This is a genomic window from Desulfobacter sp. (genome assembly GCA_028768525.1).
Lineage (GTDB): Bacteria > Desulfobacterota > Desulfobacteria > Desulfobacterales > Desulfobacteraceae > Desulfobacter.
This window is the reverse complement of sequence record CP054837.1, coordinates 4,603,478-4,661,148: the sequence shown is the minus strand read 5'-3', so window position 1 is coordinate 4,661,148 and position 57,671 is coordinate 4,603,478. Positions and strand designations below refer to the sequence as shown.

Annotated in this window: 48 protein-coding genes (1 of these 48 cut by a window edge); 39 read left to right on the top strand and 9 right to left on the bottom strand. The window is 55.0% G+C overall.

What is annotated here, in order from left to right:
* Positions 1 to 417 precede the first annotated feature (417 nt).
* The 25 genes from HUN04_20535 to HUN04_20415 all read left to right on the top strand — a co-directional run bounded on the left by HUN04_20535 (position 418) and on the right by HUN04_20415 (position 30,938).
* Positions 418 to 1,932: an ABC-F family ATP-binding cassette domain-containing protein gene (locus tag HUN04_20535; GenBank protein ID WDP91972.1), complete on the top strand. Its 1,515-nt coding sequence runs from the start codon at positions 418 to 420 to the stop codon at positions 1,930 to 1,932.
* A 79-nt stretch (positions 1,933 to 2,011) separates the two neighbouring features.
* Complete coding sequence (locus tag HUN04_20530; GenBank protein WDP91971.1) at positions 2,012 to 2,884, top strand: SDR family oxidoreductase; 873 nt, start codon at positions 2,012 to 2,014, stop codon at positions 2,882 to 2,884.
* Between the two features lie 392 nt (positions 2,885 to 3,276).
* A complete protein-coding gene (locus HUN04_20525) occupies positions 3,277 to 3,900 on the top strand; it encodes a site-2 protease family protein (protein WDP91970.1) in 624 nt (207 codons plus the stop codon).
* A 24-nt stretch (positions 3,901 to 3,924) separates the two neighbouring features.
* Positions 3,925 to 4,449 (top strand): hypothetical protein, encoded by a 525-nt coding sequence (locus HUN04_20520; GenBank protein WDP91969.1) that lies wholly within the window; start codon positions 3,925 to 3,927, stop codon positions 4,447 to 4,449.
* A gap of 570 nt (positions 4,450 to 5,019) precedes the next feature.
* Positions 5,020 to 5,964 (top strand): tetrapyrrole methylase, encoded by a 945-nt coding sequence (locus HUN04_20515; GenBank protein ID WDP91968.1) that lies wholly within the window; start codon positions 5,020 to 5,022, stop codon positions 5,962 to 5,964.
* Between the two features lie 265 nt (positions 5,965 to 6,229).
* Entirely contained in the window at positions 6,230 to 7,501 is a 1,272-nt protein-coding gene (locus tag HUN04_20510; GenBank protein ID WDP91967.1) for a serine hydroxymethyltransferase, read from the top strand.
* Positions 7,502 to 7,620: 119 nt separating this feature from the next.
* Complete coding sequence (locus tag HUN04_20505; protein WDP91966.1) at positions 7,621 to 8,751, top strand: ABC transporter substrate-binding protein; 1,131 nt, start codon at positions 7,621 to 7,623, stop codon at positions 8,749 to 8,751.
* 189 nt (positions 8,752 to 8,940) lie between these two features.
* Entirely contained in the window at positions 8,941 to 9,834 is an 894-nt protein-coding gene (locus HUN04_20500; protein ID WDP91965.1) for a branched-chain amino acid ABC transporter permease, read from the top strand.
* Positions 9,835 to 9,866: 32 nt separating this feature from the next.
* Positions 9,867 to 10,904 (top strand): branched-chain amino acid ABC transporter permease, encoded by a 1,038-nt coding sequence (locus HUN04_20495; protein WDP93353.1) that lies wholly within the window; start codon positions 9,867 to 9,869, stop codon positions 10,902 to 10,904.
* Positions 10,904 to 11,680, top strand: coding sequence for an ABC transporter ATP-binding protein (locus tag HUN04_20490; protein ID WDP91964.1), 777 nt, complete (start codon positions 10,904 to 10,906; stop codon positions 11,678 to 11,680). Before HUN04_20495 ends, HUN04_20490 begins: the two co-directional genes overlap by 1 nt.
* Entirely contained in the window at positions 11,680 to 12,384 is a 705-nt protein-coding gene (locus HUN04_20485; protein WDP91963.1) for an ABC transporter ATP-binding protein, read from the top strand. Before HUN04_20490 ends, HUN04_20485 begins: the two co-directional genes overlap by 1 nt.
* A gap of 172 nt (positions 12,385 to 12,556) precedes the next feature.
* Positions 12,557 to 13,687 carry a hypothetical protein gene (locus HUN04_20480; protein WDP91962.1) on the top strand — a complete coding sequence of 377 codons (1,131 nt, stop codon included), beginning with the start codon at positions 12,557 to 12,559 and terminating at the stop codon, positions 13,685 to 13,687.
* 21 nt (positions 13,688 to 13,708) lie between these two features.
* On the top strand, positions 13,709 to 15,034 hold the full coding sequence (locus tag HUN04_20475; protein WDP91961.1) for a PEGA domain-containing protein: 1,326 nt from the start codon (positions 13,709 to 13,711) through the stop codon (positions 15,032 to 15,034).
* Positions 15,035 to 15,388: 354 nt separating this feature from the next.
* Positions 15,389 to 16,672, top strand: a complete 1,284-nt coding sequence (locus HUN04_20470) for a (Fe-S)-binding protein (GenBank protein WDP91960.1) — start codon at positions 15,389 to 15,391, stop codon at positions 16,670 to 16,672.
* A 25-nt stretch (positions 16,673 to 16,697) separates the two neighbouring features.
* Entirely contained in the window at positions 16,698 to 19,793 is a 3,096-nt protein-coding gene (locus HUN04_20465; GenBank protein ID WDP91959.1) for a CoB--CoM heterodisulfide reductase iron-sulfur subunit A family protein, read from the top strand.
* A 12-nt stretch (positions 19,794 to 19,805) separates the two neighbouring features.
* Complete coding sequence (locus HUN04_20460; protein ID WDP91958.1) at positions 19,806 to 20,237, top strand: hydrogenase iron-sulfur subunit; 432 nt, start codon at positions 19,806 to 19,808, stop codon at positions 20,235 to 20,237.
* Positions 20,237 to 21,115: a 4Fe-4S dicluster domain-containing protein gene (locus tag HUN04_20455; GenBank protein ID WDP91957.1), complete on the top strand. Its 879-nt coding sequence runs from the start codon at positions 20,237 to 20,239 to the stop codon at positions 21,113 to 21,115. The genes HUN04_20460 and HUN04_20455 overlap by 1 nt, the downstream gene beginning before the upstream one ends.
* Positions 21,116 to 21,146: 31 nt before the next feature.
* Positions 21,147 to 22,229: a 4Fe-4S dicluster domain-containing protein gene (locus HUN04_20450; GenBank protein WDP91956.1), complete on the top strand. Its 1,083-nt coding sequence runs from the start codon at positions 21,147 to 21,149 to the stop codon at positions 22,227 to 22,229.
* On the top strand, positions 22,226 to 23,071 hold the full coding sequence (locus HUN04_20445) for an FAD/NAD(P)-binding protein (protein WDP91955.1): 846 nt from the start codon (positions 22,226 to 22,228) through the stop codon (positions 23,069 to 23,071). Before HUN04_20450 ends, HUN04_20445 begins: the two co-directional genes overlap by 4 nt.
* A 165-nt stretch (positions 23,072 to 23,236) precedes the next feature.
* The gene (locus HUN04_20440) at positions 23,237 to 23,554 is read left to right on the top strand and encodes an IscA/HesB family protein (GenBank protein ID WDP91954.1); all 318 of its coding nucleotides are present in this window, start codon (positions 23,237 to 23,239) and stop codon (positions 23,552 to 23,554) included.
* A 154-nt stretch (positions 23,555 to 23,708) separates the two neighbouring features.
* The gene (locus tag HUN04_20435) at positions 23,709 to 24,209 is read left to right on the top strand and encodes a hypothetical protein (protein ID WDP91953.1); all 501 of its coding nucleotides are present in this window, start codon (positions 23,709 to 23,711) and stop codon (positions 24,207 to 24,209) included.
* Between the two features lie 139 nt (positions 24,210 to 24,348).
* Positions 24,349 to 28,782 (top strand): FAD-dependent oxidoreductase, encoded by a 4,434-nt coding sequence (locus HUN04_20430; GenBank protein ID WDP91952.1) that lies wholly within the window; start codon positions 24,349 to 24,351, stop codon positions 28,780 to 28,782.
* A 90-nt stretch (positions 28,783 to 28,872) separates the two neighbouring features.
* Positions 28,873 to 29,316 carry a hydrogenase iron-sulfur subunit gene (locus tag HUN04_20425; protein WDP91951.1) on the top strand — a complete coding sequence of 148 codons (444 nt, stop codon included), beginning with the start codon at positions 28,873 to 28,875 and terminating at the stop codon, positions 29,314 to 29,316.
* A 21-nt stretch (positions 29,317 to 29,337) separates the two neighbouring features.
* Positions 29,338 to 30,006 (top strand): methylenetetrahydrofolate reductase C-terminal domain-containing protein, encoded by a 669-nt coding sequence (locus tag HUN04_20420; protein WDP91950.1) that lies wholly within the window; start codon positions 29,338 to 29,340, stop codon positions 30,004 to 30,006.
* A complete protein-coding gene (locus HUN04_20415; protein ID WDP91949.1) occupies positions 30,003 to 30,938 on the top strand; it encodes a methylenetetrahydrofolate reductase in 936 nt (311 codons plus the stop codon). The genes HUN04_20420 and HUN04_20415 overlap by 4 nt, the downstream gene beginning before the upstream one ends.
* Positions 30,939 to 30,986: 48 nt before the next feature.
* On the opposite strand, the gene HUN04_20410 is transcribed toward HUN04_20415, so the two are convergent.
* The 4 genes from HUN04_20410 to HUN04_20395 form a co-directional block, all read right to left on the bottom strand.
* Positions 30,987 to 31,598: a flavin reductase family protein gene (locus HUN04_20410; GenBank protein ID WDP91948.1), complete on the bottom strand. Its 612-nt coding sequence runs from the start codon at positions 31,596 to 31,598 to the stop codon at positions 30,987 to 30,989.
* A gap of 3 nt (positions 31,599 to 31,601) precedes the next feature.
* Positions 31,602 to 32,717 (bottom strand): hypothetical protein, encoded by a 1,116-nt coding sequence (locus tag HUN04_20405; GenBank protein WDP91947.1) that lies wholly within the window; start codon positions 32,715 to 32,717, stop codon positions 31,602 to 31,604.
* A 32-nt stretch (positions 32,718 to 32,749) separates the two neighbouring features.
* Positions 32,750 to 34,870, bottom strand: a complete 2,121-nt coding sequence (locus HUN04_20400) for a TonB-dependent receptor (GenBank protein WDP91946.1) — start codon at positions 34,868 to 34,870, stop codon at positions 32,750 to 32,752.
* Between the two features lie 164 nt (positions 34,871 to 35,034).
* A complete protein-coding gene (locus HUN04_20395) occupies positions 35,035 to 35,562 on the bottom strand; it encodes a helix-turn-helix transcriptional regulator (protein WDP91945.1) in 528 nt (175 codons plus the stop codon).
* Between the two features lie 350 nt (positions 35,563 to 35,912).
* Between HUN04_20395 and HUN04_20390 the strand changes: the two genes are divergently transcribed.
* The 7 genes from HUN04_20390 to HUN04_20360 all read left to right on the top strand — a co-directional run bounded on the left by HUN04_20390 (position 35,913) and on the right by HUN04_20360 (position 42,601).
* Positions 35,913 to 36,851 (top strand): hydrogenase small subunit, encoded by a 939-nt coding sequence (locus tag HUN04_20390; protein WDP91944.1) that lies wholly within the window; start codon positions 35,913 to 35,915, stop codon positions 36,849 to 36,851.
* A gap of 40 nt (positions 36,852 to 36,891) precedes the next feature.
* Positions 36,892 to 38,529, top strand: coding sequence for a nickel-dependent hydrogenase large subunit (locus HUN04_20385; GenBank protein WDP91943.1), 1,638 nt, complete (start codon positions 36,892 to 36,894; stop codon positions 38,527 to 38,529).
* A gap of 151 nt (positions 38,530 to 38,680) precedes the next feature.
* A complete protein-coding gene (locus HUN04_20380) occupies positions 38,681 to 39,226 on the top strand; it encodes a HyaD/HybD family hydrogenase maturation endopeptidase (protein WDP91942.1) in 546 nt (181 codons plus the stop codon).
* On the top strand, positions 39,223 to 39,729 hold the full coding sequence (locus HUN04_20375; protein WDP91941.1) for a hypothetical protein: 507 nt from the start codon (positions 39,223 to 39,225) through the stop codon (positions 39,727 to 39,729). Before HUN04_20380 ends, HUN04_20375 begins: the two co-directional genes overlap by 4 nt.
* Before the next feature lie 42 nt (positions 39,730 to 39,771).
* The gene (locus HUN04_20370; protein WDP91940.1) at positions 39,772 to 40,530 is read left to right on the top strand and encodes an amino acid ABC transporter substrate-binding protein; all 759 of its coding nucleotides are present in this window, start codon (positions 39,772 to 39,774) and stop codon (positions 40,528 to 40,530) included.
* A gap of 47 nt (positions 40,531 to 40,577) precedes the next feature.
* The gene (locus HUN04_20365) at positions 40,578 to 41,234 is read left to right on the top strand and encodes an amino acid ABC transporter permease (protein WDP91939.1); all 657 of its coding nucleotides are present in this window, start codon (positions 40,578 to 40,580) and stop codon (positions 41,232 to 41,234) included.
* 104 nt (positions 41,235 to 41,338) lie between these two features.
* Entirely contained in the window at positions 41,339 to 42,601 is a 1,263-nt protein-coding gene (locus tag HUN04_20360) for a PocR ligand-binding domain-containing protein (GenBank protein ID WDP91938.1), read from the top strand.
* Between the two features lie 533 nt (positions 42,602 to 43,134).
* Here HUN04_20360 and HUN04_20355 read toward each other — a convergent pair.
* From HUN04_20355 to HUN04_20345, 3 genes are all read right to left on the bottom strand, one after another.
* Positions 43,135 to 44,184, bottom strand: coding sequence for a cache domain-containing protein (locus HUN04_20355; protein WDP91937.1), 1,050 nt, complete (start codon positions 44,182 to 44,184; stop codon positions 43,135 to 43,137).
* A 15-nt stretch (positions 44,185 to 44,199) separates the two neighbouring features.
* A complete protein-coding gene (locus tag HUN04_20350) occupies positions 44,200 to 45,042 on the bottom strand; it encodes a transporter substrate-binding domain-containing protein (GenBank protein ID WDP91936.1) in 843 nt (280 codons plus the stop codon).
* Between the two features lie 165 nt (positions 45,043 to 45,207).
* Positions 45,208 to 45,822, bottom strand: coding sequence for a DedA family protein (locus tag HUN04_20345; GenBank protein WDP91935.1), 615 nt, complete (start codon positions 45,820 to 45,822; stop codon positions 45,208 to 45,210).
* 259 nt (positions 45,823 to 46,081) lie between these two features.
* On the opposite strand from HUN04_20345, the gene HUN04_20340 reads away from it, so the two are divergent.
* From HUN04_20340 to HUN04_20310, 7 genes are all read left to right on the top strand, one after another.
* Positions 46,082 to 46,921, top strand: coding sequence for a toll/interleukin-1 receptor domain-containing protein (locus HUN04_20340; protein WDP91934.1), 840 nt, complete (start codon positions 46,082 to 46,084; stop codon positions 46,919 to 46,921).
* A 24-nt stretch (positions 46,922 to 46,945) separates the two neighbouring features.
* Complete coding sequence (locus HUN04_20335; GenBank protein ID WDP91933.1) at positions 46,946 to 48,076, top strand: SIR2 family protein; 1,131 nt, start codon at positions 46,946 to 46,948, stop codon at positions 48,074 to 48,076.
* Positions 48,077 to 48,142: 66 nt separating this feature from the next.
* Complete coding sequence (locus HUN04_20330) at positions 48,143 to 50,338, top strand: tetratricopeptide repeat protein (protein ID WDP91932.1); 2,196 nt, start codon at positions 48,143 to 48,145, stop codon at positions 50,336 to 50,338.
* The gene (locus tag HUN04_20325; protein WDP91931.1) at positions 50,335 to 50,511 is read left to right on the top strand and encodes a hypothetical protein; all 177 of its coding nucleotides are present in this window, start codon (positions 50,335 to 50,337) and stop codon (positions 50,509 to 50,511) included. Before HUN04_20330 ends, HUN04_20325 begins: the two co-directional genes overlap by 4 nt.
* Complete coding sequence (locus HUN04_20320; GenBank protein ID WDP91930.1) at positions 50,436 to 51,743, top strand: radical SAM protein; 1,308 nt, start codon at positions 50,436 to 50,438, stop codon at positions 51,741 to 51,743. Before HUN04_20325 ends, HUN04_20320 begins: the two co-directional genes overlap by 76 nt.
* Entirely contained in the window at positions 51,730 to 52,833 is a 1,104-nt protein-coding gene (locus tag HUN04_20315; protein WDP91929.1) for a radical SAM protein, read from the top strand. Before HUN04_20320 ends, HUN04_20315 begins: the two co-directional genes overlap by 14 nt.
* Positions 52,830 to 54,473 (top strand): ABC transporter ATP-binding protein, encoded by a 1,644-nt coding sequence (locus HUN04_20310; protein ID WDP91928.1) that lies wholly within the window; start codon positions 52,830 to 52,832, stop codon positions 54,471 to 54,473. Before HUN04_20315 ends, HUN04_20310 begins: the two co-directional genes overlap by 4 nt.
* Before the next feature lie 27 nt (positions 54,474 to 54,500).
* Here HUN04_20310 and HUN04_20305 read toward each other — a convergent pair whose 3' ends face one another.
* Both HUN04_20305 and HUN04_20300 read right to left on the bottom strand, forming a co-directional pair.
* The gene (locus HUN04_20305; GenBank protein ID WDP91927.1) at positions 54,501 to 57,638 is read right to left on the bottom strand and encodes an efflux RND transporter permease subunit; all 3,138 of its coding nucleotides are present in this window, start codon (positions 57,636 to 57,638) and stop codon (positions 54,501 to 54,503) included.
* 1 nt (position 57,639) lies between these two features.
* On the bottom strand, positions 57,640 to 57,671 hold the 3' end of the coding sequence (locus tag HUN04_20300) for a hypothetical protein (protein ID WDP91926.1). The gene runs 1,324 nt beyond the window's last position; only the last 32 of its 1,356 coding nucleotides appear in the window; its start codon lies beyond the right edge, outside the window; it ends in the stop codon at positions 57,640 to 57,642.

Genomic DNA, 57,671 nt, shown 5'->3' with positions numbered 1-57,671 from the left:
CTGAGTTTTAGTAGTGGTCATGATTGATCATATTGAAATTATTGTTTTTACGGTGCGATTCGAGAATTCAGATATATCTGAGACGCTCTGGATTAATTATGAGATTGAAAGTTTAGGTCTTTTTTGATATAAGGCGTTTCAATCTAAATATTTCTCAAGGGAGCCAAAGACCTACATGCATAACTAAGAATCAAAAGAAAACAATTTGGTAATACGGGCTACTAACAATTATTTGCTAGTGGCAGGTGGATTATTCCAGATATTTTCGATTCTATAGCTATACTTTAGGTTTTGGGCTGCTTTCTCATCTGATTTTTTTTCAAAAAGTACACTGAGTTAAAACAATACTCCTTGGCTCAAACCACAATTTGTCAATAGCCGACATTGTTCATATCTGGTTTTTTAAGGAGTTATATTTTGAATTTTAGAAATCTTAGTTTCAGGAATGCATCATTTTCATATGATTCTCAGTCTGAGTACCTGTTCAATCAAATTAATATTGAAATCCCAAAAGGGTGGTGTGGAGTCATCGGTGAAAATGGGTCTGGTAAAACCACGTTTTTGAAATTGGCTGTGGGAGAACTGTCTCCTACCCAGGGAAAAATCGAATTTTTTAATCAGGTTTGTTATTGCCCGCAAACTACAGATACCATCCCCTCGGGATTTGAAGATCTGCTAAATTCTTTTACTGCAGATGCCGGCCGGTTAATCAGTCAATTGGGAATCGGGTATGATTGGATTCAACGCTGGGACACCCTTTCATATGGTGAGCGTAAAAAAGCCCAGGTTGCATCCGCTCTCAACCAAAACCCGGTCTGCCTTGCCATGGATGAACCATCCAATCACTTAGATATTAAATCCATGCAGGTTGTTCTTGAGGCTTTAAAACAATTTAAAGGCATTGGACTCATTGTGAGCCACAACCGGGATATGCTTAATAGATTGTGCGATAGATGTCTTTTCATTGAAACCGGAGAAATAGTCCTTAGAAAAGGCAAATATGACCAAATGAAACAAATAAGGCAAAAAGAGAAGCAAAGCCTCCAAAAAAGTTATCATTTGCAAAAACAGGCCGTTAAGCAGCTAAGGGCTGAGGTTATACAGAGAAGATCCAAGGCAGACACAGCCGATCATGTCCGATCAAAAAAACGCATTTCTCACAAAGATCATGATGCGAAAGTGAAAATTGATTTAGCCCGGGTTTCAGGTAAGGATGGGGCCGCCGGAAAGCTTTACAATCAACTTGCCGGCAGATTAAACCAGGCAGAAAACAAGTTGAAATCATTTAGAATTGAAAAAGAGTATGAAAAAGGATTCTGGATTAAAGGGTGCATCTCCTCACGGGATGTAATTTGCAGGATTAATTCAGGAGAAATCCATGTCTCTGATACCAAAAGAATCTCATACGATGATATCATTATTCAGCCCCAAGACAGAGTCGCAATGACCGGCCCTAATGGAGCAGGAAAATCAATTTTTCAAAAATTTTTACTACAGCAGATTAAAAGCCGATCAGATAAATATTTATATATCCCCCAGGAGCTATCATCTGATTTGCTCTTGAAAACCTTGGAGGAAACGCGAAACAGGTCAAGAGAAGATTTAGGTAACATCATGACCATTGTCCGAAGGTTGGGATCAAATCCCAAACGATTATTAAATACCTATGCAGGTAGTCCAGGCGAAATAAAAAAGCTGATGATCGCTTCAGCGGTTCTTGATAAAAAGGAGATTCTCCTACTCGATGAACCGGAGAACCACCTCGATCTTATTTCTATTGAGGCCTTGGAAGATGCATTGATACAATATCAGGGATGTCTGATTTTCATCACCCATGACATGAGTCTCGTCTCATCCCTCTCAAACCGGGCCATGCGATTTAAAAAAGAAGAGACTTCGGCAGGTTGGCATACAAGAATCGAGTTTAATTGAATTAAAGTCCACTCGATTGGTTCTTTGCGGCTATTTTAATTAATTGATTCTTTTATACAAGAATGGAAGAGAGGACAGAATGATAGATTTAGGTTTTAAAGATAAAGTGGTTCTTATAACAGGAGCCAATCATGGTATTGGGGCTGCAGCAGCAAAGGCTTTTGCTCTTCAAGGGGCAAAAGTATGTATTTCATACTACAGAGCCCCTTCAAAATACACTAAGGCAGAATTAGAAAAAGCTTTAAAGAAAAATGAAGGGAGTGAGGTTTTATACGAAGCCAATCAGCAGAAAACACCTTCATATTTGTTAGAAGAAATTAAAAAAAACGGAGGGTCAGCAATAGCAATAGAAAAGGATTTGTCTATAGTTTCTAATATCAATGAATTGTTCGACTTTTGTGAGAATGGATTGGGACCAGTTGATATATTGATAAATAACCATACATACTACGCATCAGACACATTTGATGATAGCTCGGAAGCAGAGGAAGACTTTATTTCAGCAGATCTAATATCTGCTGAGAATATTGACAAACATTTCGATATAAATGTTAGAGCTTATGCATTAATGATGAAAGAATATGCGAAAAAATATATGAAACGAAATGCCAAACAAGGTCGAATAATAAATATTAGCACAGACGGAGCACATGCAAACGAGTTCGAAGCAAGCTATGCTGCAAGCAAACACGCTATTGAATCCTACAGCCGTTCTGCAGCTTTGGGGTTAGGCAAATACGGAATAACAGTGAATATTGCTTCAATTGGTCCTGTGAATACCGGCTTTTTGTCTCCAAATGATGAGAAATTTATAGCACAAAAAACGCCACTTAAACGTGTTGGGAGACCAGAAGACATTGCTGATGCATTAATTCTGTTAGCTTCTCAGCAGGCAAATTGGATTACAGGCCAACTAATTTATATCGGCGGTGGCTGGAGAATGCACCAATAAGGATTATTTTGCTGATAATTAATCATCTCAGTTAGGACCGGGAAAATCAATTTAATACCGGATAAAATTGACTTCTAACCAGTCGGCCAATGAATAAAGGGATAAATTGGTTGAACGAACAAGCATCCTATCCTTAAGTATTTCAATCACATCGCTCCGGTGGGATTGGGCATGCAAAAGGAACAGGTCAGAAGGAACGTGGCACAGAAATCATTGACCGGCGCGGGGTGCCCCTTCTTTTTTGTGGCCCCATCTTTTATATGGCAGCAGTTAGATTGCCAGATCATATTTATGGACCGAGAAGCTTAAAAATACAGGCGACACATTGAATTTAAATTCGGTTTTCTTATACTTATGTGAAGACAAACAAATAAAAATAAAGGAAACGCCAGATGGGGCTTCTTAGTCTGCTGCTGAAAAATCCACTTGCATTTATTCTCATTGCCATACCCTTGTTGTATGCCATTATTTTCCATGAATTGGCCCATGGCTATGTGGCCTATAAAATGGGTGATCCAACAGCCAAACACCAAGGCCGCTTAAGCCTCAATCCGCTCAAGCACCTGGACCCTTTAGGAACCCTGATGCTATTTCTTGTGGGGTTTGGCTGGGCCAAACCGGTGCCCGTGAATTTCAGCTACATCCAGGATTATCGGAAAGGTATGATCCTGGTATCTTCTGCCGGAATCATCATGAATATGATCCTGGCCTTTTTTGCCCTTTTTCTATACAGCCTGCTTGGTTTATCGCAATCGGGCTTGCCTGCGCTGGTGCTCCTGGTTTTTGCAAAAATCAACATTGTCCTGGCTGCCTTTAACCTGATTCCGATTCCACCGCTGGACGGTTCAAAGATCCTTTTGGGGTTTTCTCCGCCGGGCCTTCAAGCGATGCTACTCCGCCTGGAGCGTTTCGGTTTTCTTATTGTAATCGGCCTGCTTTATTTTGGTGTCCTGGATCCGGTGATTGATTTTCTTCAGAGGGTTATACTCACTATGATCAAGGCGGTATTGCCCTGATCATGGAGGAGGAGCCCCAAACCAATGCCTAAGCTGAAAATAAAAAAAGAGCAACTCGCGATATTTGCTGTCATCGCAGGCATTGTCATCATTTATTTTTTCGGCATGACTTCCGGCACAGGGATTGACCGCTACCGCCCCAAAAGCCAGGATGAATCCCGGATCGTAGATCTGCTGCGCCAATTCCAGAAGGCCAAAAAAGGATACAACCTTGAGGGCTATCTTTCCTGCCTCAGCGAAAATGGGGAATTCATGTTCGCCGGCGCCTTAATGGTTTCAAAGAAAAAATTGAGACAACTGCTGCCCTCCTTCTGGTCCGATCTGAACGCCAACCTGCTGGACGCCCTTCCCTCCTCCAGGGAGGAGTTGAACGGCAATTATTTTAACGGTGGCTTTTATGATCCGGTGATTGTGGTGGACGGGGACAGAGCCAGGGCTATTGTCACCTTTATCACCCCGGTCAGCCGGTGGACCACCAAGCTCTTTCTGGTTTTTCAAAAGGAAAATGAAAACTGGAAAATCAGCCGTTTAGAGTGGGATATGGGATAAAATCACACGTCCGTCCCTGCGGGATTGCAAACATGGCAAACCCGGGCGTCCAGGCCTTGGGCGGGAAGGGATAATCTGTGGCGTGGAGGGATGCCGGCGCCAGGACGGCACAGGCGGCAGCCCGGATCGCTGCGTAGCAGAACAGGACGTTCTGCGGAGGTTTAACAGATTCCCCTTGCCGTTCAAGGCCGGGTTGTGGGCACGTCCTCTAAATTCAGCATTCACAAATGCCAGTATCCCACCCCCAGCAGGCAGAAGAGCCATATTGTTCAGGATTTCGAGAAGAAGAAGGGGGATAATATATTTACCTGCGTAAGCCCTGGTTTAGCCGCTAAATCGGCTTGACAAAGTCAAATTACTTTTTTATTGCATTGGGAAATATTGCCACTGAAGGCAATAAATGCAGTTAAAATTTGACCATTGTAATCAGGGCGGCGGATCGCTTCAACGCTCCGGCCTGATTTTCAAACCAAACTGGCCATGAAGGCATAGGTTCCCGGTGAAACGGGGGGTATGTTTTCATGGTTTTTTTTTTGCAAAAACGGACACAGCCATTAAGGAGCTGAAATTATGCTGAAAACACTAGTTATTCTATTTGGGATTGGGGCTGTTATCATTATCATCTTTGCCGGAATCAAGGTCATTAAATCAAAACTGCTGTTCAGGCAAAAAAGTGCCCGCGGAAAAAAAGGACGCCTCTACATTATCGGGACCGGTCCTGCAGGCCCAAAGACGGCGACCATCCAGGCCTTGAAAACCATAAAAAAAATGGATGCCGTTATCGCCCCTAAAAAACATGCCATGCTGTTTTCGAAGTATATCGGAACCACCCCGAGACTCTTCGATCCCTGGGAGGGCTTTTTTGACTACAAAGGCAAAGAGTATTACCTGCTGGATAAAGAGGAACTCTCCCTCTACAAAGAGGAATGCTTCAAGATAAGGGACCAGCGGCTGGCGGTCATAAAAGACCTGCTGGGCAAGGGGAAAAATGTCGGAATCCTGGATATGGGCAATCCCTGCCTTTTCGGGCCGGGCCACTGGTATATTGAACAACTCCCCCCGGACGATGTGGTGATCATCCCGGGGATGGGCGTTGATTCTGCCGCCCTTTCCGCCCTGGGAAAAAGCATCATCCCGGCGGGCGATAGCCCCTTTGTCATGCAGACCGCGCCCTTTTTCCTGACAGATATCAAAACCAACTCGGCCGATCAGGTTTTAAAGGATGTCTCCAAATTCAATATTAACAGCATTCACTATATGGCCTTGAATTTCGTTGCCCCCCTCTTTAAAAAATACCGGGAGGTATATCCGGACACCACGCCCTGTGCCGTGGTTTTCTGGGCCGGGTTCCCCCTGGTCCAGCGAATTGTCAAAGGCACCCTGGGGGACATGGCCGAAAAATTATCCAAGGAAAAAGAAAAATATATGGGCATCATATTCATCGGCGACTTTCTGGAAGGCAAACCCTATGAGTCGGCCATGAAAGGCTCCATAGACAGGCTTTTGCTCTCTTAAAGGCTAATCAGACCGCCATAAAATCCAGCCATCTGGAAAGCAGTCAGCACCGGGGCCGTGAGCCTTTCCGGCCCTGGTGCCACCTGCCGCCACCGGCTGTCAAGTGGAAGGATGCTGCCTGGTAAAACGGATATGCGCCGGCCCCGGGTTTATTTTTTGTTCTGCTTGACAAAAGCATTTTTCCCATTTTAAATAACGGCCGGCAATTTGATTAATTGTCTGTAATTTGACGTACAAATCACCGGGATTTGCTGCGGTCAGGGGAATGGACTTTAGCTTAAAGGAGGCGGTTATGGGGTATCTTGAACAGGACGATCCGAGACTTGCGCAACTGGTACGGGCGGAGGAGGCCCGGCTGGAAGACACCCTGGACCTCATTGCGGCCGAAAACCATTCCCCGCCGTCCATCATGGAAGCCATGGGCTCGGCCTTCAACACCAAGACCATTGAGGGCTACCCCGGCAACAGGTTCCATGCCGGGTGCGTCCATGCGGACCGGGTGGAGGAGCTGGCCGTGGAACGGGCAAAGGCCCTGTTCAAGGCCGAATACGCCAATGTCCAGCCCCACAGCGGGACCTCGGCCAACCTGGCCGTCTATTTCTCAGTCCTTGAAACGGGTGACAAAATCCTCTCCATGAGCCTGCCCCACGGGGGGCACCTTTCCCACGGCCATTCGGCCTCAATGACCAGCAAATGCTTTGATTTTTCCCATTATACCGTGGATCCGGAAACCGGCCTCTTAGATTACGGCCAGATCCGGGATATGGCCCTGGCCATCCGGCCAAAAATGATCGTGGCCGGCGCCTCCTCCTATCCCCGGCTCATCGATTATGAAACCATGGCCGGGATCGCAAGGGAAGTGGGGGCGCTGCTCATGGCGGACATCGCCCACCTGGCCGGACTGGTGGCGGCCGGGGTGATTCCCAGCCCCCTGCCCCACTGCGATTTTGTCACCTTTACCTGCTACAAAACCATGATGGGATGCCGGGGCGGGGTGATCCTCTGCCGGGAGGAATTCGGGCCCCGTGTGGACCGGGCGGTCTTTCCCGGCTGCCAGGGGACATCCGCCGTAAATATGATTGCGGCCAAGGCCTTAAGCTTTAAATTGGCCCAAAGTGAAAATTTTATTGACATTCAGAGAAAAACCCTGGAAAACGCTAAGGCTTTATCTGAAGAATTTGAACAAAAAGGCTACGCCGTGGTGACCGGGGGAACGGATAACCACCAAGTAATCCTGGACCTTGAATCCAAAGGGATGTCCGGGAAAGACGCCGAAAAGGCCCTTGAGTCCGCCGGGATTATTTTGAACCGGAATGTGGTGCCCCGGGATGCGGGACGGCCGGGACGGGTCAGCGGCATCCGCCTGGGCAGCGGCGCCACGGCTGCAAGGGGGATGGGAAAACCCCAGATGAAGGAAGTTGCCGGTCTCATGGACGAGATCATGATGAACCGGGGAAATAATAAAGAAGTAGTTGAAAGAGCTGAACAAAAGGTGTTGGAACTTTGCAGGGCATTTCCAGTACACCGGAATGCCTGATTCGCCGAAGCGTAAAATAGCGTTTCCGAAGTTGGTCTGGAGCGGTTTCTGTGTAGTTGGCTGCATCGGTTTTTCAGCGGAATTTGGAATGGAAAAACAACACAAAGGAGAAAGTTAAGATGAAGAAACTCACCATGACCATCCTTGCCCTGGCGATTGCGGCCTTTGCCACCTGCGCCCAGGCCCAAACCGTTAAGATCGGCGTGTTCCTGCCCCTGACCGGCGGCAACGCCTTTGGCGGCCAGCTGGAACTTGAAGGCGTTGAAATGGCCAAAAAAGCCATGCCTGAAATCATGGGCAAAAAAGTAGAGCTGTTCGTTGTTGACAACAAATCCGATAAGGTTGAATCCGCCAACGCGGTAAAACGCCTTATCTCCAAAGAAAAAGTAAACGCCATCATCGGCACCTACGGGTCTTCCCTGGCCATGGCCGGCGGCGAAGTGGCTGAAAAAGCCAAAGTCCCCATGGTGGGCACCTCCTGCACCAATCCGCTTGTCACCATGGGCAAAGAATACATCTTCAGGGTCTGCTTCATCGACCCCTTCCAGGGTGCCGGCGCCGCCACTTACGCCTTCAAGGAAAAGGGCCTGAAACGCGCTGCCCTGCTGGTTGACCTCTCTTCCGACTACTCTGTTGGCCTGGCCTCCTTCTTCAAAAAAGCCTTCAAAAAAGTGGGCGGCGAAGTCGTGGCTTCCCTCAAGTACCAGACCGGCGACCAGGATTTCACTGCACAGCTCACCGAAATCATCTCCAAAAAACCCGATGTTCTGTTCATCCCCTCCTACTTTGCCGAAGGTGCCATCATCATGAAGCAAGTCCAGGAGCTGGGTGCCAACTTTGCCGTCATGGGCGGCGATGCCATGGACAACCCCAAAATTGTTGAGATCGGCGGAAAATCCGTTGAAGGTTTCTTCCACACCACCTTTCCCTACGATCCCAGCATGAAGGACATGAACCCGGTTGCTGCCAAGTTCACCGAAGACTGGAAAACCGAACATCCTGAAAAAGATCCCAACGTTAACGCCGCCCTGGGTTATGATGCCTACATGATCATCATGGACGCCATCAAACGTGCCGGCTCCGACGATCCCAAAGCCATCGCCAAAGCCCTGGCCGCCACCAAGGATTTTGAAGGCGTTACCGGTTCCACCACCATCAACGCCACCCACGACGCTGAAAAGCCCGTTGGTATCGTTCAGATCAAGGACGGCAAGAAAACCTATGCCGGCGCCATCCAGCCCGCTATCTAACCCAAGGGGATAGTCCCGGGCCGGAACGGATAAGTTATTGAAGTGCCCAACAGTCAGCGGACAGGCTGCATCAGCCTGCCCGCTGACCTGTATCTGCGATCTTGTTGATTTCCGTTCCCCTTACCTGACTTAAGCATTCATCATCCTTAATTAATAGTTAAAAATTGATATTAGGATTGGAGTTTTAATATGAGTACGTCCATGTTCGTTCAGCACATGCTGAACGGTTTGACACTCGGCAGCCTCTACGCTTTGATCGCCATCGGGTACACCATGGTTTACGGTATCCTCCGGCTGATCAACTTTGCCCACGGCGAGATTTTCATGCTGGCTGCCTATTTTGTATTCTGGGGGACCACCCTCTTCCACCTGCCCTGGGCCATTGCGCTGATCTGCGCCATTGCCCTGACCAGTTTTGTGGGCATCGGCGTGGACCGTGTGGCCTATAAGCCGCTGCGGGACGCCCCCCGCATCTCGGCCCTGATCTCGGCCATCGGCGTTTCCTTTTTCCTCCAGAACTTTGCCATCGTGGTCTTCGGCGCCATCCCCCGGGAGGTCTACCGCCCCGAATGGCTGGAAAATATTATTATCTGGGGGGAAGTGCGCATCCTGCCCCTGACCATTGTGGTGCCCATCATGTCCATCCTGCTCATGCTGGCCCTGCTCTACATTGTCTATAGGACCAAGGCGGGCCTGGGCATGCGGGCCATTTCCAAGGACATTGAGACCAGCCGGCTCATGGGCGTGAAGGTCAACCGGGTAATCGCACTGACCTTCGGCATCGGGTCGGCCCTGGCCGCAGCCTCGGGGATCATGTGGTCCCTGCGCTATCCCCAGATCCAGCCCATCATGGGCGTCATCCCCGGATTCAAGGCCTTTATCGCAGCCGTCATCGGCGGCATCGGCTCCATCCAGGGGGCGGTGATCGGCGGCACCATGCTGGGATTCATGGAAATCATGATCGTGGCCTTTTTTCCCGATCTTGCCGGATACAGGGACGCATTCGCCTTTGTCCTGCTGATCCTGATTCTGCTCATCAAGCCCACCGGACTCATGGGTGAAAAACTGGAGGACAAGATATGAAAACCACACAGCCTTCAGCAGCGACCCGGCACATGCTTACCTTCTGTGCCGTCCTGGTCCTGATTTTATTTTTGTTCCTGGCCGAAAAGTTTGCCGACGGATACCAGATCCAGATCCTCAACCTCATCGCCGTGAATACCATCCTGGCCCTGAGCCTCAACCTGATTTACGGGTTCACCGGGATGTTTTCCCTGGGTCATGCCGGGTTCATGGCTATCGGCGCCTACACCTGCTCCATCCTCATCATGCCCCCGGCCCAGAAGGAAATGCTCTTCCTCCTGGAAGAGGCCTACCCCATCATCCAGAACTCCCAGGCGCCCTTTTTTGTGGCTGTATTCCTGGGCGGGGTGATGGCGGCCATTGCCGGCATCATCATCGGTTTTCCCGTGCTGCGGCTGGGCGGCGACTACCTGGGCATCGCCACCCTGGGGTTTGCCGAGATCATCCGCATCGTGGCCACCAATATCCCCAGGGTGACCAACGGGGCCCTGGGATTCAAGGGCATCCCGGACTACGCCACCATCTGGTGGAACTACGGGTGGCTGCTCATCACCATTTATTTCATCACAAGGGTGGTCAGATCCAACTTCGGCAACACCCTCAAGGCCATCCGGGATGACGAGACCGCGGCCCAGTCCATGGGCATCAACGTCTTCGGCCACAAGATGGTCTCATTCGCCATGGGCGCCTTTTTCGCCGGCATCGGCGGAGCCCTGCTGGCCAGTCTTCTGACCACCATCGACCCCAAGATGTTTTTGTTCATCCTCACCTTCAACATCCTCATGATCGTTGTGGCCGGAGGCCTGGGCTCCATCACCGGATCCATCATCGGCGGCATCGGCATCACGGCGCTTTTGGAATGGCTGCGGTTCGTTGAAAACCCCATGAGTTTCGGCGGGTTTGAGATCAGCGGCATCCCGGGCATGCGCATGCTGGTATTTTCCATGGCCCTGGTATTCATCATCCTCTTCAAGCAGGAGGGGGTCATGGGCATGCGGGAATTTTCCTGGGCCTGGTTCCTGGGCCTGTTCAAAAAAGGCCAGTCAAATAAAAGCAAGGAGGTGCGCTAATGACTAAGGAATACGCCCTTCAGACCGAAAACCTGACCATACGGTTCGGCGGCCTCACCGCCGTGGACAATTTCAATGCAGCCATTGAAAAGGGCAGCATTGCCGGACTCATCGGCCCCAACGGCGCGGGCAAGACCACCTGTTTCAACATGATCACCGGATTCTACCAGCCCACCGAGGGCCGGGTGCTGCTCAACGGCAAAAGCATGGCAGGAATCCCCCCCCACAAGGTCTGCCGGGCCGGCATCGCCAGGACCTTCCAGAACATCCGGCTGTTCAAGAACGCCACCGTCCTTGAAAATGTCATGCTGGGGGCCTTTATCCGGCAGAAGACCGGCTGGCTCCATGCGGTGCTCAGTCTGCCCGCCTATTTCAAGGAAGACAAGATCACCCGGGAGCGGGCCCTGGAACTGCTGGACACCGTGGGACTGAAGGAACACGCCCATGAAAACGCCGTGTCGCTTCCCTACGGGGCCCAGCGCCGGCTGGAGATTGCCCGGGCCCTGGCCACGGAGCCCTCGTTCCTGCTCCTGGACGAGCCCGCCGCCGGCATGAACCCCAACGAAACCCGGGACCTGGTCCGGTTCATCCGGAGAATCCGGGAAGAATTCGACCTCACCATCCTGCTCATCGAGCATGATATGAAACTGGTCATGGAGATCTGTGAAAAAATCTGGGTCATCGACTACGGGGTGACCATTGCCGAAGGAGCCCCCGAAGATATCCAGTCCAACCCCAAGGTGATTGAAGCCTATCTTGGAGAGGAGATTGCCTAATGCTGAATGTAGAAAAAATCCATGTCCATTACGGGGGGATCCACGCCCTCAAGGGGATCAGCGTATCCATCCCCGAAGGTAAAATCGTCACCCTCATCGGGGCCAACGGCGCCGGCAAATCCAGCCTGCTCCGTTCCATCGCAGGCCTGGTGAAAACCAGCGGGGGAAAAATCACCTACAAGGGCACCGATATCACCGGCATGGCCCCGGAGGAGGTGGTGGCCAAGAACATCGTCATGTCACCTGAAGGCCGGCGGATCTTCCCACACCTTTCGGTGCGGGAAAACCTGATGCTGGGCGCCTATACCCGGTCCGACAAGGAAGGGATCGCCCGTGACATCGAAATGGTCATCGACCTCTTTCCCCGGCTGCGGGAACGGATCACCCAGAAGGGCGGGACTCTTTCCGGCGGCGAGCAGCAGATGCTGGCCGTGGGCCGGGCCCTGATGAGCTCGCCTGAAATCATCCTATTGGACGAACCCTCCCTGGGGCTGGCCCCCAAGCTGATAAAGGAGGTCTTCGACATCATCCGGCAGGTGAACAAAGAGGGCAAATCCGTGCTTCTGGTGGAACAGAACGCCTTTGCCGCCCTGAACATCTCGGACTATGCCTACGTGCTTGAGGTGGGCTCCATTGTGCTGGAAGGCACGGGCCAGGACCTCATCGCCGATCCCGAGGTGAAAAAGGCCTATCTCGGGGCCTGATCCCCGCCCTTCAAGATCAAGATACAGACGCCCGGAAGAGCCCCCTCTTCCGGGCGTTTTTCACACCTCTCTTTCCTTCTCCCAAGAATCAATTGACAATAAAAAAGGCCGATAGTAGACTCTCATTTTTTTAAACGGTCTGAATTATGAGGACATCATAAGGGTTTAATGAATGAGGGTTGGGAAATGGCTGCCGGCCGGCATCATTAGCTGTATACTGCTCTGTTTTACCTCTCTATCGTCGGCGGCGCCTGATTTCGGGGGAGACTGCATCATCACCGGCATTAAAACAGGGGATGCCCCCCTGCACCTTGATGTCCTGCACAATAAAGGTGCCGTCTATATGGTCTGGTCCGTTTCCCTCCTCATGGGGGAACCGGTGGTAGACGGCCGGGGAATGGTCGTCATTCCGGACCAGAAGACCTATGAGGCCCGCTACAAGGATAAAACCTTTCAGATCCCCTCCCGGATTATAAAAAAAATCACCGTCATGGATGCAGAAATCAAAGCACACCTGGGCGCCAATCTGTTTATGGATATCAATTTAGGGGCCATGGCGGATGTCTATTTCGGCGGCATCCATTCGGCCAAAGGGCTGCCGCCGGCCGACAAGGAAAAATACCTCAGCTATAATGTCCCGGGCTCACCCCAATGGGATCAATGGCTCTACCGGGACAACCAGGGATTTTCCCAGCAGTTTCTGCCGGAAAAGCAGGCAAAACAGAGAATGCAGCAGGGGATTCAGATGATTCCCCTCGGCACCTCCGCCCGGGTTGATTTTAATTTCAATCCAATAATCCAATGGATTGAAAACCAAAAAGCGCCAAAGGCCAAAAAAGCGGACCCCTTTAAAAAATTTGCAAAAATGGAGGCCCCGGCCGCTGAAGCGGATCTTAAAAAAGCAGATGCGGATATCAGGGCATTCATCATCAATGCATGCGGCCAATATTATATCCGGGTGGAAGAAGGCCGCCGCGGCTTTCACCTGACGGCGGAGCACCTGGGGGAAACCCGGGAAGAGAGAATAAAAAGGGAAAAAAAAGAAAAAGCTTACCGGGAAAAAAGGCGTGAACGGGTGAGACAGGCCAAACAGACCATGGAGAATGAACTGCCCCGGCTCCAAAGGGAATTCAAGGAAAAACGGGCCGCCATCCGGCCGGATTGCCGGGCCTATATCATGAAAAAATACGGGCTCTCCCTTCCCGTGGCAAAACTGGAACAGCTGCTGAACCTCAATTTCACCGCCACTGACCGTTTTAAGGCAGTCTACTATATCCCCTTTGACGGCAACCTGAACAACTAGTCAGCCCAAGGAGCCATAGAAATGAAAACAATCAATTATATACTGGCCGCCATCCTGGTTTACGCCCCGGCCGCATACGCGGATGCCTATATTAAACTGGTCAGTGATCAAAGTGAAAGCGACGTATACGTGAATGGCGACATTGTGGGCACCTACTACGATACGCCCCTTGAATTCATCCTGCCGCCGGGGGAGTACAATCTTGAGGTGAAAAAAGCCTACAAGGACCAGAGCACCGGCTATTTTAGCAGGCAGATAAAGGCAGGGAAGTTTGACGCAAAAATCGCTGTCAATGCCGTGCTGAAAAAGGAATACACCCAGGACTGGTACTACAGGCGGGCCAATACCATCAAAGGCGCCCGGGCCTATCTTGAAAAATTCCCCAGGGGGAAACAAAGCAAGGCTGTCCGCGGATTTCTTGAAATGGCCTATGCCAAAGCGGCCACCACCCTTGAAGGGGCAAAAGAATACCTGGAACGGTATCCCCAGGGGCGGTTCAAGGATGGTGTCCTGAACCGGACCATCTATCTAGTTTCCATGAAAGAAGAAAAACAAAAGGGCAAAACAGAGGTTCACCGATTTACCTATGATGAAAAGGGAAATCTGATCCAAGAAAATTGGATCAAACCCGAAGGCCGGTGGGAAAAAACCTGGTTTACCTATACCCCTAAAAACCAGCTCATCCAAAAGGTATTCCAGAGAAAGGGCAAACCACAGTTTACTCACCATTACCGGTATGACGGCAACGGCAACCGGGTTGAAGAAACCATATACAGAAAAGACCAGCTGGACACCAGGATCCTGTACACCTACGACCAGCAGGGCCGCCTGGTCAATGAACTTGAAAAAAAGTATTTGGCCGGCCGGTATCTGGACAGGCACTCCTATGAAACCATTTATACCTGGGATGAAAACAACAACCTCAAGGTAGAAGAAAGAAACCGGGTCACCGGCGGGGACCTGAAAAAATACACCTATTGGTACGACGATCAGGGGAAAATGGTTAAACGGCGGGTCCAGATTGCCAACGGCTACCGGGAGATGGATAAAACCTATGATTACGACCACGATGAGGATGAATTTGCCCGGAAATATAATGACAATGGATTGCTGATTGAAGAAATAAAAAATCCCAGGGACCCATATCCGGTAAAAACCCTTTACACATACCGCGAAGACCTGTCCCTGGCAGAAAAGAACACCTACTGTTCAGACGGCCGGCGGACCCGGTACCTTTACGATGCCCATGGGAACCTGGTCCAGAAAACCTCTTACCGGGATTCGGAAGGGGATGTCCGTCAGACCCGATTTGAATACACAGGATTTAAGGTCAGACAGATGCTGTAAATTCCCACCCCTTTAAACGAATCCGGCGATAATTTGGAATAAGAATAGAACCGGCCCGCCCCATCCAAATAATCAATTTGTTAATCATTGGTTTTTTATATACTCATAGAAGATGTCTGCCCCCACCGGGGATAGACAAGAAGAACTTAAGATTAACAAAAGGATAGACAATAATGACAGACCTCCCCAAACGCCACTGAATCAGATACGGATGCACCGCCCGTGTCCGGCTGGTGCAGGGTTTTCCGGGGAAATCTGTCGCCGCTCTTCTAAAAAAGGTGACCAGCTGACATGCATTTCCCCCTAATTTGAGTTGAGGGCCAATCAGGCCCCTGATTTGGAGGATATGACATTATGCTGGATCGATTACGGATCTCCTATAAAAATGACGGCCTCAGGGAAAAGGTAAAAGCCCTGATCCCCGACGGCAACCTTTCCGCCTGTCTCACCTGCGGCAGCTGCGCCAGCGGCTGTCCAGCCACAGGCCTCCATGACATGGACCCCAGAAAATTCATCCGCATGGCCGTCTTCGGCATGGATAAGGAACTGGAACGCCACCCCTGGGTGTGGAACTGCACCATGTGCAAACGGTGCTACGATGTCTGTCCCATGTCCATCAACATTCCCGCACTCACCTTTTACCTGCGTTCCCAGTGGCCCAGGGAGGAACGCCCCAAGGGGATACTGGGGTCCTGTGACCATCATATCAACTCCCGGGGCGGGGCCATGGGCGTTCCCTTTGAAGACTTCCAGTTCACCGTGGAAGACCTGGCCGAAGAATGCAGCGAGGAACAGGAAGGCTTTGAGGACCTTACGGTCAGCATTGACAAGGAAGGAGCCTATTTCGCCCTGAACCAGAACTCCAGAGAACCGGTCACCGAACCCGATGAACTGCTCCCCCTGTGGAAAATCCTGCACAGGGCCGGGGCCGACTGGACCTATTATTCGGAATTCTGGGGCGGTGAAAACTACTGCATGTTCCTGGCCGACGACGAGGCCTGGGAAACCATTATCCGAAAACAGGCAGAACACATCGACAAACTGGGCTGCAAGGTGCTGATCAACACCGAATGCGGCCATTCATTTTTTGCGCTCTGGGAAGGACTGCGCAAATACAATATCCCCCACAATTTTGAACTCAAGAGCATCGTTCAGCTCTACGCCCAGTGGATCAGGGAGGGCAAACTCCCGGTCAACTCAGACTGGAACACCGGGAACATCAAGTTCACGGTCCAGGATCCCTGCAACCTCATCAGAAAATCCATGGGCGACCCCGTGGCCGAGGACCTGCGCTATGTGGTCAAGAAGGTGGTGGGCGAGGAGAATTTCGTGGACATGGCCCCCAACAAATCCAATAACTTCTGCTGCGGCGGGGGCGGGGGGATGCTTCAGTCCGGGTACAACGACGAGCGCAGGGCATACGGCCAGACCAAATTCAACCAGATCATGGCCACAGGGGCCACATATGTGATCACCCCCTGCCACAACTGCCACGCCCAGATTGAAGATCTGGCCCATCACCATCAGGCGGACTACCATACGGTCCATCTCTGGACCCTGATCTGTCTTTCCATGGGAATTCTGGGGGAAAACGAACGAACCTACCTCGGACCGGACCTGGCCGAATACGGCCTGTAATTGTGTAAATAGGAGTAACAAATTTATGAGTACCAAACCCGTTGGATCGGTTCAAGCAAAGGAATCGGTCCAGACAATCGGATCGGTTCTTGTGGCCGGCGGCGGCATCGCCGCCATCCAGGCCGCCCTGGACCTGGCCGATTCAGGTTTTTATGTATACATGGTGGAAAAAAGCCCTGCCATTGGCGGGGTCATGGCCCAGCTGGACAAAACCTTTCCCACCAATGACTGTTCCATGTGCATCATGTCCCCCAAACTGGTTGAGGTGGGCCGCCACATTAATATCGAGCTGGTCACCCTGGCCCAGATCAAGGACATCCGGGGAGAAAAGGGAGACTTCAAAGTAGACATTTTCCAGAAGGCCCGCTATGTGGACCCGGACAAATGCGTGGCCTGCGGGGCCTGTGTGGAAAAATGTCCCAAAAAGGTGACCGACCTTTACAATGTGGGGCTGGCCAAGCGAAAGGCCATTTACGTGCCCTATGCCCAGGCCGTCCCCCTCAAATACTGCATCGATCCGGAGCAGTGCATCAAGCTGACCAAGGATAAATGCGGCAACTGCGCCAAGGTCTGTCCGGCAGGAGCAGTCAACTACGAGGATACGGACAAGGCGTTCACCCTGAACGTGGGTGCGGTCATCCTGGCCCCGGGATTCAAGGCCTTCCATCCGGGGGAATCCGACATCTACGGCTGGCACACCTCAAAGGATATCGTCACCTCACTGGAATTCGAGCGGCTGCTCTCGGCCTCGGGCCCCAACAAGGGCCATGTGGTGCGCATGTCCGACCATGAAGAACCCAGGTCCCTGGCCTGGCTCCAATGCGTGGGGTCCAGGGATATCAACCGCCCCAAAAGCTATAATCGGAAAAATTCCCATTGTTCCTCTGTCTGCTGCATGTACGCCATCAAGCAGGCCATCATAGCCAAGGAGCATGATCCTGATCTTGAGTGCACCATCTTCTACATGGACATGCGGACCCACGGCAAGGGGTTTGAAGCCTGCTTCAACGAAGCCAGGGAAAAGCACGGCATCCGCTTTGTCAGATGCCGGGTCCATTCCGTGTTTGAGGCGCCGGACGAAACAGGAAAAAAATTCCAGACCATCTCATATGTGGACGAATCCACAGGAAAGATTGTCAACGAAAATTTCGACCTGGTGGTGCTCTCCGTGGGCATGGAAATCCATGATGAGACAAAGGCGTTTGCCGGGACCATCGGCATCGAACTCACGGACAACGGATTCTGTAAAACCCAGAGTTTTACCCCCACCGCCGCCACCCGGGACGGTATTTATGTCTGCGGCGCCTTCCAGGGCCCCAAGGATATTCCCCAGTCCGTGATCGAAGCGGGGGCGGCCGCACTCAGTGCCGGCTCCGCCATCTCAGAGGCCCGGGGCAGCCTGACGAAAACCGTTGAACAGCCAAAGGAGAACGATGTCACCGGCGACGTGCCGAAAATAGGCGTCTTTGTCTGCCACTGCGGCATCAACATCGGCGGCGTGGTGGATGTACCCGCGGTCCGTGACTTTGCACGGACCCTCCCCTTTGTGGAATTTGCCGACGATAACCTATACTCCTGCTCCCAGGATGCCCAGGAGACCATTTCCGGCATCATCCGGGACAAGGGCCTCAACCGCATCGTTGTGGCGGCCTGCTCCCCCAGGACCCACGAACCCCTATTCCAGGAGACCCTGGCCGCGGCCGGCCTGAATAAATATCTCTTTGAGATGGTCAACATCCGGAACCACAACTCCTGGGTCCACAAGGACGATCCCGAGGCGGCCACTGCCAAGGCCATGGAAAGCGTAGCCATGGCCGTCTCCAAGGTGGCGCTGTTCTCTCCCCTCAAGGAAGAAACCCTCTCCATCGATAAGGGGATGCTGGTCATCGGGGGCGGCATCTCCGGCATGACAGGCGCCCTTTCCCTGGCCGACCAGGGCTACAAGGTCAGCCTGGTTGAAAAAGCAGACCGCCTGGGCGGAAACGCCCTTGACATCCATAAGACCGCATCCGGCGATCCGGTGCAGCCGGCCCTGGCCGACCTCACCGCCAGGATTTCCGATCACCCCGGTATCGATGTCTACCTCTCCTCCCAACTGGCCGCTGTCAACGGATTCGTGGGCAACTTCGACACCACGGTCCGGTCCGAAAATGGAGAAGAGGTCCAGATCCGCCACGGGGCCGCCCTCATCGCCACCGGCGCCAAAGAGCATAAGCCCGATGAATACGGATACGGCCAGCATCCCGGCATTATCACCGGCCTTGAACTGGACCGCCGGATCATGGACAAAGAGCCCCGGGTCAGGGATGCCAAAACCGCCGTATTTATCCAGTGCGTGGGCTCACGGGAAAAGGACCGCCCCTATTGCTCCAGGATCTGCTGCACCCATTCGGTTTCCTCGGCCATCCACTTAAAAGAGGCCAGTCCCGAAATGAACGTCTTCATCCTTTACCGGGACATCCGGACCTACGGGGAAAAGGAGAACCTCTACCAGAAGGCACGGGAACTGGGCGTGATCTTCATCCGCTATGGGGCTGAGGACAAGCCAAAGGTCAGCATCCAGGACAAACAAATCAGCATCGAAGTCACCGATCATGTCCTCCAGGCACCGGTGGCCATCGACACCGACCTTGTGGTCCTGGCCTCCGCGGCCGTGGCTGCCGGGGACGACACCCTGGCCAAGATGTTCAAGGTGCCCAGGGACAGCGACGGCTTCTTTGCCGAGGCCCATGTCAAGCTGGCCCCCTCCAACTTTGCCGTGGACGGGGTATTCCTGGCGGGCCTGGCCCATTACCCCAAACCCATTGACGAATCCATCGCCCAGGCCCAGGCGGCCGCCTCGGGTGTCTGCCGGCTCTTTGCCAAGACCGAAATCCGGACCCTTGGCAACACCGCCCACGTGGATCCCTCAAAGTGTTCGTCCTGCGGCGTCTGCGTCACGGTCTGCCCCTACAACGCCCCCTCCTTTATGGAAGAGGGACGGGATGCGGGCAAGGTCGCCGTGAACCCGGTGCTCTGCAAGGGCTGCGGCGTATGCGTATCCTCATGCCGGTCCGGTGCGGCGGGCCTTGCGGGATTTGAAGAAGAACAGATTATGGCCATGGTTGACCATGCCATTTAACGGAGATAATAGATGAACGAATTCCAACCTAAAATCGTCACCTTCCTGTGCAACTGGTGCTCCTACGGGGCAGCGGACCTGGCCGGCGTCAGCCGCTTTCAGTACCCGCCCAATATGCGTATTGTCAGGATTCCCTGCTCGGGCAGGGTGTCCGCCAAAATGATCATCCATGCCATCCGCAACGGCGCCGACGGCGTCTGGATCTCCGGATGCCATCCCGGAGACTGCCATTATATAGAGGGCAACTACTACGCCCGCAGAAAATTTTTCCTGCTCAAGGAGCTTCTGGAATACACCGGCCTTGAGCCGGACCGGATCCAGTTCTCCTGGATTTCCTCCGCCGAGGGCGTCAAATTCGCTGACACGGCCAACACCGTCATCGAAAAAGTCAGAGCCCTGGGGCCGGCCAAACGGTTGATCAAAAAACTGCCGGAGGTGGCCTGATGGAGATGAAAATCAAAAGAATCGCAAAGGATCTCCTGGCAAAGGGAAAGGTGGACGCAATCATCGGATACCGCCAGGGCAGCCTGGCCCATATGACCGAACCCTTCCTGGCCCGGACGGCCCAGGATGCCGAGCAACTGGTCTTCAACACCAACTGTCGGATGAACCTGGCCGTTTACCTCACCCCTGAACTGTTCAAAACCCATAAAAAAGTCGCGGTCACGGCCAAGGGCTGCGACAGCCGGAACATGGTCACCCAGATCCAGGAGAACAGGTACTCCCGGGATCAGGTATACATCATCGGGCTCCCCTGCACCGGCATGGCCGATAAGACCAAGGCCGCAGCAGGCCTTACCGGAGAGGATACCCTCCAGGACAACTGCCGCACCTGCATCAGCAGAAATCCGGTGATTTCGGATATAATGGCAGGGAAACCCGTGGCGGAACTTTCCCTGGACGAAAGCCGTTTTGAGGATGTCGCCGCCCTAGAGGCCATGACGCCCGAGGCAAAAGAGATCCATTTCAAGGAGATGCTCTCGGCCTGCACCCGGTGTTATGCCTGCAGGAATGCCTGTCCCCTCTGTTACTGCCCCACCTGTTTTGTGGACGAATCCAGGCCCCAGTGGGTGGGCAAGACCGTGGCCCCCACGGATGTCATGACCTACCACCTGGTACGGGCCTTCCACGACGCCGGCCGGTGCACCGACTGCGGGGCCTGCGAGGCGGCCTGTCCCATGGACATCCCGGTCCGCACCTTTACCCGGAAGACCATTAAGGATGCGAAAACAGCCTATGGCTGGGAGACGGGCATGGATCTTTCCCTGCGTCCGCCCCTGGACCGGTTCGACCTCAAGGACCCTGAAGACTTCATCATGTAAGCGTGCTTTCAAATTGATTTAAGGATATCAAATGAATTATATCATACTCAAAAAACAGGATCTTGAGGCCGCCATGGCAAGGGCAGCAAAAAGCTACACCCTTGCCGGCCCGGTCCCTGACAAGTCCGGAAATCGTCAGGGCCATACCTTTTGCTGCCTGGCAAAAGACCAGTGCCCGGATCTTGAATATACCCGTACACGCCTCTCTCCCAAGGCCCTGCTCTTTCCCCAGGCCGAACCCATGTTCCACTTCAAGGTGCCCAAAAAAAGGGACGACGGCAGTGTGGACGCCCCCTTTATGGAGGCCGGTTCCTTTAAAGAATCCCCCATTGCCGTGGTGGGCATAAGGCCCTACGACGCCAAGGCCTTTGACCTGCTTAAACTCAACTTCGATTCCAAGGATTACAAGGACCCCTTTTTCCTTCGGCGGTACGAGCAGATGGTGAGGATCGGCCTTGCCGATACACGCCCTGCTGACACCAACTTCTCCACGGCCTGCGGCACCGGCCCCTTTGACGAAACCGGCCTGGATATCCTTCTGGCCGATGCAGGGGATGCCTTTATCGGAAAAGTCATCACCAAAAAGGGAAAGGAATTTGCCTCCGCCGCCTGCTTCAAGCCCGGCGGGCCGGAAATCAAAAAGCAGCTGACCGCCATGAAGAAAGAGGCCGAAAGCCTGGTGGACGCCGCCCCCTCCTTTGGCCGCATCCTCGGGGCGGACACCCTGGACCTCTACGAAGCCGATCATTGGGAGGCCCTTTCCTTTTCCTGCATCAACTGCGGGGCCTGCACCTATGCCTGCCCCACCTGCTGGTGCTTTGACATCCAGGACGAGGTACAGGGGGATGAGGGGGTGAGACTGCGCCTCTGGGATTCCTGCATGACCGACCTCTACTCGGTCCATGCCTCGGGCCACAATCCCCGCCAGGAAGGATACAAGCGGTTCCGGAACCGGTTCATGCACAAGCTCAAATACTTTGCCGACAAGTACGATGCCGGCATCATGTGCGTGGGCTGCGGCCGCTGTATTGAGGGGTGCCCCTCCGGCATCGATATCCGCAAGGTCATGGCGGTGATGAACGAGACCTGCGGCGCAAAGGAGGTGGCCTCATGAAAAACCCCTATAAGCCCTATCCCGTGACCATCAAAAATATCCGGACGGAAACCGAGGACAAGAGCCTCAAGACCTTTACCTTTGAATTTGATTCCCCCGGGGACGAAAAGGCCTTCGACTTCAACTGCGGCCAGTTCGGCATGCTGTCCATCCAGGGCGTGGGCGAGATCCCCATCGGCATCGCCTCCTCCCCCACGGAAAAGCCCCTGGTGAAATTCACCGTTTTCAAAACGGGCAAGGTCACAGGCCACCTGCACAACATGAAGGAGGGTGAGGTCATGGGGCTAAGGGGCCCCATGGGCAACGGCTTTCCCATGGATGAGCTGGAAGGCAAAAACATCCTCATCGTGGGCGGCGGATTCGCCTTTACAACCCTGAGGTCCACCATCGAGATGATGCTCCAGCCCGAAAACCGCTCCCGGTTCAAAAACATCGACGTGGTGTACGGGGCCAGGACCCCGGGCATGCTGCTCTACCGGGAGGAGTTGGAGGCCTGGGAAAAACGCGACGACATCAACGTCCACATCACCGTGGACGGCACGGATGACCCGGACTGGGCCTACCATACCGGTTTTGTCCCGGCCATCACTGAAAAATGCGCGCCCAGGGCAGATGCCGACTCGGTGGCCATTGTCTGCGGCCCGCCCATCATGATCAAATTTACACGGCCGGTGCTCAAGGAGCTGGGATATGCCGACGAGGCCATCCTCATGAGCCTTGAAAACCGGATGAAATGCGGAATCGGCATGTGCGGCCGCTGCAATATCGGCCGGGAGCTGGTCTGCCACGACGGCCCGGTCTTTACCCTGGCGGAGCTGAATAAAACCCCAGGCGAATTTTAAGGTCTTAAATGAAAACTCACCCATCTACTTCGTTGCTGCAAAAGTTTAAAATCCTCACGTACTCCAGTACGCTCCGGTTTCAAACTTTCTTGCGCCTTGTATATGGGCAAGTTTTCATTCAAGCGCAAAACCACAAACAAAAGGAATGAAACCATAGGAGAAGATATGATCACAGTAACACCATCAGCCCAGGAACAGGTGAAGGCCTATTTTGAAGGCAAGGAAGTCGAGCCGGTGAGGATTTTCATCAATAACGGCGGCTGCGGCGGCCCCAGCCTGGCCATGGCCCTGGACCAGGCCACGGAGAATGATGCGGTCTTCACCCACGACGGCATCGATTACATCATGGATAAAAAACTGCTGGAACAGGCCTCACCGGTTGAGGTGGACCATACCGGCATGGGCTTTAACCTGACGTCCAGCCTGGAACTGGGCGGGGGATGCGGGTCCTGCGGCAGCACAGGATCCTGCTGCGGCAATTAGCGAAAACCGTAAATGTTCCCGATTACTTCGTTGGGCAGAAATTTTAATCCTCGAAATACGTCATGTATTCCTCCGGTTAAAATTTTTGTCCGCCTCGTACTCGGAAAAATTTCCTGGTTTTCGAGGCACTACTAACCCCATTTAGGAGGCAAAAATGGCGGCACAGGTTCACGTCTATTCTAAGATTGAACGCCAGTTGACCGACATGATGCGCCAAAGCAACGGCCGGGCAGATGCTCCGGCCATTGCTGCGCAGCGGGCCAGAGAGATTATCGACAGGCTGGTCCAGGGAATAACGCCTACAAGCTGCGGCCTGATGAAGCCACGGGCCGACAGACGGCTTAAGAACAGTTTAAAGTTTAACCTGGGATCGGGATTCCGTCTCATCTGCATCAAAGAGAAACCCGACATCCACATCATGTTTGTGGGGGATCACGACAGCTGCGACGCCTGGCTGGATCACCATACCCGGAAGAAACCCCATAAAACAACCCTGGAAGCCGACACCTTCAAGGTGATTGCGGCTGCCGCCCGCCCTGCTGAAAAAACAATATTGCCGGACGCGGACCAAGGTTTTGACGATACCGCCTTATTTTCCGATATTTCCCAGGAAGATCTGCGGCGGGTCTTTTCAGGACTTTGCTCCGCCGGCTAAAAGGACACCCTCTACCCTTGCCCTCCCACCACTGATCTCACAGGGTTTCCACGTATCACCCGAACATGGTTGAACCGACATCCGGAAGGCGGAAAGATCCCCTTCCGGTTCCCATAAACCTTAAAAACGGACGATACTTATGGAAAAAAAGAATCTTGCGGGTTCTGTTATGGTTATCGGCTCGGGGATCGCCGGCATCCAGGCCTCTCTGGATCTGGCCGATTCCGGATTTTTAGTCCACCTGGTTGAAAAACAGCCCCAGATCGGCGGGGCCATGGCCCAGCTGGACAAAACCTTTCCCACCAACGACTGCGCCATGTGCGTCATCTCACCCAAGCTGGTGGAGGCCGGGCGCCACTTAAACATTGATCTTCATACCCTCTCCCGGGTCACCGCCGTGGACGGGGAGGCAGGGGATTTCACCGTCACCCTTGAAAAAAAGGCCCGGTACGTGGATCCGGACAAATGCACGGCCTGCGGGGAATGCGCCAAGGCCTGCCCGGTGGAGGTGGACAACAGCTTTGACCAGAATCTTTCCAAGCGCAAGGCCATCTTCAAGCTCTATCCCCAGGGCATGCCCGGCGCCTTTGCCGTGGACAAACGGTCCACGGCCCCCTGCAAGGCCACCTGCCCGGCCCATGTATCCGTCCAGGGGTTCATCGCCCTGATGAACCAGGGCAAATTCCATGAGGCCCTCCAACTCTTTAAATCCGACCATCCCTTCCCGGGCTCATGCGGGCGCGTCTGCCATCATCCCTGTGAGTCTGTCTGTACCAGGGGCGATGCAGACCAGCCCCTGGCCATCCAACACCTTCACCGCTACCTGGCCGACCTGGATCTGGCTTCGGACTCCCCCTGGCTTCCCGACATCCGGGGCAACCGGGAGGAAAAAATCGCCGTGGTCGGGGCGGGTCCGGCCGGCCTCACCGCGGCCTGGTTCCTGGCCCAGAAAGGATACGGGGTCACGGTCTTTGAAAAACTGCCCGTAAAGGGAGGCATGATGGCCGTGGGCATCCCCGAGTACCGGCTGCCCAAGGCCGAACTTGAAAAAGAGATCGACCTCATCGAACGCCTGGGCGTTGAGATCAGGACCAGCGTTGAATTCGGGAAAGACATCACCCTGGAAAGCCTGAAATCCGACGGTTATTCGGCCCTGTTTATGGCCACGGGGCTCCACGGGGCCCGCCGCCTCAACGTCAAGGGCGAAGACCTTGAGGGGGTGCTCATGGGGACAGAATTCTTAAGGGACGCCGCCCTGGGCAAGGCCCGGAAAATTTCCGGCAGGACACTTGTCATCGGCGGCGGCAACGTGGCCGTTGACGTGGCCCTCACCGCCCGTCGCCTGGGGGCAGAAGAGGTGACCATGGTCTGCCTGGAAAAACGGGATGAAATGCCGGCCTGGGATTATGAAATCGAGGAAGCCCTGGAGGAAGGGGTGAAGATCGTCAACTCCCTGGGTCCCATCCGCTTCCACGGCGACGGCGGCTGTGTGGCCGCGGTGGACTTCCAGGAATGTACGGCCGTGTTTGACGAAGAGGGCCGGTTCAATCCCCGGTTTGACGACTGCAAGCTCGCCTCCCACGACGCCGATACCGTGATCGTTGCCATCGGCCAGTCCCCTGAGACCGAATTTGCCGACAGGGAACGGATTGCCCTGACCCGCCCCGGCGGTTACGAGGCCGATCCAATAACACTTCAGACCCCCATCAACTGGGTATTTGCAGGGGGAGACGCCTTTTACGGCCCCAAATCCGTGGTGGATGCCGTGGCCTCAGGGAAACGGGCAGCCGAATCCATCCACCGCTTTGTCAACGGGCTGGATTTAAAAGAAGGACGGGAAAAAGACTGGCCCTTTGAAAAGCCGGATATCAGCGAGGTGACCAGGATTGACCGGGCGGCCCCCCGGCGGCTGCCGGCCGCGGAACGGGAGGACAATTTCAATGAAGTGACGGCGGGACTGAACCAGGAACAGGTGGAACTGGAAGCGTCCCGGTGCCTGTCCTGCGGGATCTGCTCGGAATGCTACCAATGCGTGGACGCCTGCGTGGCCGGGGCCGTGGACCATTTCATGCAGCCCCGGGCAGAGCAGATCAAGGTGGGCGCCCTCATCGCCGCCCCGGGGTTTAAGCCCTTTGACCCCGCCCCCCATGCGCCCTATAATTATGCCGCCCATCCCAATGTGGTGACCAGCCTTGAGTTCGAGCGGATCCTGTCGGCCTCGGGCCCCTTCCAGGGCCATCTGGTCCGGCCCTCGGACCATGCCGAGCCCAAAAAAATCGCCTGGCTCCAATGCACGGGCTCAAGGGACCTCAACACCTGCGACAACGGGTACTGCTCCTCGGTCTGCTGCATGTATGCGGTGAAACAGACCGTGATCGCCAAGGAGCACAGCCCCGGGCCCCTGGACACCGCCGTCTTTTTCATGGACATGCGGACCTTTGGCAAAGAGTTCGATAAATATTACCTTCGGGCCAGGAACGACCACGGGGTCCGGTTTGTCAGATCCCGGGTCCATACGGTGGAAGAGGCGGATGAAAGCGGCAATCTGTTGCTCCGGTATGTCACCGAGGAGGGGAATCTTGCCCAGGAGACCTTTGACATGGTGGTCCTCTCCGTGGGCCTGGTGTCGGGTGAGGAGAACCGCAGCCTGGCCGAGGCCCTGGAAATTGAAGTCAACCCATACGGGTTTGCCGCCACAGCGGACCTCTCCCCCATAGAGACCACCCGGCCCGGCATATTTACCTGCGGGGTCTTCCAGGGGCCCAAGGATATTCCCCAGTCCGTCATGGAGGCATCGGCTGCGGCGGCCGCTGCCGCCGCCACCCTGGCCCCTGTCCGCCACACCCTGACCCGGACCCGGGAACTGCCCCCGGAAATCGACGTATCGGGCCAGGCCCCCAGGATCGGGGTCTTTGTCTGCAACTGCGGCATCAACATCGGGGGAATCGCCGATGTCCCGGCGGTACGGGAATTTGCAAGGGACCTGCCCAACGTGGTCCATGTGGAGGACAACCTTTTCACCTGCTCCCAGGACACCCAGGACAAGATGAAAGCGGTGATAAAGGAGCATGAGATCAACCGGGTGGTGGTGGCCTCCTGCTCTCCCCGGACCCACGAGCCCCTCTTCCAGGAGACCATCCGGGAGGCGGGGCTGAACAAATACCTCTTTGAAATGGCCAATATCCGGGACCAGAACACCTGGGTCCACATGAACAATCCCGACCTTGCCACCCAGAAGGCCAAGGAACTGGTCTCCATGGCCGTGGCCAAGGCCAACTGGATCGAACCCCTCTACCAGACGCCCCTTGACGTGGTGCGGGCCCTGCTGGTGGTGGGCGGAGGCGCCGCCGGCATGGAAGCGGCCCTCTCCGCTGCAAACCAGGGATTTGAGGTGTTCCTGGTGGAACGGGAGGACCACCTTGGCGGGGTGGCCCGCCACCTGCTGACCACAGCCAGCGGTGAAGCCGTACCGCCCTACCTTGACAGCCTCATCCAAAGGGTCCGGTCCCATGCAAAAATCCATGCCCACCTCAACGTAGAGGTGGTGGAAACCTCCGGCATCATGGGCAATTTCTCCACCAGGATCCTTGTGGCCGGCCCGGACAAGAAAGCCGCCTCGGTCACCCTCTCCCACGGCGCCACGGTCCTGGCCACGGGCGGCCATGAATACCAGCCCGAAGAATACCTCTACGGCGGCCACCCACGAGTATTCACCCACCTGGACCTGAACCGGGAACTGGCCGATCCTGAGTCCGGCATATTCAAGGCCAGGGCCATGGTCTTCATCCAGTGCGTGGGCTCAAGGAATGAAAAGCGGCCCTATTGCTCCAAGATCTGCTGCACCAACACCATGGTCAAGGCCCTGAAGCTCAAGGCGGCCAACCCGGAGATGGCCGTATTCGTGCTCTATCGGGATATCAGGACCTACGGCACAAGGGAGGCGCTTTATACCCGGGCCAGGCAGGCCGGGGTGATCTTCATCCGCTACGACGAGGACAATCCCCCAAAGGTGACCCAAAGCCAGGACGGCGGGATAGAGGTCGCGGTGGAGGACAAGATCCTGGGGCGGGAGATCCTGCTGGAACCCGACGCCCTGGTCCTGGCCGCAGCCGTCATTCCCAACGAAAACAAGGAACTATTCGATCTGTTCAAGGTGCCCATCAACGCCGACGGGTTCCTCAATGAGGCCCATGCCAAGCTGCGGCCCGTGGACTTTGCCTCGGAGGGGATCTTTCTGGCGGGACTGGCCCACTATCCCAAATCCCTGGACGAATCCTCAGCCCAGGGCAATGCCGCCGCTTCAAGGGCGGCCACGGTGCTCTCAAAGGATCACATCCTGGTGGGCGGGGTGGTGGCCGAAAACAGCGATCCGGACAAATGCGCCCGGTGCCTGGTCTGCGTGCGCTCCTGCCCCTACGGGGTGCCCAGGGTGGTAAACGGCGCCGCCATGATCGAACCGGCGCTCTGCCACGGCTGCGGGGTCTGCGCGGCCGAATGCCCGGCCAAGATCATCACATTGAACCATTTTACGGATACCCAGATAAACGAAAAGGCAAAGGCCCTGTTTGCCTGAATTGGTGTGCAGGAAATTGATTTTGCATAAAAATTGATTGCATAAAGATTAATTTGCATAACGCTGGTCTGCATAGATAAAGGAGGGAATATGTCAGAAAAATTTGAGCCCCGGATCGTCGGTTTCTGCTGTAAATACTGCGCCTACGCGGCCGCAGACCTGGCCGGTTCCATGCGGCTGTCCTATCCGTCCAATATCAAGATCATCCAGGTGCCCTGCACGGGGCGGATTGATGTCATCCACGTGCTCAGGGCCTTGGAGGAAGGCGCCGACGGGGTCATGATCGCCGGCTGCCTGGAAGGGGAATGCCATTTTCTGGAAGGGAACCTCAAGGCCCGGTCAAGGATTGACCGGATCAAACACCTGCTGAAAAAAATCGGCATGGACCCGGACCGGGTGGAGATGTTCAACCTATCCTCAGCCATGGGCCCCAGATTCGCAGAAATCGCATCACAAATGACCGAGCAGATACAGGCACTGGGCCCCACCCCCATCCCCCGTTCCTGCACTCCCGCGTCGGAAACCGCAGCCTGAGGGTTTAAGAAAGGAGATCCCATGATCATTGCACGAAAAAAGCCCGTTGAGGAAATCATCACCGAAATCGATCCCTATGACCGGATTTTGATTCTCGGGTGCAACGAATGCGTCACCGTGTGCGAAGCCGGAGGTAAAAAGGAGGTGGAGATCCTGGCCTCGGCCCTGACCCTGCACTACCAGGCCCGGGGCAAGGCAAAAACCTTTGGCAAGGCCACCCTGGAACGGCAGTGCGACCGGGAGTATTTAGAGGAAATCAGGGGCCGCATCCATAATTACGATGCCGTACTTTCCCTTGCCTGCGGCGTGGGGGTCCAGTTCGCAGCGGAGACTTACACGGCCACCCCCCTGCTGCCCGGGGTGGACACGGTCTGCCTGGGCGCCAACGAAGAGCGGGGGCTGTGGACGGAACGGTGCCAGGCCTGCGGGTCATGTGTGCTGGCCAGAACCGGCGGCATCTGCCCGGTCTCCCGGTGCGCCAAACGGGTGATGAACGGTCCCTGCGGCGGATCCGCCAACGGCAAATGCGAGCTGGGGCCGGATACGGACTGCGCCTGGCAGCTCATCATCGACCGGCTTAAGGCTTTGGGAAGGCTGGAAGATTACGAGCAGGTCGCCCCCATCAAGGACTGGTCAACGGACAGGGCCGGCGGCCCCAGAACCATTACCCGGGAGGACATACAACTATGAATGAAAACGGGACAGCTTCAAGCAGACTTGCACGGGTACTGAGATCCGGACAGATGGCGGTGACATCGGAATGCGGCCCCCCCAGGGGCAGCGATCCGTCCGCCATCCGGGAGAAGGGCCGCCTGATCAAAGATTATGTGGATGCGGTAAACGTGACGGACAACCAGACCGCCATGACCCGGATGTGCTCCCTGGCGGCCTGCATCCATCTCAAACAGGAGGGCATTGAGCCGGTCCTCCAGATGGTCACCCGGGACCGGAACCGGGTGGCCCTGCAGAGCGATATCCTTGGGGCCGCATCATTTAACATCCCCAACATGCTCTGCCTGTCAGGCGACCACCAAAGCTTCGGGGACTGCCCCCAGGGCCAGAATGTCCACGACCTGGACTCCATGCAGCTGGTCCAGACCGCCTGCCACATGCGCGATGAGGGCAAATTTTTGGGCGGTGATGAAATCAAGCGCCCCCCGGCCATCTTCGTGGGCGCGGCCGCCAACCCCTTTGCCGATCCCTTTGAGATCCGCATCCCGCGGCTGGCCAAAAAAATCGCCTGCGGCGCCCAGTTCATCCAGACCCAGTGCATCTACAATATCGACAAGTTCAAGGAGTGGATGCGGCGGGCATGTGACCGGGGACTGAGCGAAAAGGCCTTCATCATGGCCGGCATGACCCCCATGAAATCCGTGGGCATGGCCAAGTACATGAAAAACAAGGTCCCGGGCATGGATGTACCCGACGAGATCATCCGCCGCCTGGGGTCCGTGGATAAAAAGAAGCAGGCCCAGGAGGGCATCGAGATCTGCATCGAGCATATCCAGGAACTTGCACAGGTGGACGGGGTGGCCGGTTTCCACATCATGGCCATTGAATGGGAGGAAAAGGTGCCCGAAATCGTGGAACGAGCCGGGCTTTTCACCCGGCCCGTTGTTTAAACGCCGCTAAGGCCGGCCCCTTTTTAACGGGGCCGGCCTGTGACGGAATTACTTCTCTTCATATGTCTTTGCCAAAGGATCCCTGCCGTCCGGAAACATGGCGCCGAAGGGATCCAGCCGGCCCAAATCTGCGGCCGAGCAATAGTGCATCCCTTTTTTGCTGCCGGTCATCATCAGGGGCCTGGCCCTGTCAAGATCCAAACTGCCATCCGGGGTCAGGCAGGCGTCGTCCACCTCCAGCCGGACCACCTTCCCCATGACCAGGGTATACCCCTCTCCCCGGTGGAACCCGGCCAGCCGGCACTCCATCCAGGCGTAGGCCCCCGCTATGCCCGGCGGGCGGATCTCTTCCGAGGGTTTCTGGCTTAATCCGGCCAGTTCAAACTCGTTCTCTTCGGGTATAGAAAACCGGGCCGTTGGGATCACTTTATCCGTAAACTGCTCTCCCACCAGATTGACCACGAATTCGTCGGTTTCCCGGATATTGGCCAGGGTGTCCCGCTTTTCTGCCGAGGCCAGGCAGATCAGATCCAGGGGCCGCAGCACCGGCATGACACAGGAGTAGGGCGCGATATTGGGAATCCCGTCGGCACTGATGGAGGAGACAAAGGTGACGGGCAGGGGCATGAAGCCCTCCCGCATGAAGGGTTTAAAGAGCATGGTTTATCCTTTCTTCTCAGGTTTGGATTTAACGGGCCCGGGGGAATTCCAGCCGGGATCCTCCCCCAGCAGAATTTCAAGGGGATTGGCCCCCAGCCGGATCAATTGGTCGATCTGGCCGGCGGTGTCAAGCCGCCGGTGCTTGAGCACGGAAACAAAGTCCTGGGGCCGGTCCAGGCGGGTTGCCAGGAACCGGTTGTACAGAACGTGGAGCCAGGGCTTGTTCTTCCAGTCCAGGGGACCGTCGCCGATCCCGGCAAAGGCCTTAAAGTCCTCCGGGCGCCAGTTATAGGAAAGGACCCAGGCCTCTCCCCCCTGCCCCCTGCCCTCCCGGCGGATGATGATGCCCCCCAGGTTTTTGTAACTGCCCCCTGAGCTCTGCCAGGGACGGTTCCAGGGGTAGTTCATGGTCACATATCCGTGCTTGCCCGGGGTCAGGTTCAGGGCGGTCATGATCAAATCATCCTGGCACCAGGCCGGGACACCGATATAAATGTAGGACTGGCCGCCGGACAGGGGAAACCGGTCCAGGATGAACCGGGTGGTCAGGTAGCCGGTGGAGACCCCGCAGCAGAGGTGGTCGTGGTAGAGGCTGCCGGCCATGAGTCCGGCAGGCACGCCGTCCGCCCATCCGTTGGCCAGGGTGACCAGGGAAAAGGCATCTTTGCCCAGGGCGGCCTTAAAGGGGCCAAACTCCGTGCCCGCCGTCACCCTGACGTCAAGGGGCCCGGCAAGGGTGGTGCCCCCGGGACGGATCCGGACCAGAACCATGAGCAGTTCCTCCGGGGAGGGGCGGCTGATAAAAGCGGCCCAGGGCGCATCCGCCCAGCTGCCGTGGACAGACAACAGCGAGCCCCGGCCCGGGCTGGCATTGGTCTGCCCGGCTAAAATATCAAGGAGCAGGCAGGCGGGCCTGTTTTCAAAAGATGCCGATCCCGCATTGGTGATGCAGGCATCGATGGGGTGGGGGGCAAGGGCCGTCTTTGCGGCAATTACCGCCTCCTGTCCCAGGGCTGCCAGATCACTAGCCCCGGCAGCCATACCGGAACTCGGCAAGGCAGCCGGAACGGCGGCGGTAACCAGAAAAATAAGTATCCAGAAAAGAGATAAGGGTTTCACTTTAGTCTTCCTTTCAACTGAATTGGGGGTGATTAAAAAGAGAACCTGACACCGGCCAGGACCGTTGCACCGGCCATGGGATACCCCTGTTTTTCCTGGTAGTCCTCGTCCAGGATATTTTCGGCGGCCGCCACCAGGTCGGCGGTGGTGGTCTTGCTCTGGTATATCCGGTATTGGGCCGACAGGTTGACCAGGGTGTAGGCGGAAAGGGTGGTGAGGGTGCTGCCGCTATAATGCTCCCGCTCATCCACGTGGTTGATCCAGAGCCGGGCCGAAAAGGGGCCTCCGTCGTCCAGGGTCAGGCCGGCGTTGACCATGATTTCGGGCAGATCGGCAAGCTGCCGGGACATGGCATTGCCCGCATCCCAGGGATCGCCGGATTTGTCCCCCTCCTGCCAGGTGGCATTGGCCCAGAGGGTGAGGTGAAGGGGCAAGGGAAAGCTGAAGCCGGCCTCAAGGCCTTTGATTTCGACCGTGTCGATATTGTAGAAAACCGATCCCACCCCCGGGACCGAGACGGAGGAGATATAGTCCTTGATATCGTAGTAGTACCCACGGACAAAGAGGGTCAGGTCGTTGTCAAAGGTCTGGTCCAGCCCCAGTTCGTACTGGAGGGCCCGTTCGGAATTGAAATCCGTATTAAAATAGTTGGTGGCGTTGTTGAGGTACCACCAGAAATATTCCGGCGAGGTGGGATAGCGGTGGGCGATGCCGAACCTTGCGGTGATGCGGGTCTTTTCCCAGGGGGTGAAGGTGAGGGCCAGCCTGGGGTCGGTATGGGTTTCGCTGAGGTCCGACACCCCGGTGGCCCAGGTAAAGCCGAATGCATCCGGGTTGATGGAATCCGCCCGGAACCACTCCTGCCTCAGGCCCAGCTCCAGGCTGATCCGGTCCATCACCTGCCAGGTATCCTGGACGTAGAGGGCATGATAGGCCATGATATCCTCCTGGCCCAAAAAACCATCCCGGATAAATCTGAAAAAATTAATGGATCCGTTGAAATAGGCGGTATCGATATACTTTACCCGCTGCTCGCCCCAGCCGTGGCTGCTGGTTTCCCCGCCCAGCTCAAGGAGGTGGTCCCCCAACCTCCTTGAAAAGGCAGCGGAAAGCAGCCAGTTGTTGTCTTCGGCATCGGTTTCCCGCTCATAGATTTTCTTGTTCCGGTCTGCGGCGTCATAATAGGTTTCCACACTCTCCTGATTCCAGAGGCGCCCCTCAATCCTGAAGCTGCCGGCCTGGGTATTGCGGGCCACCCAGGCGGTGAGATCGCAGCTTTTGTCCTCGGTGAAAGAGCCCTCCCCCCATGCCTGGGCCCCGTTGATGAGCCGGGAACTGATCCCCGGCCCCCGCAGTTCCTTTTCATCGGCCAGGGGGGAATTGGGATCGTAATAGGCGCTGTCCGTACGGTTGTATACGGGATTGCCGTTTTCGGTTCTGGAAAAATCCACGGCGGTCCCGGCTTCCCACTCCCCGGGCAGGTCCAGGGAAATCCGGGCCGTGCCCCGGTCCCGATCCATAAAGTTGTTTCTCAGGTATCCGTCGGTCTCATAGTGTCCGGCGGATACGCTCCAGCCCCAATTTCCCTTTTTCCATGCATGGGCAACACCGGCATTGAGGGTATCCAGGCTGCCGGCGGTGAGGCTGACCTGGGTGACCGGGGTGGTGTCCGGCTGCCGGGTTTTAAGGTTGACCACCCCGCCCAGGGTGTTTCCGTATTTTGCCGGGCAGGCGCCCTTGAAAATTTCCACGGATTCCAGGGATTCCGCCGAAAAGGCCCCCCAGTCCACGGCGCCGTTGCCATAGGAGCCGTCCCGGTTCAGGGGGATCCCGTTCTGCCTGACACTCAGGCGGGTCTCGTCGAATCCCCTCACCCTCAGGGCGCCGGAGCCGGTGCCGGACTGGCTGGTCCGGCGGATCTGTACACCGGCTTCACTGGCCATGGTGTCCAGGATATTGCCGCTGGGAAGCGGGGTTTGGATTTTCTTTATATCCACGACCAGGGCCTCGGGGTCGGTCCTGTCCGCTTTGTCTGAAACCACCATGGGTTCCAATTCCGTAACATTTTCGTCTGCAGGTTGTTGGGCCAGGCCGGGCAGGGTCCAGAAAAGGAGCAGGCAGGCCGGGAGTGCAGCATGTTTCAACAGGTTCATCAGGAATCTCCTTTAGGTTCAATCATTATTGATTCAGCGACCTGACCGGCCCATAAAAAAAGGCCGCGAGGCATACCCGCGTTTTGCAGGTAAGGACCTTCGTGGCCTTAATCTTAATATATCTGCCCCGTGCCCCTGCCCCCATACTGCGGGGGCGCACCGGATCAGGTCAGAAGATGGTGGATCAGCAATAGCTGTGCATCTTCCATAATTTCTAGTTCATGCTCATGCAGTGCCTTGAACCGGAGGGCCTCTCCGGGGCCCAGTTCCCTGGCCGTTCCCATGACGGAGATCCTCAGCCTGCCCGATGTCACCAGGCAGATCTCGGCGGTATGGTCATGGAGTTCCGGAACCGACACCGACCGGCACCCCTTTGGCGCCTTGAGGTGAAAGGCCTCAAAGCCGGGAAAGGAGATATGAACCCCTTTGAATCCGTCCCGGTCATAGGGGGCGGTGCGGCCGGATTCGGCGCCACCGGTCTCGGCCATCTGGATCAGCTGGCTTGCGGTGAGTCCGAACACCTTTCCGATGGCGTTGAGGGTTTCCACGGTGGGATTGCCCTTTCCCGATTCAAGTTTGACAACGGTTGCCCGGGTGATATTGGCTTGGTTTGCCAGCGCTTCAGCGGTTATCCCCCGCTTCATGCGGAGGCTCCGAACAATGGAAAAGTCAAAATTTCTGCATTCATTCATGACAGGACCATGTATATTATAATGACCATTATGTCAATTTAATTATACAAAAGAATGAATAAAGTGAACACATGCGATCTATTTGTATCGCCTTGAACTCGAAAAGGCACCACCCTAAAATTAACGAAAGTTGCCGCAAACCCGGTCTTGAACGGGGATGGCGAGCCCTCCCCGCCCAAGGCCTGGACACCGTGGTGGCGTCTTGGGAGCCCCTTTACACCAGCGATTGAGATCATCTATCCCTTTTGAAATTTCGATCAGAACAATCAATTTGCCTCACCGGGGCCCAGGCTCTATGTAAGACTTGGCAGTTAACTATGATAAGAAATCATAATTCCTATGGAGGTGTGATGACACAAAAAACCACAGAATTTTATGAGACCCTGGAAAAAAAAGGGGTGAGCCGGAGGGACTTTTTAAAGTATTGCACAGCCCTGACCGCAACCATGGGCCTCTCCTACTCCTGCGTGGGGCAGGTAGCTGAAAAAATAGAAAAGGCGGCGGCCCAGCGGCCGGCGGTTGTCTGGCTCCACTTCGGTGAATGCACCGGGTGCTCCGAAGCCTTTTTGCGTACCCCTGATGTGGGGGCCCTCATCCTTGAAACCATTTCCGTTGAATACCATGAAACCATCATGGCGGCCTCGGGCCACCAGGCCGAAGAAAACCTTCACAACGCAGTAAAAAAATACGATGGGAAATTCGTCTGCGTGGTTGAAGGGTCAATTGCAACGGCATACAACGGCGCCTACGGCAAGGTGGGCGGACGGACCTTCCTTGAAATAGCAAAAGAGGTTATTCCCCACAGCGCCGCCGTCATTGCGCTTGGCACCTGCTCCGCATACGGCGGCCTGCCCGCGGCAGAACCCAATCCCGGCGGCTACAAGGGGGTCAAAGACGCCATCGGCGTAAAGACCATCAACCTGCCCGGCTGCCCCACCAACCCCATGAACCTTCTGGGCACCATTGTTAAATACCTGAACAATGAACCCATGGAACTGGACGATTACGACAGGCCCATGTTCGCCTATGGTGAGACCGTCCACGACAACTGCCCCCGGCTCCATCATTATGAAGAGGGCAACTTTGTGGAGGAATTCGGCTCAAAAGAAGAAGAGTTGGGATACTGCCTCTACCAGATGGGCTGCAAGGGGCCTGAGACCTACAATAACTGCCCCACCGTCAAGTTTAATAACGGCACCAGCTTTCCCATCCAGGCCGGTCACCCCTGCATCGGCTGCAGTGAACCGGAATTCTGGGACAGCATGACCCCATTTTACGAAGAATCGTAACGACTCGGTCCAACCGTATTAAATTTGAAAGGAAAATATCATGGGCAAAAGAATCCTCATTGATCCCATTACACGTATAGAAGGCCACCTGAGAATTGAGGTGGAAGTTGAAAACGGCAAAGTCAAGGACGCCTGGAGTTCCGGGCAGATGTTCCGGGGCATTGAAATCATGCTCAAGGGCCGGGACCCCAGAGATGCTCAGCATTTCGTCCAGCGGTCCTGCGGGGTCTGCACCTATATCCACGCCCTCTCCTCGGTGAGGGCCGTTGAAGATGCCTGCAATATCGTTATTCCCCAAAATGCCAGAATTATCCGTAACCTGCTCCACGGCGCCCAGTACCAGCACGACCATATTGTCCATTTCTACCATCTCCACGCCCTGGACTGGGTGGACATCGTATCGGCCCTGTCTGCGGACCCTGTTAAAACCGCCAAGCTCTCGGAAAATGTGTCCGGCCGGCCCGGCACATCCGAATATTTTAAAACCGTAAAGGAAAAACTGGCCACCTTTGTCAACTCCGGACAGCTGGGCCCGTTCAACAACGCCTATTGGGGCCATCCCGCCTATAAGCTTTCCTGCGAGGCCAACCTCATGGCCGCCGCCCATTATCTTGAAGCCATCAAGCTCCAGGCCAAGGCCGCCCGCATGCATGCCATTTTCGGCGGCAAAAACCCCCATCCCCAGTCCCTTGTTGTGGGCGGGGTTACGTCCAGGGGCGACCTCACCCCGGAACGGATCAACGAATTTGCCGGCATCCTCAAGGAAACCCAGGATTTTGTGGAACAGGTCTATATTCCCGACCTTCTGGCCGTTGCCTCCTTCTACAAGGACTGGGGAGCCATCGGCGGCAATAATGAAACGTATCTCTGCTACGGCGACTTTCCCCGGGCCGGAGTCAACGATGACCTGCTGCTTCCCGCCGGCGTCCTGGAAGGGGACCTCACCCCCAAGGCGGTGGACGTAAACCAGATCACCGAAGACGTCACCCGGGGATGGTATGAACCCGGCAGTGCCAAGCATCCATTTGAAGGGGAAACCCGGCCCATCAAGGGCGAGGTCACCTATGACACCGACGACAAGTATTCCTGGATGAAAGCCCCCAGGTACAAAGGCAAACCCGCCGAGGTCGGACCCCTTGCCCGGGTCCTGGTGGCCTATACCCAGGGCCAGAAAGATGTGGTCAAGCTGGTGGATCATGTGTTGAAGACATTGAATGTCGGCAAAGAAGCGCTGTTCTCCACACTGGGCCGTACCGCCGCCCGGGGCATTGAAACCCTCGTGGTGGGCCAGGCCATGCCCGGCTGGGTGGAAGAATTGAAGTCCAACATCGCAAAAGGTGACAAAAAGACCTACCAGTCCTGGACCATGCCGGACAAGGGACAGGGATACGGCCTCAACGACGTGCCCCGGGGCGCCCTGGGCCACTGGATCAACATCGAAGGGGGCAAGATCAAAAACTACCAGTATGTGGTGCCCTCCACCTGGAACCTGGGGCCGGCCGACGGCAAAAACCAGAAAGGGCCGGTGGAAAGATCCCTTATCGGCACTCCCATTGCCGATCCCAAGCGGCCCCTGGAAGTGCTGCGCACCGTGCACTCCTATGACCCGTGCATTGCCTGCGCCGTCCATGTCATTGATCCCCACACCAATGAGACCTACAAGGTCAGTGTGATTTAAACCGCAATCCCCAGGGCTCCGGCGGGACTGCCGGAGCCCTGGCTTTGATATAACGGCCATGGGCCGGCCTGGTCTTTCACCCAGGCTGGCCCATAACAAAGATTGAAAGTTACCCCCTGGTTTGCCAGGGCTTTTCATATAAAAGGACAATATGACTGAGACCAATACCCGCCCGGACAATTGCAAGAATAATATTACCGTCCTGGGGGTGGGCAATATCCTCTACAAAGACGACGGCGTGGGCATCCGGGTGATCCAGCGCCTGGAGGAAAAATACGAATTTTCAGATAATGTCATCCTGGTGGACGGGGGCGTCCTGGGGATCAACCTTCTTGGGGTTATTGCCCAGGCCGGCCGCCTTCTGGTGGTGGACACGGTGCTCAACAACGGCCGTCCCGGTGATCTTCACCGTCTGGAGCACCATGAGATCCCGGACCGGATCCTGGCCAAAAACTCCCTCCACCAGGTTGACATGATCGAAGCCCTGACCCTGTGCAAGGCTTTGGACCACGTCCCCCAAACCACGGTCATCGGCATTGAGCCCAAGGACCTGTCCACCCTGGACGATTGTCTCACCCCGGAAATCGAAGACCGGCTGGGAGCGCTCACTGATGCCGTACTTGACGAGATCCAAAGCCTGGGCGGCAGCTTTACCCTGAAATCCCAAACCGCCCTCTCCGGGGAAACCGCGGAATGAACCGGAAAAACAGGCTGGTGATTACGGCCCACTGCATCCTGAACACCAACGCCAAAATCCATCCCCTGGCCCAGCGGCCGGGCACCCACCTCGATATCCTGGCCCCCTACCTTGAAAGGGGGGCCGGGATCTTCCAATTGCCCTGCCCTGAAAATGCCTTTCTGGGCATGAATCGCTGGGGCATGACCCGGGACCAGTACGATACCCCGGCTTTCAGGGACCATTGCAGGCAGCTTCTGGCCGCGCCCCTTGCCCAGATCCGATCCCTGGCGGACAACGGCTGTAAAATCGAAGCGGTGGTGGGCATGGACAAAAGCCCCAACTGCGGGGCAAACCAGACCTGCATCGGTTTCACCGGGGGCGAAATCTGCGGCCCCGGCACCCTGGCGGACCAGTCCGGCCGCCTTAAATTCATCCCAGAAAAAGGCCTCTTTTTCCTCATCCTCGACCAGATGCTCCGGGAAGCAAACCTCAATGTCCCGTTTACGGGCATTTCAGAGTAATCTTTAGTACAAAACTGATAAAAGAATAAAAAGGAGTTAAAGATGAAAAAACTGATCCTCTTGGCTGTACTCGTACTTGTCCTGGGGGCCCACCCCTCATGGGCCGCCGACGCATCCTGGCAGCAGGTAAAGGAGAACAACCGGCTGACCGTCGGGTTCTGCGCCCACTATCCCCCCTTTGAATCCAGGAATGAAAAGACCAATGAGCTGGAAGGCTTTGACGTGGACATGGGCCGTGCCCTGGCCCAGGCCATGGGCGTGGCACCGGCATTTGTGGATGCCGAATGGCAGGGCGGGCTGAAAAAAGGGGACTATGATATCCTGATCACCTGCATGTCCAAATCCGAGGCCCGGGCCGACCAGGTGAACATGAGCGATGTCTACTACCGGCTCCCCGATGTCATGGTGGTGAACAAGAAGAATACCGCCATCAAGACCCGGGCGGACCTCAAGGGCAAAACCGTCGGGGTCCAGGTGGGATCGGGCAGCGAGCAGATCGCCGACAAAATGGCCGCCGACTTCAAGGAAATCAAGCGGTACAATTACAACCCCGAGGCGTTCACAGACCTGGCCCACGGCAGGATCGACGCCGTGATCGTGGGCTATGCCTATGCCGTGACCCAGATCAAGAAGACCCCGGCCTTTAAAGTTGTGGGAAAACCCCTCCACGAGGCGGAAATCGTCATGGTCATGAAAAGCGGGGCGGACCAGCTCACCCAGAAGGTCAACCAGGCCCTGGCCGCCATCCAATCCAACGGCACCTATGAGGCCATCCTGAACAAGTGGCTGGCCCTGGATTAAACCGTGGCTCAATGGGGATTAAAACTGAATTAGCTCGGGGCGACTGAATGGACTTTCAGCCGGAGATCATCCTGAACGCCCTCCCCCTGCTGGCAGAGGGCCTGAACATGACCCTCAGGTTCTCTGCCGCGGCCTTTGCCCTGGCCCTGGTCCTGGGCTTTGCCGTGGGGGTGCTGCGCTATAAATCCACACTGCTCTACCGGCTCCTGGCCCCCTATGTGGAAATCGCCCGGGGCACCCCCCTGCTCATCCAGCTTTATTTTATCTATTACGGCCTGCCCTCCCTGGGCATCACCCTGGGATGCTTCACCGCAGGGGTTCTGGGCCTGGGGCTCAACTCAGGAGCCTATATCTCCGAAATCGTCAGGGGCGCCCTCTACGGGGTGGGCAGGGGGCAGGCCGAGGCGGCCGCCGCCATGGGGCTGACCTGGTTCCAGACCATGGTTCTGGTGGTGGTCCCCCAGGCCATGCGAACGGCCCTGCCCCCCCTGGTCAATGCATTTTCCGCCACCATCAAAGACTCCTCCCTGGTTTCGGTCATCGCCGTCACCGAGCTGACCCGGGCCAGCCAGCTGGTCTACACCCGGACCTTCAGGGCCTTTGAAATCTACCTCGTGGTCGGCCTCGCCTATTTGGCCGTCATCCTTTCCATCTCCTTTATATCGGGAAAACTGGAATCCCGGCTGGCCATCCGGAACCATTGACGGTACCGCCGTCCTGGCCGTCCCAATGACTTTACCTTAAGCCTTCGGCAGGACAGGCCCGGATGGTGTAAAGGCTTTTGATTTTAGCTGTTTTTTGGGATATCATGGGATTACCGCTTGCAAAAAGCCACCATAAGAGAGAGGGCACCATGGACTGTCCCGCCTCCCCCGGGGAGATGGAATTTTCACTTTCGGAACTGATCGACATCCCGGTATTTCAGGGGTTGTGCGACAGTTTCTTCAAACTCACCGGCTTGCCCACGGCGATCCTGAACCACCAGGGAGAGATATTGATCGCCAGCGGCTGGAAGACCATCTGCACCCGCTACCACCGCGTGAATCCGGCAACGGCGGCAAGATGCCTGGAAAGCGACACCATCCTGGCGGGCCGCCTGCAAAAAGGGGAGAAATTCACCATCTATCAATGCAAAAACGGACTCATCGACGTGGCCACCCCCATCATCATAGAGAACCAGCATATGGGCAACCTCTTTGCCGGACAATTCCTCTTTGACAAACCGGATATGGATTTTTTCGTCGCCCAGGCAAAGGACTTCGGCTTTGACAGGGAAACATACCTGGCCGCCCTGGCCGATGTGCCCATTCTCACCCATGAAGCGGTGACCAAAGCCATGAACTACCTGGTGGATCTGACCGATGTCATCGCCCGGGCCGGTATTGATAAGAAACGCCTTCTGGAAATGAACCGTAACCTGGAATATCAGGTCAGAGAACGGACCAAGGCTCTCAAATCGGAAAAAATCTTTTCAGACTCTCTTATCCGGAGCCTGCCGGGGGTGATGTATGTCCTTGACCGGTCCGGCCAATTCACCAGGTGGAACCGCAACCTGGAGGCCGTCACCGGGTACAGCAAAAGGGATATCATGAAAATGGATTCCATGGAGCTGATTGCCGGCCCGGACAAACCCAGGGCAAAAAAGGCCCTTGCCCAGGTTTTCAAAACAGGGCAGGCCACCATCGAAGCGGGATTTAACACCATTTCCGGCCGGGTGATCCCCTACCTGTTTACCGGGTTTAAATTCAGGCAGAAGGGCGAGGATTATCTCATCGGCGTGGGGCTTGATATTTCGGAACGGCTCAAAACGGAAAACGAAAAAGCGACGCTCATTGGAAAACTGCAGCAATCCCTGGAGGATGTGGAGCAGTTAAGCGGTCTGCTGCCCATTTGCGCCTCCTGCAAAAAAATAAGAGATGACAAGGGGTATTGGAATCAGATTGAATCCTATATTCACAAGCATTCCAGAGCCCAATTCAGCCACGGCCTCTGTCCGGAATGCTCGGATAGGATATACGGGGACCAGGCCTGGTACAAAAAAATGAAAAAAAAGACGCCGCCGTCATCATGACCAGAGCTGCTGGATAAGATCGGCCAGCACCCGGATACCGGGGTGTCCCCGGTTGGACCTGAGGTGAACCAGTGACAATTGGGTGACGATGGGATCGTGCCCCTCCCAGATGAATACCGTGCCGGCGGGGACTTAACAGACACCGAGATTTCGGACATCTGAAAAAAAGCCGTTTATCAGGAAACTGAAGCGCTGTCACCCTGGCGCATCTTCTTAATTTACTTGCTTTTTTCCCCTTGGGGTGCCTAATGTTCTGAATTGAACCCGAAAAAAGGAGTCCCATGAAGAACGCCAGCATACGATACTGCAGAATCTGAGTCCACAACCGAATATTTGCCGCCCGTGTGGCAGCCTTCATTAAAACCGAATCCGGAATCGAAGTCGATTTGGACCCAAGCGGTAAAATAGGAGAATTTACAGTTTGGGTCGACGGGAAATTAATCGAAAAAAAGGACAGGCTTAAATTTCCGGATAAATATAAAATCCTCAGTGCCCTGGAAAAGGAATGCCGGCCGGAAAAGGTTTGATACGGCCTAATCCTTTTTTTTGCTTTGGGCCTGTCTTTCCTTCATTTTGATATACCATTCCTCATCCCCGTACATGTGATCGGAACATTCCGGGCACATGCCGTGGCTGAACCGGGCCCCGGTAGTTTTCTCAACATACTGCTCAACCTGATGCCAATAGCCTGAATCATCCCGGATTTTTTTACACCTGGAACAGATGGGCAAAAGGCCCTGGAGCTGTTTCACCTGGGCAAGTGCCTCTTGGAGGTCGTCAATGGTCTTTTCCCTTTGCCGGGCAATCTCCATCTCCTTATTACGGCTGCGGATCAACTCTTTTTTCATGTCCATAAACGACCCGGCCAGTTCTCCGATTTCATTGTCCTGGTGTGACAGGGATAAAAGATTCGGTGTCGCTTCATCCCTGAGGATTGTTTTGCACTTATCTTTTAGCAGGGACAGGGGGGTAAGGACATTTTGTTTCAGCAACCTGAATACCAGCAGGGTGATGATGCCCGAGGAAAAAATGACGAATAATGAATATTTCAGGATGAACTGATTTAAAACATCGTATTGGACATAGCTGTCCACAGAAAAGGCCACATACCAGTTCCAGGGTTTAAATTGTTCAAAGACACACCATTTCTGGATGCCCTGCCAGGTATACTCAAATGCCCCTCTGCCGTGTGTCGTGATATACTTATAAATGAACACTTCGTCTTTGCTGGGTTTTCTGTTTAGCCCGGCACTGGGGATCGTGGGATGCATGATGATATTGGAATCGGCGTCAAGGATGAAGGGATAGGTGTGTTTGATATTTTTATAGTAGGACGCTTTTAATTCCCTGATGAGGTCTTTTTTATACAGGTCTTCGTAGATATTTTCCATTCCGGTTCTCAAAAGATTCTGATGTTTGTTTTTAATAAAGATCACCACAATCTTTAACCGCTCCTCATAATCCTTTTGTATATGCGCCTCAGCAATTTGTTTGAGGTGGATAAAAGAATAAAGGATCATCAGCAGGCTGAGCAGGATGAAAACAGAAACGAAAAAAATGGTCAGTTTTTTATTCAGGGACATCGGCGGCCTCCTTTATCATGGGACCAGTTTGGACAGCCGGCCGCTTTTTGCCAGTGTTTTCAGTCCAAGGTTGAAGTCTGCCACAATACGCCGATGGTCCGGCCTGGCCTTGGATATCAATATGTGAAGTGTCTTGGTTGTCAGGGAAGGGCCAAGTGCCCTGAGGGTTGGCCGATGGTTTGCAAATTCATTGTTTAAATAACTTTTGGCCACCTGTTCCGAGATCACGATGATGTCCAGCCGCCCGGCGATCAGATCCATGAACAACTGCCTGGGTTCAGGCACTTTTATTTTATTCAGCATCCGGGCATGGTCGAATTCTCTGTCGTATATGTATCCCGAGGTGATGCCGATCCTGAAGCCCTTCAGATTCGTTAGATCCTCGTCATAGCATGCCTCTACATCCTTTCGGGTGATGAAAATCTGCTTCACCACCGTAATCGGCAATGTAAAGGAAAAGTCCGCCTTCCGCTCCCGGGAGAAAAACGCCCCCAGAATCCCGTCCGCCTCACCGCTGCGGGCTAATTTTTTGGCGGTTTCCCATTCGTGGAAACCGACGGATAATTCATATCCCGCCTCATGAAAGGCCTTGCCTGCGATCAAGGTAAGAAACCCCTTGTCTTTCAATTCCGGGCCGTAAAAGGGCGGCCAGGTGTCAGTGACCAGGTGAATCTTCCTAAGGGGCCGGGGAATCGTTTCCCCCCCTGCGGCACCTGAATCATGGAAAAAGACCGTCAGGCAGAGGATCAGGGCGGCAACCGCTGTTTTCCGGAACCACCCCGGGCCGGACAGGGCGGCTCCCACCCGGGGCCAGGCCCTTTTCCCGCACATCTGTTGGGTATTTTGATTTTTCGGCATATGTCTCTCTCGCCCCCAGGGCGGTTGCTGATGCAAGAGGTCTTAACCGGGCGTCAGGGCAGATAAAGAGGAGCTATGACAAACAGATCTGAGGCAGGCGTCCCGGATTCATGACAGTCTACCATGAATCCGGGAGATGTTTCAATTACCCATGGAAATACACGGTCAGTTGACCATCAGTTTGATGACCACGAACCCGCCGATGAGCAGGGCCGTGAACAAAATGGCCAGCTTGTTGAAGTAGCGGTCGATCCATGCGGTGATGGGCTCCCCGTATTTCCAGATAATGCCGGCCACCAGGAAAAACCGCATGGCCCGGCTCACGGTGGAGGCAATTAGGAAGAGGGGGACATTGATCTTGGACACCCCGCCTGCAATGGTGATGATCTTATACGGGATGGGGGTGAAACCGGCGGAAAACACCACCAGAAAGGCGTTATCGTCGTACATCTGCCGGACCTTGAAAAAGACGTCATGGGTAAATCCCGGGATATAGCTGAAAAAGAAATTGGCAAAGGATGAAAATTCCTCCCCCCTGTACCAGAGTTCATGGCCGATAAAATAGCCGAACATACCGCCGAACACAGAGCCCAGGGAACAGACCAGGGCATATTTAAAGGCCCGGGAGCGCATGGACACGGCCAGGGCGATGAGCAGCACGTCCGGCGGTACCGGGAAAAAAGAGCTTTCGGCAAAGGAAAGAAAAAAAAGCGCAGGGGTGCCGTAGGGGGTTTCGGCCCAGTGAAGGACCCAGTCATATAATCTTCGAATCAGTTTCATCCGTCATCTCTTTAATTTTGGTATACCATATTCAGGCGCCATGCCGGAGGCCATGATATACAAAGAACGGGCCAAAAAAAAGCGAAATCTTCCCTCCCCTGCCAGGCTGTGACGGAAATCCACTATCCCATTGATTTATGGAAGAACTCTGTATATAACAAAATTAGCACTGAATCTCCCGGTTATCCGTATCCATACACCTGTTATCGATTTAAATTCTGCTGATTCCCCGTCAACCGTCAAAAAAGGAAGGGAATAAATGAGTCAACAGGATCAACTTCGCACCCTGATCAGCAAACAGGACAATATAGAGGCGGCCATTGATGCCCTTTACCCCCTTTTGGGCGGCGAAGAAGAAAAACTGCTGCTGGACAACTGGGGGGCGCAGCTGGCTGCCGGCAGGGAGGACTGGCGTGCCGGAATCATCGGCAATGGGGAATACAGCCAGACCCGGGCAAGAATCCGGATGGCTGTTCTGAAAATGATATCCGAGATAAGCCCATCAGATCACTCCGTATTCATTTCATACAGCCATAAAGACCGCCGTACCGCAGCCATGATCGCCGATGAATTAAAAAAGGAGGGGATTTCGGTGGTCATTGACAGCGAGGCCCTGGACGAAGGGGGGAATATCAAAGGCTTCATCCTGGATGCCATCAAAAAAACCGATGTCACCCTGTCCCTGGTATCCAATTCAAGCCTGATGTCGGCCTGGGTCTGTCTGGAAACCGTCCATTCATTTGACCGGGCCCTGTTTGACGATGGTAAAAGAATAATTGCCTGCTACATTGACGACGATTTTTTCAGGCCCGGTTTCCAGATCGAACTGACCGGGAAAATAGATAAAAAACTTGCAGAAATAGACGGATACATCCGCGATGCCCTTGAACAGGGACTTGATTTCGCCTCCCTGAATCAAAACCGAAGCCGGCTTTTGGATCTCAAGCACCATCTGGGCAGGATTTTAAATGCGCTGCAGGAACATAAATGCCTGGATCTCAAGCCGGACAGCGGGAACGGCGGCAGCTTGGAACAGGACCGGTTCAAGGATAAAATCAGGCCGCTCATCCGTGCAATCAAGGCCCAGGCCGCTTTTTAAAGTCCATGACAGGAGGATTCTTCTATGAACGATCCGATAGTTTTTAATAAAAACGACATCAATGTCCTCATGGAGGTCTGCGGCAACCTGGAAAGCGACGAAACCACCGCCTTGTTCATCGGGCCCAATATCATCCGGACAAACAATAATAAATCCCTGTACCAGGGGCTGCGATCCTATCTGAAAGAATCCGCCTATGAGATGGAATACGATGCCTATAACCACCTGATCTGCGACAAGCGGACCAAGTGCAGTATCTATCATCTGGTCAAAAAATATTACACCCATGAACTCCAGATGAATCCCATTTACGAGCAGATCGCCCGGATTCCTTTTCACATTATCATCTCAATCACCCCGGATCTGCTGCTGAAAAATGCCTTTGAAAAACAGGGCATCCCCTATGAGTTCAGTTACTATACCAAAGGCAAACCCTCAAAAGAGGTAAAGGACCCGTCCAAGGAAACCCCTTTGATCTACAACCTTTTCGGCTCGATTGAAAACAGGGAATCACTGATTCTGACCCAGGACGATATCCTGGATTTTCTCTTTTCCATCATCGGCGAACATGACCTGCCCATGAACCTCAAGGAGACCATAAAGGATGTAACCCATTATATTTTCCTAGGCTTTGATTTTAAACAATGGTATTTAAAAATACTGCTCAGACTCTTTGATCTGTCCAGGGACAAGGTTTCCATCTCACCCGACTGTGAATTGGGTAATTACGACAATGTTTTTTACCAATGGCTCCACAAAAGTAAGATTCACAGGATATTTTATGAAAACACCTACAAAATGACTTTCATACCGACCCATACGGAAGCCTATATCGCAAAGTTAAAAGAGATGTGTGAAGAACAGGGCCTGCTCCGGGAGGTCCACCTGCAAAATGAGATCAGCGAAGAAGAACTGCAGAAAGACCGCTTAATTAAGCTGGTCATGCGCAATCAGATCGGAGGGGCCATCGACATGTTAATAGAAATTTTCAAGGAAGAAAGGCAAATAAATGCCTATACCGATATGGTGGCCCAGAGCGGACGATTTAACGGGCTCAAGGACGATTACAGACGGGGGGCCCTTTCCCGCGAAAACTTTGATATCGAGGTGATAAAAATAAGAGAACACTTGATGGATGTCATCAACGGACTTTAACCCGGGAAGACGGCAACCGGGAAACCGGAGGCGACACATTAATCCACTACCCTGCGAGGTCATGCCATGACTGAACAATACAGGTATCCAGGTTCAAACCCCTTTTCCCTGGAATTCCGCTCGCTGTTTTTCGGCCGGGAAAAGGAAATCAACGAACTTTCAACCCTGATCAATGTTGAAAAACTGGTGGTGCTTCACGGGAAATCCGGTCTGGGAAAATCGTCATTGCTCAATGCGGGCCTGCTCCCCGAACTTGAAGATGAAAAGGGATACCTGATCATTCAGGTAAGGTTTACCGCCTATAAAGACGAAAAACAGGCACTGAGCAATAAGAAAAAAGTCCTTCCCATCAATATTCTGTCAGAAGCAATTTCAGAATTTTCAAAACCGGATAACTTCCTGAACCGCATCGAAAATAAAAACATCAGTCCCTGGCAGGAATTAAAAAATATTCAGTATGAACATCCGGATAAAAAACAGATTTTACTGGTTTTCGACCAGTTTGAAGAGCTGTTTACCTATCCCGAAGATGCGGTAAATAATTTTGTCAGGATGTTTTTCGATATCCTCAAGTGCAGAATGCCCAAACATTTCAGGCGGACCCTTGAGTTAAAACTGCTCAAAGAACCCTCATTCCTCACTGAAAACGAGGTGGAGTTCCTCTATGAATCCTATCCGCTGAAAACAATATTTTCAATCCGGTCGGATAAGATGTTCCTGATGAACCAGCTATCCACATTAATCCCGTTGATACTGCGGCGCTGCTATGAACTGAATCCCCTTTCCGAAAAACAGGCAAAAAAGGCCATTGTCCTGCCGGCACAAAAGGAGGGAGCGTTCGTATCCCGGAGATTTACATTCCAGGACCAGGCCCTGGAAAAAATGTTGGCCTATCTCGGCAGGCAGAATGAAGAAGGGAAAAACCGCATTGAACCCTTCCAGCTCCAGCTGCTGTGCCAGCATTTTGAAAAACGCTTTGACAGAAAAGAGACAAGGAACAAAGATAAAAACGAAGTGACCCTGAACGACCTGGGCGGTGACAAGGGGCTGCAGAACATCATGGAGTCCTTTTATGACACCGAGATCGGCCGTCTGCCGTCCTTTATCCAAAGGCGGCGGGCACGCAGGCTCTGTGAAAAGAAACTGATCATGGACGGCTGGCGGGTTAGCCAGCATAGGAAAGTGATCAAACAACAACTCAAGCTAACGGAAGACACCCTCAAACAACTGGTGGATGCAAGGCTGCTCCGGCAAGAAAAAATGAGCACCGGCATAACCTACGAGCTCAGCCACGACACCCTGATTCAACCGATATTAAAATCCGGGACCACCCGCAGGAAATCCTGGCTGTATCCAACGGTATTTCTCGTTTTCTTACTTGTTTCCACCCTCATTGGCGTAGGGATATGGCAGTGGCCGACCTACCGCTGGCCGATTCTTATCAACCAGATCGAACAATCAAAGAACCCGGAAAAAACAAAACAAAAGGTTGAAAGAGCGGTGGCCCTTAACCCCGGCCAGCGATCAAAGGTCTACAGGCTTGCATTGAATAAATTTCTGGAAAAAAACTGGGACCTGGACCAGGCCCTTGAATATGCCCGGCGGATCGAAGAAGAAAAAGGGGGGCATCTCGATCTGCAGACCTACCTCGCCCTGGGAAGCGCTTTTCTCAAAGCAAACCGGAAAGAAGAGGCCCTGGCCCAGTATATCAAGGCCCATGAGGTTTCAAACCAGAATATCAACAAGCTGATACGTGCCGACACCTATTTTTTTATGGGGATGATGTCACTGGATAGTAATAACCTGGACCGGGCAGACACTTATATTGAGCTGGGTATAAACGCCGCGCAGCAAGACAACGCGCAAAACCCCGGCACGCTTCTCAAGGCCATGGCCTATGCCTACCTTAAAAAGGGCAAGGAAAAAGAGGCCATCCGGTATTTTAAGCGAAGCGTTGAGATCGCCCCCCACCAGGCTGATGCCCGCACCTATCGATTTATCGGCAACTATTGCCTTAAAACCGGGGATGAGGACAAGGCCATCGCACACTATAGTAATGCCTTGGGGCAGATGGCCGCATCACCGGGACCGGAAGCCGTCCAGGCGCTCATGGACTTCCAGGGTGATCTTAGAAGCCGGCTGGTCCGCCGTAAATATGGACAATACCCGGAAACCACTTTTTTAAAGATGGTCGGATTTGATCCGGCCTATATACAGGTGCAAACCTTTGATCATTCACCAACCAAAAGGCAGACACCATGACGAACCCGTCAAAAGAAAAATCCGTTAAAAATCCCGTTCTGCGCCGGATCATCAGGGAAATCCAAGCGGAAAAGAAACACCGCTGCGATTTTCCCTATTGGGGCAACTGGATGAACTGGCGGAACTGGTTGAACTGGCAGAACTGGATGAACTGGTTCAATTGGTGGAACTGAAGGGGGAAAATATAATTCTGCCCTTCATTCCACAGGTCCAGGTAACCCTGAACTGCAACCTGGACTGCCGGTACTGTTTCCAGGACCATCGCCCCGGAGTGATGGATCCGGATACATTGGGCGCCCTTTTGGATAAAGTCGCCGGATATGCCCGGGCGTCCGGCCGCCACCGGCATCCGGTCCCCGTCTACTGGCACGGGGGGGAACCCCTGGCCGCAGGCATTTCATTTTTTCAAACGATCATGGCCCTGGAGGCCCGATATCCGGACATTCAATTTAATAACCGGGTTCAGACCAACGGCACCCTCATGACAGAGGAATGGGCCTCGTTTTTTACGACCCACGGTTTTGATGTGGGGTTCAGCTTAGACGGGCCCGGCCCCCTCCACGACCTGAACCGGCGTTTCAAAAATTCATGCCGGGGCTCCTTTGATGCGGCGGTACAGGGCATTGACAATTACCGGAAATACGCCGGAGATATCCAGGTGCCGGTGATTGCCGTGGTCACTTCAAAGAGCATGGGGCAGGCGGATCTTATCTATGAGTTTTTCGCCCGGCTGGGTGCCCGGGTGCAATTGGATATTTTTGATATCCGGTGCCGGGATCTCATGCCCCCTTCCGGGCCGTTGGAACCCGGCGATGTATACGCCCCGCCACCTGACACCCTGGGGCGCTTCCTGGTAGACCTCTTTGACCGATGGTTCCACGATGGCTCCCAGCGAACGGATTTCAAGGAATTTCATGATGAAGTCAAAATCGCCCTGCAGCCGGAGCTGGATTTCGGAAACCCCTTCCATAAACGGCGGTGCAGCATGGGACGGACCATTATCGACCCCGACGGCCTTGTCTTTGCCTGCGACCAGTATGTGAATGATGAAAAGACCGCCCTGGGCCATATCTGCCGGGACAATATTTCTGAAATGCTGGGAAAAAAGCACCGGCAGTGGGAGGAGATCAAGGCCCGGATACGGGGCTCCTCCGGGCAAATGGCCTGCAGCCGGTGCCAGGCCGCCCATACCTGCAGCGGCGGATGCATGACCTGTGCCCGGTATACGGCAAAACTGCTGGCCGCAAGGGCAAAGGGCCTGCCCGACCGCTGCTGGGTCAACCAGCCCCTTCCAGCCCCCCTGGCCCGCATCCGGGGAGAATTCTACTATTGCGACGCCCTGAGGCAGCTCAGATCCCATATCAAAAAAGCCGTGGCAGAGGAACTTGTCAATGAAGAACAATGACCCCACGCCCTTTACCCTGATGCTGGAACCGGTGGGGGCCTGCGACCTCAAATGCCGCCACTGTTACGCCCGTCTCCGCCAGGGGCATGCCATGGACCAGGATCTTCTGGCCCTGATCCTTGAAAAGGTCCGGGCATACCTTGCGGCTGAGGGGATGACCCGGGTTAACCTGATCTGGCACGGCGGAGAGCCCCTTCTTGCCGGTCTGGCATTTTTTAAGGCCGCCCTGGAACAGATCAGAAAGAGGTGGCCCGGAATCCGCACCAGCCACTTCATCCAGACCAACGGCCTGGCCATGGACAAGGATTTCTGCTGTTTTTTCAGGGACAATGGATTTCAACTGGGACTGAGCCTTGACGGTCCGGCGGATGTGCACGACCGGCTCCGGGTGGATGCCCGGGGAAAGGGAACCCACGACCGGGTGATGAAAATAGTTGACCTTATTTATTCAGCGGATCTGCCGGTGGGATTCAACGCCGTGGTGTCAAGGGCATCCCTGGGACAGGAAGAACGGATATACAAGTTTTTCAACGGGCTGGGGGCGGGGTTCCGGATCAATCCCATTATTCCGGGCAGGCACCCGGAGGCCTTTGCGGCACTGGCCCTGGCGCCCGGGGAGTACGGCAGGATCATGGCGCGGTTCTTCGACCTGTGGACCGGCCCCCATACCGGCCGGGTCCCGGTCTCCCCCCTGGACGGTTATCTGCTGGGGATATCATCGGGAGATACCGGGGAGTGCATCCACAGTGAAAACTGCGCAGAGGCCCGTGCCGCAATAAAGCCCCATGGGGAAATGGCCCTGTGCAGCCGGTTCCAGGACCTGGGTCAGGGACAGATCCAGGACCATTCCCTGCGGTTTCTGCTCAATTCAGGGGTGTGCCGGCAAATCCGGGAACGTGCCGGTAAATTAAAGGACTGCCGGTCCTGTGCCTGGCGCCCTCTCTGCCACGGCGGCTGCCCTTTCAACAGCCATTCACGGGGCAGGGGGATCATGGAGAAAGATCCTTTCTGCAGGGATTACCAGTATATTTTCAGCCACATGGCAGAGGCAATGGTAAGGACAGCCCCGCCCCGGAAGGCCGGTCCATGAAAAAATGGCTTTTTTCCATCCTAGGCCGGTACTGGGCCAGGATCACATGGATCGTCTGCCTGCAGGCGGCCACGGCCCTGATGGTTTCAATCCAGCCCCGGTATTTTCAGCAGATCGTTGCCCTTGCCGTGGACAGCCGGGGCCGGGAACTGGCAGAAAAAGGACTGCCGATTTTCCTCATCCTCATGGGTCTCTATGCCGGTGTCGCCCTTCTCCAGGCCCTGGGCGGATATGCCGGCTGCCTCTTTTCCGCCAGTCTGCTCAAACAGCTCCAGGTCGATTTTTTCACCACGGTCAGCCGTCTTCCCCTCCAGTTTTATCAGAAGGAATCCGGGGGCGGATTTTTCACCCGGTTTAACAATGACATCGGGCTGGCCCAGCGATTCATGGCCGATTTCTTCCCTTCCACCGTCAGGGAAGTGATCACCGTGGCGGCAGTGACAGGGATTCTGATCTATACCTGCCCCGCCCTGCTGACCCTCTCCGCCGTTTCCATTGCCCTGGGCACTGCGCTGCTCATCCTCCGGCTCAATAAGGCGCTGGCCGTATTTGCCCGGCGTCAGCGCAGGGGGTGGCAGCGCATCAACCGGGCATTTGACGAAACCGTCCAGGGCCTGGAGGTATTAAAAATATTTGCCACGGAAAAGGAGCGGCACCGGCGCTTCAGGCGCTTAACCGAGGAACTCAGGGCGGTCTCCATGAAAGCGGGAACCGTGTCGGCGGTCTTCTCCCCGGGTATCGACCTGGCCGCAAAGGCCGGGGGACTGGCCCTCATCGCCTTGGCCTACCATATGATTTCCAGAGAAAAAATGGATACGGAAAATTTCCTCTTGTTTTTTTTCTACGCCACCCTGCTCCAGGCCGCCATATCCAATTTGGTCAACGCCTTGGCCAATATCCAGAATGAATTGACTGGCATCCGGCATCTGGCGGATTTCTTTTCCGCCGGCCGGGAAAAAGACGAGGAAAAGGCCGCACCGTTCAGGCTTGAAACACCCGTGTCCATAGAATTCAGGGAATTGTCCTTCTCATATCCGGGGGGACGGGCGCTTTTCAGCGGTATGAACCTGGCCATCCCCGAAAGGGGGATCACCGTACTCCGCGGCCCCAGCGGCTGCGGCAAGTCCACCCTGGTTAACCTGCTGCTCAGGTTCTATCCGGTTCCCCAGGGGAGCCTCCTCCTGGGCGGCCGGGACATTTCCATGTTCAGCCGTGCCGAACTCCGACGCAGCATCGGGGTGATGCCCCAGTTCCACCATATCTTCAATGACACGCTGAAGGAAAACCTGCTGGTGGCCAAACCCGATGCTGCCGACCACGAGCTTAAGGCGGCATTGGAAAAAGCGGGACTGGCCCTATTCCTGGGCCAGCAGCCCGCCGGGCTTGACCAGGTCATGGACCCGAGGGGCCGGGGAATCAGCGGCGGGGAAAAACAGCGGATCTGTCTGGCCAGGGTGTTGCTGAAACAGCCCCCGGTCATGGTGCTGGATGAGCCCTGGTCCAACCTGGATGATCAGGCAAAAGCCGCAGTGATAGCTGCGGTGAACCGGCTAAAGGGGAGCGCCACCATAGTGGTGCTCTCCCATGGAGAGGCCCCCGGCCTTGACGCGGATCAGGTCATGGACCTGGGGCAGGCATAAACCGGCTGCCTGCCCCTCTTTCTCCGGTTATTCAGCATTTACCCCTTCGGAAGGCGAAATCCGCACCAGGTTGAAATCCCCCAGGATGGCGTAGAGGCAGGGTACCACCACCAGCACCAGTACGGTGGAGACCAGCAGGCCGAAAACAATGGAACAGGCCAGGGGAATGAGGACCTGGGCCTGGAGGGACCGCTCCGACAGCAGGGGCAACAGGCCAGCGATGGTGGTGAGCGATGTAAGCATCACCGCCCGGAACCGTTCCCTGGAGGCATTTTTCCCGGCCTGGGCCACGGATTCACCCATGGCGGTATGCTGTTTGACAAAGGTCACCAAAAGGATGGAATCGTTGACCACGATGCCGGCCAGGGAGATAAAGCCCATGATGCTGGGCATGGCCAGTTCCAGTCCCATGATGAGGTGTCCCCAGATCACCCCGATGAAGGCAAAGGGGATGGTCACCATGACCACCAGGGGTTCCTGGTAGGACTTAAACTGAAAGCTGAGCAGGCAAAAGACCCCGAAGATACCGATGGCAAGGGCCTTTATCATGCCGCCCATGGAGGCTTTCAGCTCCTTTTCCTGGCCCTCAAGCCCCGTTGAAATCCCGGGGAACTCCTCTTTCAGCCCGGGCAGAAACCGTTTTTTGGTATCGTTGATAATATCGACGGCATTGGCCACGGTGGTGTCCAGGTCGCCGGTAATGGTGACGGTCCGGATCCCGTCCACCCGGCGGATGCCGGCAAATCCCCGGTCCCGGGAAATCCGGGCCACCGATGTCAGGGGCACCCGCTTGCCCTGGGGGCTGACCAGGTAAAAATTTTCAAGATCGGCAATGCCGGCCCGGTCCCTGCCGGCAATCCTGAGGTTGACCTCATAGGACTCGTCCCGGACGATTATTTCGCTGGCCGTGGCCCCGTAAAAGGCCGCCCGGAGCTGGGAGGAAACCATCCTGGCCGTGAATCCCCTGGATTTGGCCCCCTCTTTCAGGGAGACCCGGAACTCGGGTTTGCCCGGCCGCAGGTCATCGTAGAGGTCAAAGACGCCATCGTACTGGTAGAGCCAGTCGATGAGCCGGGTGGACGCCTGTTTCAGCCGGCCCAGGTCGGTGCCCGAAAGCCGGATCTCAATGGGCAGGCCGCCGGGGCCGATGGCCGGTTCCTTAAAGGCCAGGGCGATGGCGTCGGGAATCTCCCCGGTGAGTTCCCGCCACCGGTGGATGATCTCGTCGATGGTGGCGGTGCGCACCTCGGCGCTGAGCAGGTCCAGGGAGACCGTGGCCACATGGGGGCCGGTTTCCCCGGCGTCGGCGTTGGTGTTGTAAAGAACCGCTATATGTTCAATGAGGGCGGCCCCGCCGGGCTGGGCCGGGGAGTATTCCTTATTGATCTGTTCGGCACTGTCCAGCAGCCGGTCCACATAGCGGGTCGTCCGTTCAAGGGGGGTGCCCTGGGGCAAAAGCAGCCGGGCCTGGAGCACATCCCCGTCTATTTCGGGGAAGGCACGGACCTTGAGGACGCCCCCGGCCAGCATGGCCACCGAGGCGATAAAGGCGAAGATCACCCCCCCCGCAAAAAGATACCTGAAATCAATGGCCAGATCCACCAGCCGGCCCAGAATCTTTTCCCTGATACCGTCCAGGGTACGGTCAATTAACCTGCGCAGGCGCCCCCCCTTCATGATTTTGCCGTTGTGCCGCAAGGAATGGGCCAGGTGGTTGGGCAGGATGCAGAAGGCCTCCACCAGGCTCACGGAAAGGGTGAGGATGAGAATCACCGGGATCACGTAAAGCACCTTGCCGATATCCCCCTTCATGCTCAGGGCCAGGGCCCCGAAGACAAAACAGGTGGTCAGAAATGAGGAGAGCACCCCCGGGGCCACCTGGGTGATCCCGTCCACGGTGGCGCGGAATCCGCTTTTCCCCTTTTCCAGGTTGGCGGCCACGTTTTCGGCGATGACGATGGCATCGTCCATGAGGATGCCCACCCCGATGAGCAGGCCCACCATGGACAGCATATTCAAGGAGAGGTGCATGCACTTCATGAAAAAAAAGGTGAGGGCAAAGGAGACCGGCAGCCCCATGACCACCCAGAAGGAAAAACGGAAGGGGAAAAAGAGCATCATGGCGCCGAATACCAGGGCCAGGCCCTGGAAGGCGTTTTTAATGAGCATATCCAGCCGGTCCCGGACGATTTTCGAAATATTCTGGGTCAGCTCAAAAGACATCCCCGGGGGGGCCTGGGCCCGCTCCTCCTCCAGGAAGGCGGCAACGGCATCCATGATGTCCAGGGCGTCCTCGGTCTTGGTTTTGTTAATCTGGAGGATGCCGGCCCGGCGTCCGTTGAACAGGATTTTGTTCTCCTCGTCCTGGAACCGGTCGGAAATCACGGCGATATCTGCCAGGCGGATCTCGGCCCCGTTCCTGCCGGACACCACCACCAGGTCCCCCAGGTCGGGCACACTCTTGCGCTCCTCGGAAAACCGGATGAGGATGTCGCTGTCCCGGGTCTCCAGAGAACCGGCCGGCAGATCGATGTTCTGGGCCGCCACCGCCGCCTCAATATCCGAGACGGACAGCCCCAGGCGCATCATCTCGTAAAAGGGAATTTCAATGAGGAACTCGTGGTCCGAGAACCCCTGGATCTCCACCTGGGAGATGAGATCCAGGCGCTTGAGCCTCTCCTTGAGGTCCTCGCAGTAAAACTTGAGGTGGACCGGGCTCATGGGGCCGGTCACGGCAATGGAAACCACGGGGTCGATCTGGTTGATCTGCTTGACAATGAGGTCTTCCACCGGGTCCGGGAAATCGCTTATGGCCTCCACTTCGGTCTTGATATCGTTGAGAAACTGGATGGGGTCTCCCTCCTCCTCCATCTCAATGACCACCCTGGCGGAATTCTCCATGGCCGTGCTTCGCACCTCGGAGATATAGCTGACGCTGTCCACGGCATCCTCGATGCGCCGGCAGACCGAGGATTCCACATCCTCGGCCGTGGCGCCGGGATAGAGGGCGGTCACCTCCACGGCATCCACCGCGAAATCGGGAAAGGTCTCCCGCTTTAAATCCCCAACGGAAATGGCCCCCAGGGCCAGGAAAAGAATCATGAGCAGGTTGGCGGCCGTGGGGTGCCCCGCAAGAAAGGTCACCATGGACTTAAAGGCGTTCATATCAGCGGGCCTCCCCTGAGGCAGCCGCCGCCA

Bases quoted from the DNA above. Each gene is read 5' to 3' on its own strand.
- HUN04_20530 (WDP91971.1), top strand. From the start codon at position 2,012: ATGATAGATTTAGGTTTTAAAGATAAAGTGGTTCTTATAACAGGAGCC.
- HUN04_20525 (WDP91970.1), top strand. From the start codon at position 3,277: ATGGGGCTTCTTAGTCTGCTGCTGAAAAATCCACTTGCATTTATTCTC.
- HUN04_20520 (WDP91969.1), top strand. From the start codon at position 3,925: ATGCCTAAGCTGAAAATAAAAAAAGAGCAACTCGCGATATTTGCTGTC.
- HUN04_20515 (WDP91968.1), top strand. From the start codon at position 5,020: ATGCTGAAAACACTAGTTATTCTATTTGGGATTGGGGCTGTTATCATT.
- HUN04_20510 (WDP91967.1), top strand. From the start codon at position 6,230: ATGGACTTTAGCTTAAAGGAGGCGGTTATGGGGTATCTTGAACAGGAC.
- HUN04_20505 (WDP91966.1), top strand. From the start codon at position 7,621: ATGAAGAAACTCACCATGACCATCCTTGCCCTGGCGATTGCGGCCTTT.
- HUN04_20500 (WDP91965.1), top strand. From the start codon at position 8,941: ATGAGTACGTCCATGTTCGTTCAGCACATGCTGAACGGTTTGACACTC.
- HUN04_20495 (WDP93353.1), top strand. From the start codon at position 9,867: ATGCTTACCTTCTGTGCCGTCCTGGTCCTGATTTTATTTTTGTTCCTG.
- HUN04_20490 (WDP91964.1), top strand. From the start codon at position 10,904: ATGACTAAGGAATACGCCCTTCAGACCGAAAACCTGACCATACGGTTC.
- HUN04_20485 (WDP91963.1), top strand. From the start codon at position 11,680: ATGCTGAATGTAGAAAAAATCCATGTCCATTACGGGGGGATCCACGCC.
- HUN04_20480 (WDP91962.1), top strand. From the start codon at position 12,557: ATGAGGGTTGGGAAATGGCTGCCGGCCGGCATCATTAGCTGTATACTG.
- HUN04_20475 (WDP91961.1), top strand. From the start codon at position 13,709: ATGAAAACAATCAATTATATACTGGCCGCCATCCTGGTTTACGCCCCG.
- HUN04_20470 (WDP91960.1), top strand. From the start codon at position 15,389: ATGCTGGATCGATTACGGATCTCCTATAAAAATGACGGCCTCAGGGAA.
- HUN04_20465 (WDP91959.1), top strand. From the start codon at position 16,698: ATGAGTACCAAACCCGTTGGATCGGTTCAAGCAAAGGAATCGGTCCAG.
- HUN04_20460 (WDP91958.1), top strand. From the start codon at position 19,806: ATGAACGAATTCCAACCTAAAATCGTCACCTTCCTGTGCAACTGGTGC.
- HUN04_20455 (WDP91957.1), top strand. From the start codon at position 20,237: ATGGAGATGAAAATCAAAAGAATCGCAAAGGATCTCCTGGCAAAGGGA.
- HUN04_20450 (WDP91956.1), top strand. From the start codon at position 21,147: ATGAATTATATCATACTCAAAAAACAGGATCTTGAGGCCGCCATGGCA.
- HUN04_20445 (WDP91955.1), top strand. From the start codon at position 22,226: ATGAAAAACCCCTATAAGCCCTATCCCGTGACCATCAAAAATATCCGG.
- HUN04_20440 (WDP91954.1), top strand. From the start codon at position 23,237: ATGATCACAGTAACACCATCAGCCCAGGAACAGGTGAAGGCCTATTTT.
- HUN04_20435 (WDP91953.1), top strand. From the start codon at position 23,709: ATGGCGGCACAGGTTCACGTCTATTCTAAGATTGAACGCCAGTTGACC.
- HUN04_20430 (WDP91952.1), top strand. From the start codon at position 24,349: ATGGAAAAAAAGAATCTTGCGGGTTCTGTTATGGTTATCGGCTCGGGG.
- HUN04_20425 (WDP91951.1), top strand. From the start codon at position 28,873: ATGTCAGAAAAATTTGAGCCCCGGATCGTCGGTTTCTGCTGTAAATAC.
- HUN04_20420 (WDP91950.1), top strand. From the start codon at position 29,338: ATGATCATTGCACGAAAAAAGCCCGTTGAGGAAATCATCACCGAAATC.
- HUN04_20415 (WDP91949.1), top strand. From the start codon at position 30,003: ATGAATGAAAACGGGACAGCTTCAAGCAGACTTGCACGGGTACTGAGA.
- HUN04_20410 (WDP91948.1), bottom strand. From the start codon at position 31,598: ATGCTCTTTAAACCCTTCATGCGGGAGGGCTTCATGCCCCTGCCCGTC.
- HUN04_20400 (WDP91946.1), bottom strand. From the start codon at position 34,870: ATGAACCTGTTGAAACATGCTGCACTCCCGGCCTGCCTGCTCCTTTTC.
- HUN04_20395 (WDP91945.1), bottom strand. From the start codon at position 35,562: ATGAATGAATGCAGAAATTTTGACTTTTCCATTGTTCGGAGCCTCCGC.
- HUN04_20390 (WDP91944.1), top strand. From the start codon at position 35,913: ATGACACAAAAAACCACAGAATTTTATGAGACCCTGGAAAAAAAAGGG.
- HUN04_20385 (WDP91943.1), top strand. From the start codon at position 36,892: ATGGGCAAAAGAATCCTCATTGATCCCATTACACGTATAGAAGGCCAC.
- HUN04_20380 (WDP91942.1), top strand. From the start codon at position 38,681: ATGACTGAGACCAATACCCGCCCGGACAATTGCAAGAATAATATTACC.
- HUN04_20375 (WDP91941.1), top strand. From the start codon at position 39,223: ATGAACCGGAAAAACAGGCTGGTGATTACGGCCCACTGCATCCTGAAC.
- HUN04_20370 (WDP91940.1), top strand. From the start codon at position 39,772: ATGAAAAAACTGATCCTCTTGGCTGTACTCGTACTTGTCCTGGGGGCC.
- HUN04_20365 (WDP91939.1), top strand. From the start codon at position 40,578: ATGGACTTTCAGCCGGAGATCATCCTGAACGCCCTCCCCCTGCTGGCA.
- HUN04_20360 (WDP91938.1), top strand. From the start codon at position 41,339: ATGGGATTACCGCTTGCAAAAAGCCACCATAAGAGAGAGGGCACCATG.
- HUN04_20355 (WDP91937.1), bottom strand. From the start codon at position 44,184: ATGTCCCTGAATAAAAAACTGACCATTTTTTTCGTTTCTGTTTTCATC.
- HUN04_20350 (WDP91936.1), bottom strand. From the start codon at position 45,042: ATGCCGAAAAATCAAAATACCCAACAGATGTGCGGGAAAAGGGCCTGG.
- HUN04_20345 (WDP91935.1), bottom strand. From the start codon at position 45,822: ATGAAACTGATTCGAAGATTATATGACTGGGTCCTTCACTGGGCCGAA.
- HUN04_20340 (WDP91934.1), top strand. From the start codon at position 46,082: ATGAGTCAACAGGATCAACTTCGCACCCTGATCAGCAAACAGGACAAT.
- HUN04_20335 (WDP91933.1), top strand. From the start codon at position 46,946: ATGAACGATCCGATAGTTTTTAATAAAAACGACATCAATGTCCTCATG.
- HUN04_20330 (WDP91932.1), top strand. From the start codon at position 48,143: ATGACTGAACAATACAGGTATCCAGGTTCAAACCCCTTTTCCCTGGAA.
- HUN04_20325 (WDP91931.1), top strand. From the start codon at position 50,335: ATGACGAACCCGTCAAAAGAAAAATCCGTTAAAAATCCCGTTCTGCGC.
- HUN04_20315 (WDP91929.1), top strand. From the start codon at position 51,730: ATGAAGAACAATGACCCCACGCCCTTTACCCTGATGCTGGAACCGGTG.
- HUN04_20310 (WDP91928.1), top strand. From the start codon at position 52,830: ATGAAAAAATGGCTTTTTTCCATCCTAGGCCGGTACTGGGCCAGGATC.
- HUN04_20305 (WDP91927.1), bottom strand. From the start codon at position 57,638: ATGAACGCCTTTAAGTCCATGGTGACCTTTCTTGCGGGGCACCCCACG.